At 40.7% G+C, this 57,671-nt stretch carries 51 protein-coding genes and 1 riboswitch (2 of these 52 cut by a window edge); of the genes, 24 read left to right on the forward strand and 27 right to left on the reverse strand.

Annotation, left to right across the window (positions count from 1 at the left end):
• Window positions 1–296, forward strand: the 3' portion of a protein-coding gene (locus ACNO7B_RS18205; protein ID WP_417901794.1) for a Gfo/Idh/MocA family protein. Its footprint begins 688 nt before the window's first position; only the last 296 of its 984 coding nucleotides appear in the window; its start codon lies off the left edge, out of view; it ends in the stop codon at window positions 294–296.
• 41 nt (window positions 297–337) lie between these two features.
• Here the strand turns inward: ACNO7B_RS18205 and ACNO7B_RS18210 are convergent, their stop codons facing one another.
• Window positions 338–1,852 carry a PAS domain-containing protein gene (locus ACNO7B_RS18210; protein ID WP_417901795.1) on the reverse strand — a complete coding sequence of 505 codons (1,515 nt, stop codon included), beginning with the start codon at window positions 1,850–1,852 and terminating at the stop codon, window positions 338–340.
• 319 nt (window positions 1,853–2,171) lie between these two features.
• Here ACNO7B_RS18210 and ACNO7B_RS18215 point away from each other — a divergent pair, with 319 nt between their 5' ends.
• On the forward strand, window positions 2,172–3,509 hold the full coding sequence (locus ACNO7B_RS18215) for an amino acid permease (protein WP_007498042.1): 1,338 nt from the start codon (window positions 2,172–2,174) through the stop codon (window positions 3,507–3,509).
• A gap of 219 nt (window positions 3,510–3,728) precedes the next feature.
• On the opposite strand, the gene ACNO7B_RS18220 is transcribed toward ACNO7B_RS18215, so the two are convergent.
• The 8 genes from ACNO7B_RS18220 to ACNO7B_RS18255 all read right to left on the reverse strand — a co-directional run bounded on the left by ACNO7B_RS18220 (window position 3,729) and on the right by ACNO7B_RS18255 (window position 11,613).
• Entirely contained in the window at window positions 3,729–4,829 is a 1,101-nt protein-coding gene (locus tag ACNO7B_RS18220; protein ID WP_417901868.1) for a DNA alkylation repair protein, read from the reverse strand.
• Between the two features lie 108 nt (window positions 4,830–4,937).
• Complete coding sequence (locus tag ACNO7B_RS18225; RefSeq protein ID WP_048002495.1) at window positions 4,938–6,266, reverse strand: GntP family permease; 1,329 nt, start codon at window positions 6,264–6,266, stop codon at window positions 4,938–4,940.
• 24 nt (window positions 6,267–6,290) lie between these two features.
• Window positions 6,291–7,835 (reverse strand): gluconokinase, encoded by a 1,545-nt coding sequence (gntK, locus tag ACNO7B_RS18230; protein WP_417901796.1) that lies wholly within the window; start codon window positions 7,833–7,835, stop codon window positions 6,291–6,293.
• A 185-nt stretch (window positions 7,836–8,020) separates the two neighbouring features.
• Entirely contained in the window at window positions 8,021–8,854 is an 834-nt protein-coding gene (locus ACNO7B_RS18235; RefSeq protein WP_038475582.1) for a MurR/RpiR family transcriptional regulator, read from the reverse strand.
• A 116-nt stretch (window positions 8,855–8,970) separates the two neighbouring features.
• The gene (locus ACNO7B_RS18240) at window positions 8,971–9,906 is read right to left on the reverse strand and encodes a nucleoside hydrolase (protein WP_417901797.1); all 936 of its coding nucleotides are present in this window, start codon (window positions 9,904–9,906) and stop codon (window positions 8,971–8,973) included.
• Between the two features lie 93 nt (window positions 9,907–9,999).
• Entirely contained in the window at window positions 10,000–10,488 is a 489-nt protein-coding gene (locus ACNO7B_RS18245) for a DUF1433 domain-containing protein (RefSeq protein WP_410684167.1), read from the reverse strand.
• A gap of 78 nt (window positions 10,489–10,566) precedes the next feature.
• On the reverse strand, window positions 10,567–11,049 hold the full coding sequence (locus ACNO7B_RS18250) for a DUF1433 domain-containing protein (RefSeq protein ID WP_025208257.1): 483 nt from the start codon (window positions 11,047–11,049) through the stop codon (window positions 10,567–10,569).
• Between the two features lie 63 nt (window positions 11,050–11,112).
• Entirely contained in the window at window positions 11,113–11,613 is a 501-nt protein-coding gene (locus tag ACNO7B_RS18255) for a DUF1433 domain-containing protein (RefSeq protein ID WP_341299125.1), read from the reverse strand.
• A 115-nt stretch (window positions 11,614–11,728) separates the two neighbouring features.
• On the opposite strand from ACNO7B_RS18255, the gene ACNO7B_RS18260 reads away from it, so the two are divergent.
• The 3 genes from ACNO7B_RS18260 to ACNO7B_RS18270 all read left to right on the forward strand — a co-directional run bounded on the left by ACNO7B_RS18260 (window position 11,729) and on the right by ACNO7B_RS18270 (window position 15,395).
• Window positions 11,729–13,213, forward strand: a complete 1,485-nt coding sequence (locus tag ACNO7B_RS18260; protein WP_417901798.1) for a lipase family protein — start codon at window positions 11,729–11,731, stop codon at window positions 13,211–13,213.
• A 12-nt stretch (window positions 13,214–13,225) separates the two neighbouring features.
• On the forward strand, window positions 13,226–13,636 hold the full coding sequence (locus ACNO7B_RS18265; protein ID WP_048002499.1) for a hypothetical protein: 411 nt from the start codon (window positions 13,226–13,228) through the stop codon (window positions 13,634–13,636).
• Between the two features lie 82 nt (window positions 13,637–13,718).
• Window positions 13,719–15,395 carry a hypothetical protein gene (locus ACNO7B_RS18270; protein ID WP_417901799.1) on the forward strand — a complete coding sequence of 559 codons (1,677 nt, stop codon included), beginning with the start codon at window positions 13,719–13,721 and terminating at the stop codon, window positions 15,393–15,395.
• Between the two features lie 16 nt (window positions 15,396–15,411).
• On the opposite strand, the gene ACNO7B_RS18275 is transcribed toward ACNO7B_RS18270, so the two are convergent.
• Complete coding sequence (locus ACNO7B_RS18275; RefSeq protein WP_017359912.1) at window positions 15,412–16,311, reverse strand: LysR family transcriptional regulator; 900 nt, start codon at window positions 16,309–16,311, stop codon at window positions 15,412–15,414.
• Between the two features lie 172 nt (window positions 16,312–16,483).
• Between ACNO7B_RS18275 and ACNO7B_RS18280 the strand changes: the two genes are divergently transcribed.
• From ACNO7B_RS18280 to ACNO7B_RS18310, 7 genes are all read left to right on the forward strand, one after another.
• Window positions 16,484–17,479: a LacI family DNA-binding transcriptional regulator gene (locus tag ACNO7B_RS18280; RefSeq protein WP_060781579.1), complete on the forward strand. Its 996-nt coding sequence runs from the start codon at window positions 16,484–16,486 to the stop codon at window positions 17,477–17,479.
• A 172-nt stretch (window positions 17,480–17,651) separates the two neighbouring features.
• Window positions 17,652–18,917, forward strand: a complete 1,266-nt coding sequence (locus ACNO7B_RS18285) for an extracellular solute-binding protein (protein ID WP_008347347.1) — start codon at window positions 17,652–17,654, stop codon at window positions 18,915–18,917.
• Window positions 18,918–19,062: 145 nt separating this feature from the next.
• The gene (locus tag ACNO7B_RS18290) at window positions 19,063–20,301 is read left to right on the forward strand and encodes a carbohydrate ABC transporter permease (protein ID WP_007497272.1); all 1,239 of its coding nucleotides are present in this window, start codon (window positions 19,063–19,065) and stop codon (window positions 20,299–20,301) included.
• A gap of 1 nt (window position 20,302) precedes the next feature.
• Window positions 20,303–21,145 (forward strand): sugar ABC transporter permease, encoded by an 843-nt coding sequence (locus ACNO7B_RS18295; RefSeq protein ID WP_007497274.1) that lies wholly within the window; start codon window positions 20,303–20,305, stop codon window positions 21,143–21,145.
• Between the two features lie 11 nt (window positions 21,146–21,156).
• Complete coding sequence (locus ACNO7B_RS18300) at window positions 21,157–22,365, forward strand: glycoside hydrolase family 53 protein (protein WP_025208263.1); 1,209 nt, start codon at window positions 21,157–21,159, stop codon at window positions 22,363–22,365.
• Window positions 22,366–22,388: 23 nt separating this feature from the next.
• Entirely contained in the window at window positions 22,389–24,455 is a 2,067-nt protein-coding gene (locus ACNO7B_RS18305; protein ID WP_417901800.1) for a beta-galactosidase, read from the forward strand.
• 294 nt (window positions 24,456–24,749) lie between these two features.
• Window positions 24,750–26,078 (forward strand): CitMHS family transporter, encoded by a 1,329-nt coding sequence (locus ACNO7B_RS18310; protein ID WP_417901801.1) that lies wholly within the window; start codon window positions 24,750–24,752, stop codon window positions 26,076–26,078.
• Window positions 26,079–26,120: 42 nt separating this feature from the next.
• Here the strand turns inward: ACNO7B_RS18310 and ACNO7B_RS18315 are convergent, their stop codons facing one another.
• From ACNO7B_RS18315 to ACNO7B_RS18350, 8 genes are all read right to left on the reverse strand, one after another.
• Window positions 26,121–26,549: a DUF4064 domain-containing protein gene (locus tag ACNO7B_RS18315; RefSeq protein ID WP_417901802.1), complete on the reverse strand. Its 429-nt coding sequence runs from the start codon at window positions 26,547–26,549 to the stop codon at window positions 26,121–26,123.
• A gap of 26 nt (window positions 26,550–26,575) precedes the next feature.
• A complete protein-coding gene (locus tag ACNO7B_RS18320; protein ID WP_048001206.1) occupies window positions 26,576–27,526 on the reverse strand; it encodes an ABC transporter permease subunit in 951 nt (316 codons plus the stop codon).
• Entirely contained in the window at window positions 27,523–28,452 is a 930-nt protein-coding gene (locus tag ACNO7B_RS18325) for an ABC transporter ATP-binding protein (protein ID WP_008347360.1), read from the reverse strand. The genes ACNO7B_RS18320 and ACNO7B_RS18325 overlap by 4 nt, the downstream gene beginning before the upstream one ends.
• Before the next feature lie 295 nt (window positions 28,453–28,747).
• On the reverse strand, window positions 28,748–29,269 hold the full coding sequence (locus ACNO7B_RS18330) for a hypothetical protein (RefSeq protein WP_098680418.1): 522 nt from the start codon (window positions 29,267–29,269) through the stop codon (window positions 28,748–28,750).
• Between the two features lie 206 nt (window positions 29,270–29,475).
• Entirely contained in the window at window positions 29,476–29,814 is a 339-nt protein-coding gene (locus ACNO7B_RS18335; protein ID WP_024720449.1) for a zinc ribbon domain-containing protein YjdM, read from the reverse strand.
• A 93-nt stretch (window positions 29,815–29,907) separates the two neighbouring features.
• Window positions 29,908–31,047, reverse strand: a complete 1,140-nt coding sequence (locus ACNO7B_RS18340) for a glycerate kinase (RefSeq protein WP_417901803.1) — start codon at window positions 31,045–31,047, stop codon at window positions 29,908–29,910.
• A gap of 29 nt (window positions 31,048–31,076) precedes the next feature.
• Entirely contained in the window at window positions 31,077–32,348 is a 1,272-nt protein-coding gene (locus tag ACNO7B_RS18345; protein ID WP_417901804.1) for a GntP family permease, read from the reverse strand.
• Between the two features lie 117 nt (window positions 32,349–32,465).
• Window positions 32,466–33,578 (reverse strand): CdaR family transcriptional regulator, encoded by a 1,113-nt coding sequence (locus tag ACNO7B_RS18350; protein WP_417901805.1) that lies wholly within the window; start codon window positions 33,576–33,578, stop codon window positions 32,466–32,468.
• Window positions 33,579–33,738: 160 nt separating this feature from the next.
• On the opposite strand from ACNO7B_RS18350, the gene ACNO7B_RS18355 reads away from it, so the two are divergent.
• The 5 genes from ACNO7B_RS18355 (at window position 33,739) to ACNO7B_RS18375 (ending at window position 40,648) form a co-directional block, all read left to right on the forward strand.
• The gene (locus tag ACNO7B_RS18355; RefSeq protein ID WP_008347371.1) at window positions 33,739–34,389 is read left to right on the forward strand and encodes a TetR/AcrR family transcriptional regulator; all 651 of its coding nucleotides are present in this window, start codon (window positions 33,739–33,741) and stop codon (window positions 34,387–34,389) included.
• Between the two features lie 69 nt (window positions 34,390–34,458).
• Entirely contained in the window at window positions 34,459–35,712 is a 1,254-nt protein-coding gene (locus ACNO7B_RS18360) for an MFS transporter (RefSeq protein ID WP_017359926.1), read from the forward strand.
• Window positions 35,709–38,036 (forward strand): FtsX-like permease family protein, encoded by a 2,328-nt coding sequence (locus tag ACNO7B_RS18365; protein ID WP_417901806.1) that lies wholly within the window; start codon window positions 35,709–35,711, stop codon window positions 38,034–38,036. The genes ACNO7B_RS18360 and ACNO7B_RS18365 overlap by 4 nt, the downstream gene beginning before the upstream one ends.
• A 13-nt stretch (window positions 38,037–38,049) precedes the next feature.
• Window positions 38,050–38,811, forward strand: a complete 762-nt coding sequence (locus ACNO7B_RS18370) for an ABC transporter ATP-binding protein (RefSeq protein ID WP_417901807.1) — start codon at window positions 38,050–38,052, stop codon at window positions 38,809–38,811.
• Window positions 38,812–39,469: 658 nt separating this feature from the next.
• A complete protein-coding gene (locus ACNO7B_RS18375; protein ID WP_035703956.1) occupies window positions 39,470–40,648 on the forward strand; it encodes an aspartate phosphatase in 1,179 nt (392 codons plus the stop codon).
• Between the two features lie 93 nt (window positions 40,649–40,741).
• On the opposite strand, the gene ACNO7B_RS18380 is transcribed toward ACNO7B_RS18375, so the two are convergent.
• The 5 genes from ACNO7B_RS18380 to ACNO7B_RS18400 form a co-directional block, all read right to left on the reverse strand.
• Window positions 40,742–41,590 carry a PRD domain-containing protein gene (locus tag ACNO7B_RS18380; protein ID WP_008347382.1) on the reverse strand — a complete coding sequence of 283 codons (849 nt, stop codon included), beginning with the start codon at window positions 41,588–41,590 and terminating at the stop codon, window positions 40,742–40,744.
• Window positions 41,591–41,621: 31 nt separating this feature from the next.
• Window positions 41,622–43,088 carry a glycoside hydrolase family 1 protein gene (locus ACNO7B_RS18385; protein ID WP_417901808.1) on the reverse strand — a complete coding sequence of 489 codons (1,467 nt, stop codon included), beginning with the start codon at window positions 43,086–43,088 and terminating at the stop codon, window positions 41,622–41,624.
• Window positions 43,089–43,092: 4 nt separating this feature from the next.
• Entirely contained in the window at window positions 43,093–44,952 is a 1,860-nt protein-coding gene (locus ACNO7B_RS18390; protein WP_146271799.1) for a beta-glucoside-specific PTS transporter subunit IIABC, read from the reverse strand.
• Window positions 44,953–45,282: 330 nt separating this feature from the next.
• Complete coding sequence (locus ACNO7B_RS18395) at window positions 45,283–46,236, reverse strand: hypothetical protein (protein ID WP_338335080.1); 954 nt, start codon at window positions 46,234–46,236, stop codon at window positions 45,283–45,285.
• A 111-nt stretch (window positions 46,237–46,347) separates the two neighbouring features.
• The gene (locus ACNO7B_RS18400; protein ID WP_338335079.1) at window positions 46,348–47,241 is read right to left on the reverse strand and encodes a hypothetical protein; all 894 of its coding nucleotides are present in this window, start codon (window positions 47,239–47,241) and stop codon (window positions 46,348–46,350) included.
• Window positions 47,242–47,423: 182 nt separating this feature from the next.
• Between ACNO7B_RS18400 and ACNO7B_RS18405 the strand changes: the two genes are divergently transcribed.
• Window positions 47,424–47,975: a PadR family transcriptional regulator gene (locus tag ACNO7B_RS18405; protein ID WP_060832788.1), complete on the forward strand. Its 552-nt coding sequence runs from the start codon at window positions 47,424–47,426 to the stop codon at window positions 47,973–47,975.
• A gap of 4 nt (window positions 47,976–47,979) precedes the next feature.
• On the forward strand, window positions 47,980–48,468 hold the full coding sequence (locus ACNO7B_RS18410) for a DUF4188 domain-containing protein (RefSeq protein WP_342493208.1): 489 nt from the start codon (window positions 47,980–47,982) through the stop codon (window positions 48,466–48,468).
• A gap of 10 nt (window positions 48,469–48,478) precedes the next feature.
• Here the strand turns inward: ACNO7B_RS18410 and ACNO7B_RS18415 are convergent, their stop codons facing one another.
• Window positions 48,479–49,102 carry an NUDIX hydrolase gene (locus ACNO7B_RS18415; RefSeq protein WP_212047466.1) on the reverse strand — a complete coding sequence of 208 codons (624 nt, stop codon included), beginning with the start codon at window positions 49,100–49,102 and terminating at the stop codon, window positions 48,479–48,481.
• A 170-nt stretch (window positions 49,103–49,272) separates the two neighbouring features.
• Here ACNO7B_RS18415 and ACNO7B_RS18420 point away from each other — a divergent pair, with 170 nt between their 5' ends.
• Window positions 49,273–49,479: a helix-turn-helix transcriptional regulator gene (locus ACNO7B_RS18420; RefSeq protein ID WP_008347396.1), complete on the forward strand. Its 207-nt coding sequence runs from the start codon at window positions 49,273–49,275 to the stop codon at window positions 49,477–49,479.
• Window positions 49,476–50,156, forward strand: coding sequence for a DUF3169 family protein (locus ACNO7B_RS18425; protein WP_417901809.1), 681 nt, complete (start codon window positions 49,476–49,478; stop codon window positions 50,154–50,156). The genes ACNO7B_RS18420 and ACNO7B_RS18425 overlap by 4 nt, the downstream gene beginning before the upstream one ends.
• A gap of 79 nt (window positions 50,157–50,235) precedes the next feature.
• Here the strand turns inward: ACNO7B_RS18425 and ACNO7B_RS18430 are convergent, their stop codons facing one another.
• The gene (locus ACNO7B_RS18430) at window positions 50,236–51,102 is read right to left on the reverse strand and encodes a hypothetical protein (protein WP_417901810.1); all 867 of its coding nucleotides are present in this window, start codon (window positions 51,100–51,102) and stop codon (window positions 50,236–50,238) included.
• Window positions 51,103–51,191: 89 nt separating this feature from the next.
• On the reverse strand, window positions 51,192–52,538 hold the full coding sequence (locus tag ACNO7B_RS18435) for an amino acid permease (protein WP_048001796.1): 1,347 nt from the start codon (window positions 52,536–52,538) through the stop codon (window positions 51,192–51,194).
• Window positions 52,539–52,700: 162 nt separating this feature from the next.
• Window positions 52,701–52,780, reverse strand: a riboswitch (glycine riboswitch).
• Between the two features lie 276 nt (window positions 52,781–53,056).
• Here ACNO7B_RS18435 and ACNO7B_RS18440 point away from each other — a divergent pair.
• The 3 genes from ACNO7B_RS18440 (at window position 53,057) to ACNO7B_RS18450 (ending at window position 56,824) form a co-directional block, all read left to right on the forward strand.
• Window positions 53,057–54,073, forward strand: coding sequence for a LacI family DNA-binding transcriptional regulator (locus tag ACNO7B_RS18440; protein ID WP_024720466.1), 1,017 nt, complete (start codon window positions 53,057–53,059; stop codon window positions 54,071–54,073).
• Between the two features lie 648 nt (window positions 54,074–54,721).
• Window positions 54,722–55,903: an MFS transporter gene (locus ACNO7B_RS18445; protein WP_417901811.1), complete on the forward strand. Its 1,182-nt coding sequence runs from the start codon at window positions 54,722–54,724 to the stop codon at window positions 55,901–55,903.
• Window positions 55,904–55,921: 18 nt separating this feature from the next.
• Complete coding sequence (locus tag ACNO7B_RS18450) at window positions 55,922–56,824, forward strand: quinate/shikimate dehydrogenase (protein WP_417901812.1); 903 nt, start codon at window positions 55,922–55,924, stop codon at window positions 56,822–56,824.
• 47 nt (window positions 56,825–56,871) lie between these two features.
• Here ACNO7B_RS18450 and ACNO7B_RS18455 read toward each other — a convergent pair whose 3' ends face one another.
• A protein-coding gene (locus ACNO7B_RS18455; protein WP_181891601.1) for an MFS transporter crosses the window boundary here: on the reverse strand, window positions 56,872–57,671 show its 3' portion. It continues 394 nt past the right edge of the window; 800 of the gene's 1,194 nt are visible here — the last part of the coding sequence; its start codon lies beyond the right edge, outside the window — the gene reads right to left on this strand; the stop codon is at window positions 56,872–56,874.

Genomic DNA, 57,671 nt, shown 5'->3' on the forward strand with positions numbered 1-57,671 from the left:
ATACAAGCAGTATGAATTTCGCTTTGATTCAAGGGGAAAAAGGGTTCCTACATGTGAAAAATGGTGCGAATGGCTGTGAGGAAGTATTGCTGCATATTGGAGACCAAGTCACTTCACTCAATGCACAAACCAATTCAAACCGCCTGTTTTATGAAGCAGAAGCATTTCAGCATATCATTGAAACAGGAAATGTCGAAAAGTGTTATGAATGGCTTGATGACAGTCTTTCTGTCATGAAGGTTCTTGAAGCCGCTAGGAAAGACGCCGGTATTGTTTTCCCAGCGGATCATGCTTAAATAAAAAAACCGCCTTCTGATGAAAAGGCGGTTTTTTGACATTAGATACTCTTTGAATATGCCACCAGACGCTGAGACATATGATTCACTTCATCAACTGAAGCGTTCACTTGCTCTGTCAAAGCAGCCTGTGTTTGCGTAAGAGCTGTCATATTGGAGATATTTTCAAGAATTTGATCGATTTGTGTTTTCATTTCAGTTAAACTAGATTCGATATTTTCTGTCGCATTGGCACTATGAAGCGCTAGCTTACGTACTTCATCGGCAACGACCGAAAAACCGCGGCCCTGCTCGCCTGCTCTTGCTGCTTCAATTGCGGCATTCAAACCAAGCAGATTCGTTTGGTTTGCCACTTCTTTGATTAAGTCTGAAATGTTCTTCGTCTCATCTGCACTGTTTTTCGCCAAATTAGCAGCAGACGTTGACTGCTCTTGGGCGACAGCAAGCTCTTGTGCTTGGTTTGTTACAGAACTGATGCCAGATACCATTTCACTAATAGAACTTGAAAGCTGCTCTACTTGGGAAGCCATTTCATTGGCTGTTTTTTCTTTATTTTTTTCTAATGTAATATCACGAATCGTTCCTGCGACACGTAAAGGGACACCCTTCTCATCACGAATGGTTTCACCGCCCGCATGATACCAGCGATACTCGCCATTTTTACTCTGCAATCTATAATCAATGTCAAATGGCGTGCGGCCAGAATGGTCATTTAAGTGATCCGAAAAGGCTTGGAGAGCCGATTCTTTATCTTCAGGATGCAAACGATCACTCCAGCTGCTCAATACGTTCGGGAAATCCTTTTCATCTGTAAAACCAAGCGTTTTTCTAAACTGCGGAGACCACCAGAATTCATTGTTTGGATTGACAGGATCGCCAGCCTCTACAACCATATCCCAAGGAGCTTCCACAAGCGCACGGTTGATCAAGTCATATCTTGTCACGAATGCTTGCAGCTCTTCTTCTTTCAATTTCTGATCATGAATATCAAAAAGAGCCCCTGCCACACGAAGAGGTACCCCATTTCGATCTCGAATCGTCGTTCCAGTTGCTTTGAACCAGCGATACTCGCCATTTTTCAACATCAGACGATATTCGATATCATACGGTGTACGGCCAGAATGATCCAATAAATGCGTAGAGAATGCATTCAAAGTGTATTCCTGCTCATCTGGATGAATTCGAGATGCCCAGCTGTCTAAGACATTCGGAAAATCGTTTTCATTTTGAAAACCTAGCATTCTGCGGAAATCATCTGTCCATGTGAATTCGTTTTTTGGATTCACAGGATCTCCTGCTACAACCGTCATATCCCATAGACCCACTTGAATCGCTTTTGTCACTAAATTCATACGCATATGAATATCTTCTTGCGCTTCTTGCATCTTTTGTAACGCTTCATTTATTTGAGCCACTGCTTCTATTGTTTGACTAGAAGAGAATGCAGCAGTATCAATTCTGGCTGAAAAATCTCCCTTCTCAATTCGTTCAACTAATTGACTGCTTTCACTTAGAAGGGCTCCCGACGATGAATCACTTGCTTTTCTCATAAACATCTTCAATAACTCCTTTCATTCTTCCATAATTTTTTTGAAATATTTTACAGTTATAAATAATTCTTTATTAGGACTTTAGTAATACAAAAGATATATCGACAAAAACTGAAAATTGTTTATGTCAGAATGAAGGCAAATGATCATTTTTTCACGAAGTTTCAGATTTTGGGGATGGGTCATGGAAAGGATTTATGGAAGAAAACGGCTCATTTGATAGAATCAACCGCCTATTTTGTCTGAAAAATCTCTTTTTTTATATTGACACTGACCGCTCGAAAAAAGAAAATGGAACATAAGCATTTTAAAAAAGGAGAACGTCATGAGCGCGAATCAGGAACAACACGAATTAAAAAAGCTTTTATCGCCGCGTCATATTCGCATGATTGCGATGGGCGGGGTCATTGGTACAGGAATCTTTAAAGGAAGTGCCGATACAATCGGCTTAGCAGGTCCTGGAGTCATCTTTTCCTATGTATTTGCTGGATTGCTTCTTCTTATTGTCATGGCGGCTTTAGCTGAAATGGCCATCGTCTACCCGGGAAATAACCTTCGCGACCTCATACAGATTGCGCTTGGTCAACGTTTTTCATTTGTTGTCGGATGGGTTTACTGTTTTATGTGGCTCACTGTATGTGTCATTGAAATCATTGCAGCGGGGAGTTTACTTCAATATTGGATGCCAAACGTACCTTTATGGTCTTTATGTTTACTTTGCTCGCTCTTAGTCATCGGAATTAATTTAAATAATGTAAAATACTTTGGTGAAATTGAGTTTTGGTTCGCTGGAATGAAGATTTTCGTTATTATTGTGTTTATTATTCTCGGTGCTGCATTATTATTTGGAATTATTCCGAGCGAACAAAGCACGCCTGTTCTCACCAATTACCAAAACTTTGTCCCGAACGGATGGGGTGCTGTCTTTGCCTCATTATTAGTGGTGATCTTCTCGTATGGAGGCTCTGAATTGATCGGGCTGACCATTACAGAAACAAAGGATGCAGAAAAGGTATTACCTGGTGTTGTCAAAAGTATGATGTGGCGCATCATCTTGTTTTACACACTGCCGATTTTGATTATTTGTGGACTCATTCCTTGGAATCAAATTGATCCGAATAACAGTCCTTTTGTCCAAGTCTTTTCAGCAGCTGGCATGCAGGGTGCCTCTCACTTCATTAATTTCGTCTTAATTACAGCTGTTCTATCTGCCGCCAACTCTGGTATTTACGGTACGACGAGAATGATTCATTCTCTATCTAAATCAGACGGCGGTCCAAAAAAGCTGGCACAGGTCAACAAAAGAGGTGTACCTATTTTAAGTTTATGGGTGACCGTTCTGTTTCTTTTAATCGGAACATTCTTTGCTTACTTGTACCCAGATCAAATTTTCAGCTATATGCTGGCTATTCCTGGTTTTGCGGTTTCTCTTATTTGGATCAGCATCTGTCTGGCACATTTGAAACTGCGTCCAAGATATCCGCAGGAGCCGTATTTCAAAGTTTGGTTATTTCCGTATTTCACTTTATTTGCTGGTCTTGTACTCAGTGTCAGTTTTGTTCTGTTCCTATTCAGACCAGAGAACTTACCTAGCTCGATTATCAGTATCGGTTTCTTAGCAGCCGCCATCATTGCTTCATTTTTAATGAAAAAGAAAGCTTAGAAACGCAAGTAAAAACCCGCCTCAGTGGCGGGTATCAAATTGTTGACAAAGGGCTAAAATGAACTTGATTTTAGCCCTTTGTCTTCTTTTCAGCGTGATAGAAAACCTTTGCAGTCTAGGAAGGACGAGTACTGGCGCGGAGCGAATTTGACATTCGTGAGCACCAGCGCGCAGGACTGACACCGAATGCGAGGGTTTGTCTACACGCTGAAACCCGCCTCAGTGGCGGGTTTTTTCATGAGCAGCTGCTGTGACTTCAAAATCAACAGACGCTTTTGGGATGCCGTTGATGATGATGGTTAATGTATGAATGCCCTCATAGTGCTTTCTCGTTGTCATATTTTGAAACGACTGTGACCGGACAAATTCTCTATGCAGCGCCGATCCTGTTTCAAATTCTGTGATTTTAAATACCTTTTGATGGCGTGTACCACGAGCTTTCACGTAATCAACGGCATACTCTACGCGCAGCTTTAATGGCTTATCAACCTGAAGAATAAAATGAAAGGTCAGCTTCTCTCCAATACGAACGGGGTCTTGCGTCACCTTCAAATCCGTTACTTGGATAGACGGATCATCTCCATAGCCAAATAAAGCCATGATATCTGGATCGCCTTTTTTCAATAACGTACGGGATGCATGTTTGACAATCCAGTTTGTATGTTCATTGGTTCCATACCAGCTTTTGACCATTTGCTTCATGAGGTCTGGCTGAATTGCAGAAATATCATTTAAATGATTCGCCACACTTTTTTGCACATACTTGGCCGAATCTGACTTCAAATTTTCTAAAATGGGCAGCGTGACAGAAGGGTCCTTTTTCAGCGCAGGGACGGATAATCCCCACGGCAAACGAGGCCTGCATCCTTCACTAGCGAGACGGCGAATATGTTCATTTTGATCCTGTGACCACACAAGCATCTGCGCCAGCATTTTCTCTTGATCTTGTATGAGAAAAGGTCGAACGGCAAATTCAGCAGTGGAAAACGGTGTAAAGAATTCAAGTGCTTTGATCGAGATATCCCAATGGTCAACACCATATGTCTCGATGTAGTCTGGAAATACAAGCGCACTGAGCCCTGTAAAATGCGGTGCTGTCTGACGCAGTACATCGATTGCCTTCTCATAATCCTCAGGCAGACAGGCGTGCATCGATTCAGTTACTCTTCTCATTCGTCCTTTCAACTCCAGCTGCTCCCAATCCTCTTGAAACACGAGCTGCTGAAAGTGATCAGCATCAAATACAGTTGACCCTTGCGCCAGTTTTTCTGCTAAATGTTGAATAAATGGTTCATTATATACATGTTTTAAAGGTTCGATCGTGTCCGCCTCCCATAGTCAATATCATTATTTTATCCTAAATAATCAAAAGCCGCATAACAACAAGCCAAAAACAGCCCAATCCCGAAGAATTGAGCTGTTGTCCCGTTATATAAACATATTAATAATCATAATAAATGCAATGGCGCTAACGGAAATGATGGTCTCCATAGCCGTCCATGTCAAGAACGTCTCTTTGATGGTCATACCAAAATACTCTTTGATCAGCCAAAAACCAGAATCATTGACATGAGACAAAATCAGTGAACCCGCTCCTGTTGCTAAAACAAGCAGCTCTCTGCTCACATCCGGCATGGATGCAGCGATTGGGGCTACAATTCCGGCCGCTGTCATCATGGATACTGTAGCAGATCCTGTTGCCACACGAATAACCGCAGCAATCAGCCAGCTAAGTAAAATCGGTGAGATTGGGGAGTGTTTGGCTAAATCAGCAATATAATCCCCAACGCCTGAATCGATCAATACATTATTGAACGCTCCGCCTGCACCAATCACAAGCAGAATGGAAGCGATCGGTCCCAAACATTCGTTACTAAATGACAGCACTCGGTCACGGCTCATCCCTTGTATAAAGCCAAGACTAAAGAAAGAATACACGGTCGCAATCAATAAAGCTGTTATGGGATCTCCAATGTACTTGAACATCTGATACCACATACTATCCTCTGGCAAAATAATGTCCGCCAATGTGGCAAGTAGCATAAGAATGACCGGCACCAAAATGGTAAACATCGTATTTGCAAAACCAGGAAGCTTCCGATCAGCATGTCGTTCCGTGAATTGCTTTCTGAGCATCTCTGGAACTGGTTTATGTATTCGTTTTCCAATCCACTTACCGTACAGCGGTCCAGCGATAATAGCTGTTGGCAAACCGACGATGATTGAAAAGAAAATCGTTTTCCCCACGTTGGCATGATAGATGCCTACTGCTGCCATTGCAGCTGGATGAGGCGGGACTAACCCATGCACAACAGACAAGCCTGCGATTAATGAAATCCCAATCGTCACGAGCGAAATACCCGTTTCAATCGCAATGGTAAAGAGTAAGGGAATGAGAAGAACGAATCCGACCTGGAAAAAGACAGGTATCCCCACGATAAAGGCTACAAACATCATCGCCCAATGCACATTCTTCGTCCCAAAACGACTGATGAGTGTTTGAGCGATCCGCTCAGCGCCCCCTGACTCAGCCATCATTTTCCCAAGCATGGTCCCAAGTGCTAGCACAATCGCCAGTAATGATAACGTGTTCCCTAATCCCGTTTTAATTGATTGAATGATTTCCTGTAAATCCATTCCTGTAGCAAAACCTACTAGCATAGAGGTAATGATCAAACTCACAAACGGATTCAACTTAGCGACTGTAATGAGAATGAGTAAAAGGACAATCGCCGCAATCACAATGAATAAAAGCATGTTCTCCCACCTTTTCCCCGATGTTTAACGATTTTGTTTTAATTGCAACGCACTAATGACATCAAATTCATCCTTCAGTTTGTCATAGAGACGCTCATATAAATAAAATAGCTCTATGTATGTTTCGTTGTTCTTCATATTTGGTTCATGGCGGGCAGAAATACGAATCCATTCCTGCACCTCTTCTATCTCTTCCATATGACCTAAACTATGAAGTGCAAGGACAGCCCCCCCAAGTGCGGAAGCCTCGTAGCTTTCTGGAACGAGCACTTCTCTGCCCATCGTATCTGCCAAAATCTGTCGCCATAGAGGGGATCTCGCAAATCCACCAGAAGCCCTGACATCCTTCGCTGGACCTGTTAAATCTCTTAGTGCCACACCGATCGAGAAAACACTCATAATGACGCCTTCTAACACGGCTCTAATAAAGTGCTCGCGCTTATGCTGAAGACCAATCCCAAAGAACGTGCCTCTTGCGTTTGGATTCCAATAAGGTGCTCGCTCACCTGTTAAAAATGGTAGAAACAGCAGTCCTTCTGAGCCAGCTGGAACCTTTTCTGCAATATCAATCATCAGATCGTAAGGGTCTACACCTAGACGCTTTGCTACCTCCACCTCTGACGACCCAAATTCATCCTTCAGCCATCTCAGCATAATCCCGCCGTTATTGGTCGGCCCTCCGACCACCCAATGCTTGTCCGTCAATGCATAGCAAAATGTTCTTGATTGCTCATCTGTAATTGGCTGATCTACGACTGTACGTACTGCACCACTTGTCCCAATCGTGACTGCTACCTCACCTTTGCCAATCGCACCAACACCAAGATTCGCTAGGACACCGTCATTTGCACCCACAACAAATGGTGTATCTTCTTCAATGCCCATTCGCAGCGCAATTTCTGGCTGAAGCCCACGCAGCTGATGCGTCGTTGGAACAAGTTCAGACAGCTGATTCACCTGAATTCCTGCAATGCGTAGTGCCTCATCGTCCCATTGAAGCGTTTCCAATCGGAACAGTCCTGTTGCTGATGCGATTGAATAATCGACCACATACTGACCAAAGAAATGATAAAGAACATACTCTTTGATGGAAATGAATTTTGCTGCCTGATTGAAGACGTCAGGTGTCATTTCCTTGATCCATCGTATTTTTGAAAGCGGTGACATTGGATGGATCGGTGTTCCGGTTCTTTTATAAATTTGAAAGCCATCTAAGTCCGTTATGATTCGTTTCGCTTGTTCTGCACTTCTGTTATCAGCCCAAATGATACTGTTTGTTAATGCTTTTCCATTCTCATCCATGACGATTATGGAATGCATCGCCGTACTAATTCCCACACCTATGAGGTTTTTTGCATCAAATGCTGCTTTCGTCAATGCGCCTCTTACACTCGCAATCACAGCATCTAAAATATGTTCAGGGTTCTGCTCAACCCATGCTGGCTGGGGGTGAATGAGGTCATAAGGAACAGAATGCTTTGATATGACTTTCCCCTGTGGTCCAAATAGAACCGCCTTTGTACTTGTTGTTCCAATATCCAAACCAATTACCGCCTGGTTTCCCTTCATCTGTATCACGCCCAATCATTGATTTGAAATAAAGTGTCGTGGTGCCGGTGTACCTGATAAATCCCATTATAGGAATATTTTTTTCGACATTCAACAACCAAAAAGAAAATAATTTTCATTTAAAACCTTAGAATCGTTACCACAACAGCATTTTTCACTAATAGAAAAATTAATTTTTGAAACCATTACACTCTTTTTTGAGAAATGGTTTCTCTCATTTGCTTTAAGTTTGTTAATGTTTCCTGCTGCCTTAAATGTGCAAGCGCAAAATATAGCACATCAATCACAGTAAGCTGGGCAAGCCTAGCGGACATCGCTTCCGTTCGGAAAGCCGTTTCTTGCGTTGATGTATACAGCGTGACATCTGCAAGCTGACTCAATGGAGAACGCTGATAGCTTGTAATGCCAATGGTTTTCGCTCCTTTTTCCTTAGCTGTTTTCATCGCATCCAGTAAATCCTTATTTCGACCAGAATGAGATATACCAAGCACAGTGCTCTTTTGATCAAGCAGACCTGCCGACATCGCTTGAAAGTGAGAATCTGTATGAACAATACAGTTGATGCCTGTTCTCATAAATTTGTGAAAAGCATCTGTGGCGATGAGACCAGACCCACCGCTGCCATAAAACTCTAAGCGCTCTGCTTCATGGATTAATTGTACGGCTTTTTCTACATCTTCTGGATTCAACAATTGAAAACTATCCTTTAATGCAGTGATGTTTGCCTGAAATACCTTTTGCATAAAAATGGCAGTATCATCGTCAAGACTCATCTCTTCATCTACATAATCAGGCTTCGTTTGGTCTATTTCCTGGGCAATAGCAATCTTCAAATCTTGATACCCCTCAAATCCAAGCCTTTTACAAAGACGAAAAATCGTTGCCTCTGAGCTCGCTGTCTTTTTGGCAAGCTCGACAATCGACAAATGGATGATGTCGCGGGGCTCACTTGTAATGTGCTCAGCAATTGCTTTCAGTTTTGGCGGCAATCCTCTGCTTGCTGCCCTTATCTTATCCATACTACTTAAACTGACAGAAGCCAATTGACTTCACTCCTTCCTCATTCATGTGAGCGCATACATTTCCTCATGTTCCCATCTTATAAAAAAGAAGCCTGTTTGCACAGACTTCTTTTTTAAGAATTCAAGACTTTGATCATTAAATCAAAAAACCCTTTATCATCTACATCCATACACACTCGAAGATTGCGATCTTTTCCCCATTGATGCTGAAAATCACATATCATTTGACCATCGCAGAACTCACTCTTCGTCTCCACTTCTACATGAAACGCCTGTGTATTCACAAGTTGTTTATCAATTGCAAGACTTACAGCAAGCGGATCATGCATAGCACATGCCCACACCCCATTCCGCTCAAAATAGCGCTGGCGGTAAATGCTTGTGCTCTCTCTGATATAATTGGCTAACGTTTCATTTTGAATGACATCAATTCTCTCATCCGTTAACAAGACCTGTCTTGTGACATCCAGCCCTACTTGAGTCAATGAAGGGAAACCAGCCTCCAGCACCACTTTCGCCGCTTCTGGATCTGCATATGTATTAAATTCCGCAACCGGTGTGACATTCCCCTGTCCCTGCACGACACCCCCCATAAAAATGACTTCTTTTACGTGATGAATCAGCTCAGGGCATTTTTTTACCGCAAGGGCTAAATTCGTTAACGGCCCTGTCAACACAAGCGTAACCTGCTTCGAATACTTCAGCACTTGGTCAATGATAAAATCAGGCGCAAAACCTTCATCTGCGGTCTTCTTAGGCCGGGCGTCCTTTAAAGCGCCGCCAATTCCATCCTTCCCATGCACCCGATGTTCATAATGAGGGGCTCTCAAAAGAGGCGTTACTGCACCTTTGATGACAGGGATTTCCTCTGCCTCAACCAGCTCAAGCACTTTACACGTATTCAACGTAGCCGCTTCAACAGACACATTCCCGCACACCGTTGTGATCCCCAACATATCAAACCGCTTACTTTTCACTGCAAGCAAAATACCAATCGCATCATCAATTCCAGTGTCTACATCCAAGATCAATTTCTTTTTATTTGCCATGTTTGAAAGCTCTCCCTTGTTTGTAAGTGTTGTTAGGGGAATGATAGCATATTTTCAAATTGATTTAGGGAATCAATCGGCTTTGTTGACTTGTTATTTCACTTTTTCTCCAATGTCTTTCAAATATTGTTCGCGTTCTTTTTTGGAGAGATCTTTTAAAAAATTCTCTTTTAATTCCGGTTCATCTTTATATTTTTCCCAGTCCCTAAAACGAATTGATAACTCGTATGAATAACTCATTGAACTGATTTCTTTTGTTCTATACTTTAATGAAGCGGAGAACTCGTACTTTTCTGGCTCATCATTTATATATCCTCTAATTACGATGTAGCCCATTGGATCAATAGTTACCCTCTTCTTAAACGTTATGGTCTTAATAAAGTGATGGATGTCTTCTTTGCGTAAACATTCTTCTATTTTAGGCTTCATTTTTTCTGCAAGCTCTTCTGCTTTTTCTTGATCGCTCTTTTCTTTTACCACATCATTTGGTTTACTTTGCTTATTGTGCTGAGTGATTAACGAAGTCACTGAGACAATGATGATAACGACCAAAACAGATACAAGTTTTAAAGTATTTTTCATACAACGCAACACTCCTTACAATCAAAACTTCTCAATTAATGATAATAAAAAAATAAAACAGGTGGGTAGACACCTGCTTCACTCTTTTTCTCCAATGTCCTTGAGATATTGCTCTCGTTCTTTTTCAGAGAGTCGTTTAAGATAGTTTTCCTTTAATTCTGGTTCATCTTTAAATTTATCCCAATCTTTAAAACGATATGACAACTCAGGATCATAACTCATTGAACCGATTTTTTTAGCTCTATATTGTAAAGAAGCTGAAAATCCGTACTTCTCCGGTTCATTATTTATATAGCCATCGATTATAATATCCCCCATAGGATTGATGGTCACATCTTTTTCAAACGTTATGGTTTTAATAAATTTATGAATATCTCTTTTGTGCAAGTGCTCTTCAACCTTGGGTTTCATCTTCTCTGCAAGTTCTTCTGCTTTTGCTTGATCACTCTTTTCCTTGACCGCATTATTAGATTGAATATGCTTAACCTGAACGATTAACGAAGTCACTGCGACAAGGATGACTACAAACAATACAGATAAAAGCTTTATTGTGTTTTTCATGTCTACCGTTGCCACCTTCTTAATAATAAAAAATAAAAAACAGGTAGGTGATTACCTGTTTTATTATTTTTCTCCAATATCTTTAAGATACTGTTCACGTTCTTTTTCGGAGAGTCTTTTAAGATAGTTTTCCTTTAGTTCAGGTTCATCTTTGAATTTATCCCAGTCTTTAAATCGATAAGATAATTCAGGAGAAAAGGTCATGGTACCTACTTCCTTAGATCGATATTCTAATGATGCAGAGAAGTCATACTTTTCTGGGTTACCATTAATATACCCTCTAATTATTATATAACCCATTGGATTAACATTTACTCCCTTATCGAACGTAATGGTTTTAATAAAGTTGTGAATATCTATTTTATGTAAACGTTCTTCTACTTTCGGTTTCATTTCTTCTGCGAATTCTTTTGCTTGTTCTAAATCGTTCTTCTCTTTCACGATTGTTTCACCTTCTGATTCATTCAATTTTTTTTCTTTATCTTTTTGAAAAACAAGTGATAATACTAGAATAAAAACGATAGTAATCAAAACAATCAGTACAACCTTAAATGTATTTTTCACAAAAAATATCCCACCTTTTAAATATTCAATCGATAGGTTTTTATACCTTTTTTTATAGATATTTACCATACAATATCTTATAATATACATGATTATTATTACAGGAGTGTAAATGTTGACCAAAAGATATGCAATTAATCAACTTAGCGATAAAGAATATAATGAAATATCATCAGCATCTTATGATATCTTCAACTATGAAAATTCTAAAGATATACACTTGAAAAATGGTAAAATAATGTATGTTGTTGACCACCAAGAAACAAAAAAAGGTCTTAACTCACTAACCCTTGTATCAGAAGAAGATTTCGAGCGCTCCGATGGCGGAAAAGACCTCACCAAAATCAAAAACGCCGTCATCGCCTACCGCGGCTCAGAACCGATTGGCGCAGGCCAATATAAAGATACCATTAAAAAACATGGAAAAAAAGAGTCAGATGATCTTCTTTCTACCATTTTGACAAAGCTGCCTCCTTTTAGCCAGTCACAGACGTCAAAGGAAGTCACGACGAAGATGACGACAGGGACAACGACCTATACAAATGAGATTGTACAAGATTGGTTGATTTCAGATACGAAGTATTTGATTAAAAATATCCCCTTTGAACACGGTGCAGAGAATCAAATGGTGCAGGCGGACCGGTATGCAAAAGAGATCCATAAGAAAATGCCGAATGCGAAGATGTATGTGACAGGGCATTCACTTGGCGGATCAAATGCTTCTTATGTTCTTGTCAAAAATGATTTTATTCAAGGCGGGGTCACCTTTGAGAATCCGAATATTTACCCAAATCTATCGGATGGTCTGCAAGCCAAAGCATTAAAAGGTGATTACCGTAGTAGATTAACAGAATATATCAATCTCAATGACGGGCTATCTCTCTTAAATCGTCATACGACAGAAATCGGTCGTGTGAAAGTGATGTATGATGCCGCTTTACCTGAAGGCGTCGATTACACTGAGGACTCCTCAAAGGCCGTCCAGTTTATGAAAAATCTCCTCAATCGGGCAATGAGTGTGAACCCTTCACTTGATGCGAATTTATTTCTTGAAGCCCTCGCCGGCAGCCATGGCTTAGACCGGTATTCCTTTTCGTCAGATGGCTCCGTTCAAACCATTGATGATATGTTGAGAAAAAACCCTTCTCTCACTGCCGCCATGTTACATCAATTGAGCCAATCAAATGTCCATCCGCAAAGTGTGGTAGCGATTTTAATCAAGTCGCATGTTCTCATGAACACAGGTCGTACATTCTCTACATATGCCGAGCACCATATGCAGCAAATCATTCGCAAAATTGAGAAACTCGATGACAAAGTGGATCAATCGGTGGAACGCGTTCGTTCAAGATACAAACAAATTGTCGGTTTTGGTTCGTATGACCAGCTGACGGCTTCAGATGTGGATGCTGTGATTCGCCACTTAAAAACAGAGGGTCTTGAAAATGAGTTCTATTCGGTCAAAAAATATGATGCAGCGATTGATCATGCGATGGATATGAAAAGGTGGATGGACTCAATATCAGATGATATGAGCCAGCTAGGAAAACAATACCACGATGCAGATACGGCCCTAGCCAAGAACATGGGTATTTCTTAAGGAGAACGATAAATGGAATTTTCAAAGAAACAACCAACAGACGCAGATCGTTTTTTGCAGAGAGTGACAGATACGCATACATCTAGCTCCATCTTCTCTAAAGCAAACTTTAACACGGAAGACATGACACCAGCAGAGCTGGCTGCTTTAAAAGCAAAAATCAAAGAAGAACAGAAAACAGCGCTGATCAGAGCCATCCGGCATCAACTTCAAAATGAATTTGCAGAGGACCGTCAAGAAGCCAAAAAAATAGTAGATCTGATTGATGACCTTCTGATTAACGTGTACAAACATCAAAGGAACATCCAAACCCATATGTCAGGTGAAGCCATTGACGCGTTAATAGAGAAAATCGAAAAAAGACTCACATTTTTTGAGCTTAAAGAAGATGTTCAATCAGCCATTGATTCGATCGGCATTTAAATGAACCTTCCATCCGGTGAATCTTTTCCCCGTCTCACTCGTATATACTAAAAGAGTGATTGATTTGAAAGGAGATCTGTTTGTGGGATATATGTTGTTATTTTCGGTTGTGATCGGTCTTGTCCTGATCCTTTTGCTCACACCACTCAGGTTAATCGTTAGAAAGAAAGGGACTGAACAACAGGTGCCGCTTATGTGGATTGCGGGACTGGCACTGCTGTTTATCATCGGGATTTTCGGCTTCTACTACATCACCAATTTAGACCGCAACCCATCATCACTGTGGCTCATTGGACTTGTTGTGACAGCAGCAGGTGCCTTTTTATCAGTGGGATTGGAGCGGAAGATCAAGGGCGTTTTATTTCTCATATTATTGTTGCTCGGTGTTTATATGGCAACCGCTTTTCTATTCAATGCAAATGAGAAATTCGACGTGTCTAAAATGGATCAAAAAGTCGAAATCAAAGCGTTTGATGAGACAGAAACACCTGCGAGTGTACCACCGCAATTTGCTCGCAATAAGATGAAGAAATCGTTCGGACAGGTGCCAAACACGAGCTACTACGAGCTTGGCAGCTTGCAAATTCAGAAGGTCAATGGTGAGTATGTGTATATCGCACCCGTCGAGTTCTCCGATTTCTTTAAATGGATTCGTTCTGGTAGCACACCAGGTTACTTTACATTAAGTGCGACCGACTCATCTGCCAATCCAAAGTTTGTGAAAACCGAGATGGTCTATACGCCTTCTTCCTATTTCAATAAGGAAATTGAGCGGCATATCCGTCTTCAGTATCCAGATTTGATTTTCTATGGAGATACGCAGCTCGAGATCAATGATGATGGCAAGCCTTATTACATCCAAACATTTGGAGATTTCATCTCTGCACGAAACGGGTTTAAAGCTTCAGGTGTGGTTGTTGTGGATGCCAAAACGGGTGAAACGAAGAAATATTCCTTAGACAAAGTACCAGCCTTTATTGATGGCGCTGTTTCGCCAGAGGCCGTCAGTCTGCAAAATAGTTACTTCGGCAACTATGTTCATGGTTTCTGGAACAGTATGTTTGGAAAATCAGATGTGAAACTGCCTTCAGACGAGGGAACGGAAGCCAATGTAAGTCCAGTGTTTGATTCAAAAGGGGATATGTATTACTTCACAGATTTCACCAGTCCAAAAGAGGGCGTTGATTCCATGCTCGGGTATGCACTGACAAATGCCCGAACAGGAAAAGCTACGTATTATACGGGTAATCTTGAAGAATCCTACATGGATTCACAGGGAGCTTTGCAAATTATTGAGAAACGATTTATCGAGAAGAAATGGAAGGGCCGCATGCCGATTCTTTATAATTTCTACGGGGAAGCCAGCTGGCTTACACCTGTTCTCGATTCAAACGGGTTCCTGCAAAACTACTTTATTGTTTCGGCAGCCAATCCTGAGATCGCCGCATACGCTTCTACACCAAATGAAGCACTAAGAGCCTATAAAACAGCTCTTCAAAAAGGCGGCGGTACCGTCAATAGTTCATCAAAGCAAGAAAAGAAAGAGTCAACAGGTAAAGTGAAAAGGGTGTATAAGGAAAAGACCGGTGATTATACAACCGTCACCTTCTTACTAGACGATGGGAAAAACTACACCATGTCATCTGAAAAAGAGCCTCTTATTATTTATTTAAAAGAAGGGGATCAAGTCACCATGAAGTACACAGATACAGGTGAGATTTTCCTACCAGTCGATGAAATCAACATCAAAGGATTATAAAAAAAAGACGTTTCTCCTACTGCGGAGAAGCGTCTTTTCTCTCTTTTCTCAACAACTCAACAAGCAATTCCTTATTCTTATTCCCACCTGTCATCGGGGATTCAACATATGAAAATGTCCGTTTAAAGTCCATTCCCCTCACAGAAATGACAGCCAATTCTCCGCCAATGCTGCCCCGCTGGAGCACATATTTAGATAAAACAGACAGCCCCATTCCATGAATGACAGCTTCTTTAATCGCTTGATTGCTGCTAAATGTCACAAAGGTCCGCGCTTTCAGTCCATTTGATTTCAGGACGTGCTGTAAGTATTCTCCTGTCCCAGATCCTTCTTCTCTTGTGATCCATGTTTCATTTTGCAATTGATCAATGGTGACATCCTTTTTCTTTGCAAACGGATGGTCTAATGGGGCAACGATATACAGTTCATCCTCTAGAAACGTTTCCACAGAGAGTTCTTTGTCATTGGTTTGTCCTTCAATCAGTCCGATGTCGACATGGAACAACCGAACATGTCTAGCGATCGCCTCTGTATTATCAATGACTACCTCAATATCAACATGCGGATAAAGCTGATGAAATTGTGCCAAAATTTGCGGTAGCACATACTCCCCAATGGTAAAACTCGCTCCAATCGTGAGCTTCCCTCGTGCCAGATGATGATGCTCATAAATATCCTGCTTCGCCTGTTCATATAAACGAATGATTTGTTTTGATCGATGGTACAGCATATCCCCAGTTGGCGTCACCGTTAATTGCTTTGGCGAACGATTGAGCAGAACCGTCTGAAATTCCTGCTCCAAATTCTTAATGTGAAGACTGACACTCGGTTGAGAAATCCGTAGCTTCTGAGCTGCTTTTGTAAAGTTTTTCTCTTCTACCACTGTCACAAATGTCTTCAGTGCATCATAATACATCTGTCCCTCTCCTATCAGAAATCTTAATCCTACATCTTCAATACATATATCTTACTAATTCCTTTCGAGATCGTAAAGAACAGTCTAAATGCAATCAATTTAATAAAAATATTTACTAATTTTTTTAAAGACTCTATACTGAAAGGAGATATTTTCTATAGGAGGTGCTGACTTGGCAGCTAAAATAAAGGACATTGCGGAAAAAGCCGGATTATCCATCGCCACTGTGTCTCGCGTATTGAACCAAGATCCCAACCTATCGGTTACGGATCAAACACGTGAGAGAGTATATGCGGCAGCAGAAGCTTTGTCCTATCAAAAAAAGACATTCAAACATTCACTAAAAAAAATTGCCTTTCTCTATTGGATGACCGAAAAAGAAGAGCTTGAAGATATTTATTTTAAATCCATTCGTCTAGGCATCGAGGAACTCACCAATACCCGAAGCTTAAATGTTACCGCTTACAATCCATCTGATGGTCTTCATTCGATTGATCCTTCTACAGAAGGCATCATCGCCATCGGTCGATTTAAAAAAACTGAGCTTGATCAATTATATGCGATCACAAAACACATCGTCTTTATTGATACATCACCAGATGAAGACCGCTTTGATTCTGTGAAACCAAACCTGAAACGAATTGTAGAAAAGATTATTGATTCTTTTATCGAAAAACAGCACACATCCATCGGATTTATTGGCGGGACAGATCTTGATCTCAATACAAATAGGCGTATTCCAGATATTCGTGAAACGACCTTCCGCCAGTACATGACAGCACACAACAAACTGGATGAGCAATTGGTCTATATCGGTCACCACTTCTCTGTAGATGAAGGCTATTCATTGATGATGAAGGCGATCGACGAGCTCGGTGATCACCTGCCAACCGCTTTTTGTGTCGCAAGTGATCCTCTTGCGATAGGCTGTTTACAAGCATTAAATGAACGTGGTTTTTCTTTACCAAATCGAGTGAGTGTCTTTAGTATCAACGATATTCACGTCTCTCAATATGTGTCACCACCGCTCACAACTTATCACATCCATACCTCTTTACTTTGCGAAACAGCTGTCGATTTACTTTTAGAAAGACTTGTTGATGGCAGAACATTACCAAAAACCGTGCTGATTGCCTCAGAACCTGTCTTTCGGAAAAGCACGATATAAACAGCTGGAAGGCCTGCCGTATATGGTGGGCTTCTTTTCTCTTTATTTCAGTAAAAAATTTTACTTAATAAATTTAATAAAATGTGTTTACTTTTTTTACTCAAGTTGATATTCTCACATTAAGAAAGCGTTTTCTTATCATCTGTGAAAAAAGAACGAGAGGGGATTACGAATGAAAAAGGGAAAATGGGCGACATTATCGGCAGTCGTTGGTACTGCTGTGCTGCTACTGTCAGCATGCGGACCAGGAGATGACAATTCAAGCGGTACACAGCCGGCATCTACAGGTACAAAGACCTTGCTAGTGTGGGAGGATGTCAAAAAGTCTGATGGGATTCAAGACGCTGTCAAAGAATTTGAAAAACAAAACGACGTGAAAGTCAAAGTAGTCGAAAAAGCATATGCCGACCAAATTGAAGCGCTTCGTCTTGATGGTGCAGCCGGCACTGGTCCAGATGTCATCACCATGCCTCACGACCAAATTGGATCAGCTGTCACAGAGGGATTGTTACAAGAAATCAAACCAGATCAAAAAGTAATCAATTCCTTCACAGACGAATCGATTCAATCACAAACGGTAGATGGCAAGCTGTATGGCCTGCCAAAATCCGTTGAAACCACTGTGCTTTTCTATAACAAAGACCTTGTGAAAAAGGCACCAACGACACTCGATGGCTGGTATGACCTTTCGAAAAAGCTGACAAAGGACGGGAAATACGGTTTTGTTGCGAAGTGGGATGAAATTTATTACGCACAAAGTGTATTAGGCGGTTCAGGCGGCTATATTTTCAAACAGAAAAACGATGGGTCTTATGACGTCAATGATATTGGTCTTAATAACGATGGTGCCATCGAAGGCGGAAAATACATTCAGACATTCTTTAGCGAAGGACTTTTCCCGAAAGGCATCATTGGTGAGCAAGGAATCAATGTCCTCAATTCCTTATTCACTGAGAAAAAGGCAGCGGCTGTGATTTCTGGTCCATGGTCATTTGGTCCTTATAAAGAAGCGGGTATCGACTATGGCGTGACGGAACTGCCAACACTCCCTAACGGAAAACATATGAGCTCGTTCTTAGGTGTAAAGAGCTACAACGTCTCCTCTTATTCTAAAAATAAAGAACTTGCCGAGAAATTTGTTGAGTTTATCACGAACGAAAAAAATTCGAAAAAGCGCTTTGAAGTCACAGAGGAAATTCCACCAGTGAAAAAGCTGATGAAAGACCCAGTGATTACTGAAAACGCTAATGCGGATGCTGTTTCAAAGCAAACGAAATATGCCACGCTGACACCGAACAATCCAGAAATGGCAGAGGTGTGGAAGCCGATTGACAGTGCATTAGGACTGATTGCGACCGGCCGTACCGATGTGAAAAAGGCATTTGATGATGCGGTCAAACAAATCGACTCGCAAATTAAAGCGAATCACTCCAAATAAACATCAAGCGCAGGTAGCTGTTCATCTATCATGCTGCCTGCACTTGATCTAATTTCATATGAAGTAGGTGTTAGACGTGACGGGTAACCTTGAACTAGACCGCACACACATAGTGGAATCAAAGACACACCAGAGACGGGCGCTAATGTTCTCTCTTATACCCGGGATGGGGCAAATATACAACAAACAGTATGGCAAAGGGGCACTCTTTTTCCTGTTTGGCGTTTCTTTTCTAGTAGTGTTTTATGATTTATTCAATATTGGCTTCTGGGGGCTGTTCACACTTGGTACGATGCTGCCTCGTGACAACTCTGTTTTCCTTTTAGCAAAAGGAATTATTGCACTTTTAACAGCTGGATTTGGCATCGGTTTTTATGTACTCATGATACGAGATGCATTTATGAACGGAAAGAAACGTGACCAAGGGGTTCCGCTTCATTCCATCCGTGCTCAATACCATCAGCTCATCGACCAAGGCTTTCCTTATTTAATGAGCACTCCTGCTTTCTTTTTACTTCTATTCTCTGTTGTCTTTCCTATTATGTTCAGCTTTGCGCTGGCCTTTACAAACTATGATTTATACCACTCGCCTCCTGCCAATCTCATTGATTGGGTAGGCATCAAAAACTTTCAAAATATCTTTTCAATCGATATTTGGAGAGACACATTCATTGATGTACTAGGCTGGACGGTCGTATGGACGTTGGCTGCATCGACCCTTCAATGTGCTGTCGGCATTTTCCTAGCGGTTCTGCTCAATCAAAAAGATTTAAAAGGAAAACGGTTTTTCAGAACGATTTTGATTCTGCCGTGGGCTGTTCCAGGATTTGTGACCATTTTGGTGTTTGCTGGATTGTTTAACGACACGTTTGGTGCGATTAACAATACCCTTTTTGCATCGATTGGAATTGATCCAAAACCATGGCTGACAGATCCATTTTGGAGCAAAATCGCTCTTATTGCGATGCAGACTTGGCTTGGTTTTCCTTTTGTGTTCATTATGACAACTGGCGTTTTGCAGGCCATTCCTGAAGATTTATACGAGGCTGCAACCATTGATGGGGCAAACTTCTTTCAGAAATTCCGTTCCATTACATTACCGCTTGTCCTCTATTCAATTGCACCTATATTAATCACGCAATATACGTTTAACTTTAACAACTTTAATATCATCTACTTATTTAATGGCGGAGGACCGCCTGTGGCTGGCTCAACTGCTGGGGGCACAGACATCTTGGTGTCTTGGATTTACAAACTGACGATGCAATCTTCTCAATATGCACTCGCTGCCGCTGTTACGATCTTACTGTCAATCTTCGTCATTGCCATTGCACTTTGGCAGTTTAAGAGAACGAATTCATTTAAAGAGGAGGACATGATGTGATATGGGATCAAAACAAAATAAGCTCATTCGCCTGAGTATCACTTATTTCATCCTTTTCATTGCCTCCGTTTGTATTCTATATCCACTCCTTTGGACGATCGGTGCTTCCTTTAATCCCGGGAACAGCCTGATGAGCACAAGCATGTTTCCGAAGAATCCAACGTTCAGCCACTTTACAGAACTCTTCTTCGGTCAGGGAGCACTTTATGCAAAATGGTATTGGAACTCAATGAAAATCAGTATTGCGACTATGCTCTTAACGTTGATCCTTGTTAGCTTTACAGGTTATGCCTTTTCTAGGTTCCGATTCAAAGGACGCAAGAATGGACTGATGCTCTTTTTGCTGCTGCAAATGATTCCTCAATTTTCAGCGCTAATTGCCATTTTTGTATTGGCTCAAATGCTTGGACTCATTAACAGCCACCTCGCATTGATTTTGATTTATGCAGGCGGACAAATCCCGATGAATACGTATTTAATGAAAGGTTATCTTGATGCGATTCCAAAGGATCTCGATGAATCAGCCAGAATGGATGGCGCAGGGCATTTCCGGATTTTCATCCAAATTATTATGCCGCTTGCCAAGCCGATTTTAGCCGTTGTTGCCATCAACTCATTTACAGGACCGCTGGGTGATTTCATCATCTCCAGTGTCATTGTCCGCTCACCCGAAATGTATACGCTCCCAATCGGTCTATACAATCTTGTATCAGACAAAATGGGTGCCAGCTACACGACCTTTGCAGCCGGGGCTTTACTCATTGCGATTCCAGTTGCTTTATTGTTTCTTGTTTTACAAAAACAATTTGTATCCGGCCTCACACAAGGCGGGACAAAAGGATAAGGGGAGATTTGATGAAGAAATGGTTGCTTGTCACTGTTGTCGTTTTCTTTCTGATGGGGTTAGGTATTCTGCCTGAAGCAAAGGCTGATACGATTTCGGTGAAACCGATCAATGGATTGCAAGGTGATTTCATCAAAGGAGCCGATATCTCCATGCTCGCAGAAGTGGAGCGAAGCGGCGGCAAATACTACAACCAAAACTGGCAGCAGGTTGATCCGCTCAAGCTATTAAAAGAGAAAGGTGTCAACTATGTGCGCATCAGACTCTGGAACCATCCATACGACAACCAAGGCCGTGCCTATAACGGCGGGACTAACGATTTAAATACCGCCATTGCTCTATCGAAACGTGCAAAAGCACAAAACATGAAAGTGCTGCTTGATTTTCACTACAGTGATTTCTGGACCGATCCCGGTAAACAGTTCAAACCGAAAGCTTGGACCAATCTCTCCCAAAGCGATTTAGAGAAAGCGGTTGGCACTTACACAAACGATGTGCTCAAAGCGATGAAAGCACAAAACGCCCTGCCAAATATGGTACAGGTCGGGAATGAATTGAATTCAGGTATGCTTTGGCCCAACGGAAAGAGCTGGGGTGAAGGCGGCGGTGAATTTGACCGGCTCGCTGCTTTGCTAAAAGCGGGAACAAATGCTGTCCGCTCTGTCGATTCAAACATCAAAGTCATGCTTCATCTTGCACATGGAGGGGACAATGGTGCATCTCGCTGGTGGTTTGATGAAATCACCAAACGAGGCGTTTCGTTCGATACGATCGGTTTATCTTACTACCCGTATTGGGACGGGGGATTTAGCGGTCTTACTAACAACATGAATGATATTAGCGCCCGCTATAACAAAGATGTCATCGTGGTAGAAACCGCCTACGGCTTTACAACAGCAAATGGTGACAACCTCGATAACTCATTTAACCAAGATTCAGTCAATACAGCCGGTTATCCAGCATCACCACAAGGGCAGGCATCTTTTATACGAGATCTATCAGAAAAAATTTCACAAGTAAAAAACAATCGCGGGAAAGGGTTCTTTTATTGGGAGCCGCTTTGGATTCCAGCAAAAGGTGCTCCGTGGTCTAGTCAATACGGGCTCGCTTATATTCAAACAACCGGGACAGTCGGGAATGCTTGGGAAAATCAGGCCATGTTTGATTTCAACGGAAAAGCCCTGCCTTCTCTTGATGTATTTAAACAAATGACACCGTAATTAAACAGATAGGACGTGACAAAATGGGAAAGCGTTACCCACTCGTTCACCCAAATGTGAAAGGCTTTTTGCATGGTGGCGACTATAATCCTGATCAATGGCTCCATATGCCGGAGATCATTGACGAAGATTTTCGATTAATGAAGCTTGCACACTGTCAAACATTCTCTATCAATATTTTCGCTTGGAGCAAGCTCGAGCCAAAAGAAGGGGAATATGATTTTGCCTGGCTGGATGATATCATGGACCGCTTGGCAGCGCAGGGAGCTCACGCCATTCTCGCCACGCCAAGCGGAGCAAGACCTGCTTGGCTCTCGCAAACATATCCAGAAGTCTTACGCGTTGAAGCAAACCGCCAGCGCAACTTACACGGACTTCGCCATAATCATTGCTTTACCTCACCAGTTTATCGAGAAAAAACGAATACACTCAATCGTTTGCTCGCTGAACGCTACAAGGATCATCCAGCGCTAATCATGTGGCACATTTCAAATGAATACGGCGGTGAATGTCATTGTGATCTTTGCCAAGAAGCATTTAGAGACTATTTGAAAGACAAATACAACCATGACCTTGAAGCTTTGAATCAAGCATGGTGGACGGGATTTTGGAGCCACACCTTTACCGATTGGTCGCAAATCGAGTCACCAGCCCCTCATGGCGAGCACATGATTCATGGCATGAACCTAGATTGGAAGCGTTTTGTCACAGCGCAAACGATCAATTTTTATCAAAATGAAATTGAACCGCTGAGAGAATTAACACCTCATGTGCCAGTAACCACCAATTTTATGGGCGACTATCCGCATATGCGTCCATTCCTTGGACTGGATTATCATCAATTTGCAAAAGAAGTCGACGTGATCTCATGGGATAGCTATCCAGCATGGCATAGCGGCAGAGAAACCACTGCAGAATTAGCGTCAAACGTCGCCTTCGTTCACGATTTGTATCGTTCATTAAAGGGCGGTCAGCCGTTTCTCGTGATGGAAAGCACACCAAGCCTCGTGAACTGGCATGAAGTGAATAAGGTGAAACATAAAGGAATGGCACACCTCTCTGCCATGCAGGCGATTGCCCATGGGTCCGACTCCGTCCTTTATTTCCAGTGGAGGCAAGGCCGGGGCGCCTCTGAAAAATTCCACGGAGCCGTTGTGGATCATTCAGGACATGAACACACGCGTGTGTTTCAAGAAGTCGCTGATTTAGGAAAACAGCTGGAGCAGCTTCAGCCGATTGCGGGTACATCCGTTCAACCAGAAGTCGCCATCATATATGATTGGGAAAACCATTGGGCGATTGATGATGCGCAGGGCTTAAATAATACCAACAAACGCTATGTAGAGGCTTGTCAAACTCATTATCGAAGCTTCTGGAAAAAGGGCATCCCTGTTGATATTGTCGGGATGGAAAAGGATTTCTCATCCTATCGAGTGCTCGTGGGGCCAATGCTTTACATGATCAAACCAGGTGTGGCAGAAAAGATCGAAGCATTTGTCAAAGAGGGCGGCATTTTTGTGGCAACATACTGGAGCGGCATGGTCGATGAAAACGACCTCTGTTTCCTTGGTGGTTTCCCCGGTCCTCTCCGCCATGTACTTGGTATTTGGGCAGAGGAAATCAACACATTGATGCCAGATGAACACGTCTTAATGACCACAGGAAATGGTCGCACCTATCATGTCGGGCAATATTGTGAGTCCATTCATCCTGAAACAGCCTCTGTGTTAGGGCATTTTGAGAATGGCTGCTATGAAGGACAGCCCGCCCTTACTGTTCGTCCATTTGGCAAAGGGAAAGCATACTATATGGCTTCTGAAAATGAGCAAGCGTTTTATGATGATTTTTACGAAGATCTCATCACAGGAATAGGCATACAACCGATCCTCTCCTCTTCAATTCCAGAGGGAGTCAGTGTCCAGAAACGAACAGATGGATCGCAGGACTTTGTGTTTATGATGAATTTTACAGAACAGCAACAGAACATTTCACTAGATTCATCGGAAAGCTATGAAAATATGCTGACTGGACAGCATACATCTCAACGGTTACAACTGAATCCTTACGAATACGTTATTTTGAAAAAATAGTGTGAAAGAAGCGTCCATCCAAAGGGCGCTTTTTACTTTTTGTTGAATCTAAATACCTATAGAATTTCTCCTGGCAGTAGATTATCAATAGAAGTATTATTTTTTATCTAAATTTTTTGACATATTGAACACCGCACCATGATTGGCCCCGCCATCCTTTTTTACCATTGTATAGGTATGAAAGCGGTTGCCTAATACTCATATTTTTGATACTCTTTTTTTCAATGCAAATGTGGGATTGCATTGGTAAAAAAACAAACAAATGTAAACGGTTTATTGTAGGGGGAGGGGCTTATGTTAACGTTTGTTGGATTGTTGATTATTTTAACGATTGTTGTTTTGCTGATTTGGGGGAAAGCAAGCCCAATTGTCGCCATGGTCATGGTGCCTTTAATAGGAGCGCTCATCGCGGGATTTGGTATCAATGACATTCAAACTTTCTTTGAACAAGGGATTATCAAAGTTTTGCCAGTGGCGACCATGTTTATCTTCGCCATTTTATTTTTTGGCATTTTACAAGATACAGGGTTCTTTGAACCTGTAATTAAAGCGTTAATCAAGCTGACAAAAGGGAATGTTGTCACAGTTGCGATGGGAACTGCCTTGATTGGAGTCATCGCACACTTAGACGGAGCAGGCGCTACAACCTTTTTATTAACTGTACCTGCACTACTTCCACTTTATAAAAAATTACATATGAGTCCTTATTTATTGCTATTGTTAATCGGGACAAGTGCTGGATTAACCAATATGGTGCCTTGGGCCGGTCCCACAGGACGGGCAGCGAGTGTCCTTAATATGGACCCATCTGAACTGTGGGTACCGCTCATTCCCATTCAGTTGATCGGGGTTGTACTCATACTAGGAATGGCATTCATTTTAGGAAAGAGAGAAGAAAAACGGATTCGGGTGAAAGTTGCAGCAAATGAAGTAGCTGCGGTTCAATTAGAAGGCGCTGATTGGGATCGTGCCATTCAATCAATCAGCGAAACAGGCGATGCGTCTTTAAAGCGTTATCACTTAATCTGGGTCAACTTTATTCTATTTTTAGCTGTTGTTGTCCTTCTCGTGCTAAATGTGATTCCTGCTAGTTATATGTTTATGATTGGTCTTTCACTAGCACTTTTGGTGAACTATCCGAATGTGAGTGTACAAATGGAGCGAATTAAGGCACATGCTCCAAGTGCACTAATGATGGCGGCTGTTATTTTCTCCGCAGGTTCTTTTTTAGGAATTCTTGAAGGAACGGGCATGCTGAAGGCGATTGCAGTGGACAGTATTCACATTTTGCCAGCTTTCTTACTGCCATTTTTACATATCATTGTGGGGATATTTGGGGTTCCGCTTGATATGCTGACAAGTACGGATGCCTATTATTATGCACTCTTGCCGATTGTTGAATCGATTACATCAGAGGTTGGTGTGTCAGGGACATCTGCGGCATACGCCATGATGATTGGAAATATCATCGGCACCTTTGTCAGCCCCCTTGCACCTGCTGTATGGCTTGCCATCGGTCTTGCAGGGGTCGATATGGGGAAACATATCCGCTACTCCTTCTTTTGGATGTGGGGGTTCAGTATCGTTTTACTCATCGTCGCCAAACTGATTGGCATCATATAAAAAGAAAGACATGCGCAAACCAGCGCATGTCTTTTTCTTTGATTATGAAGGATATTCACTTGTGTGAATGTCTGTTTTCGGTTTTCTAATCAGTGACATCAATCCAACGATTAGCAACAAGATCATCGGAACGAAAGCAAGACCAACAGTTCCAATTAAAAGAGTCACAGCCGAAACCAAGAAAAGAATACCAGAAAGCACGGCACGGCGGTCTGTTTTCAAAACAATCACACCAACAAGGGCTAAGACAGCCGCAATTGCGGAAACAACCATAAACTGAACGCCAAAGGCATGAACCGATGCCTCAAGTGTTTCAACTGGCAAGGCACTGCCTTCCTCTTTTAACACTTCATTCATTTCTTCATAAACTGCTGGGTCCACAGAGAGCATCAATGCCCCAAAACCAACACCAATTACGTTGAGGACAATACTGATAATCCCCATAATTTTTTCACCTTTACGCTTAATCATTGATAGAAACCTCCTAAAAAGTTAAATTAACCTGTTTTTACTTCTCGCTTTTGGAAGACGATTAAAGCAACCGCCAAGAAGATGGCCCAATAAATGACTAGGACCGTTAGTGAGAAACCTAGGGACATGTCTTCGATAAAAGTAGGTGTTTCTGCGAAATACTGTGCAGGATCGTTGGCAAACAATAAATATTTCGCCCAATCAAAGAAGAACATCAAAATGCTTGTGATGGATGCTCCCACAACATAGGCTAATACACTAATCGCTATGGAAATGGCCTCACTTCTAAACACCGTTGAGATGGCAAAAGAAAGTGTCCCTAATACAACAAACATAGCACAATGCGCCAAATAATAAGAGACCATATTTGCAAACTGAGACCGTTCAATGACTTCACCATTTTGATAAGCCAAATACACATAATCATTATTTAGTCCAAAGAATATCGCACCTAAGATAAAGGATAAGATAAATAGGACAGCGATCAAGAAAAGTGAATATAGTTGAACGGTAAAGTATTTAGACAAAAGAACCTTCAACCTGGATGGCGGACGAATCAGTAATAATTTAATTGTACCATGCTTATATTCAGCCGAAACAATTGTGGCTGCAATAATAATCACAAATACACCGACCAGCTGAAGCAAATTAGCATTTGTTTTCACATAAGTCCATGCATTTTTACCGAATTGGTCGGCTGGAGGTAAATCATGTTTGATTCGATACTCATTGATCGCTATATCGGTTTCAAGGGATCTCTTATAAAAACTTATATTATCCTCTTTCAATTCTTGCTTCTTTGCTTTATTGATTTCTTGCAACTCAGTTTTCCAATCACCGGATGCTTGATCTCCGTCATTTGTCTTAACAGCAAAAATCAACGTCGCAATCATACCTAAAACAAGAAGCCCAACCATAATCCAAGTACCCACACGATAACTGATTTTCATCCACTCGTTTTGAATGAGGCGAATCATACGTCTGCCTCCTTTTTACCTGTTAAGCTTAAGAACTTATCTTCTAAGGTTTGTTTTTCTATTTTGATTTCGTACAAATGAATAGAAGCCTCGCTCAAATGACGAATCAATTGTGGCATTTTCTCTTCTAGGATGGAGAAGAATAAGTACTGCTCCTCTTCTCTAACTGTGATGCCTTCCTCAAATGCTTCAATGAGCTTTTGAGCTTCTTCAAGCTCACTTGATGCTACTTTCATTCGATAATTGACCAAATCATCCTGCTTCGTCTCCGCACGCTGATCCTCAATCGCAATCAGCTTTCCTTTTTGGATAATGGCGAAACGATCACACATCAATTCCATTTCTGACATGAGGTGACTTGAAACAATGACAGCAAGCCCTTCTTCCTTTGCCAGCCTTCTCAAGTAATCTCGTATCATACGAATTCCCTCTGGATCTAGTCCATTGGTCGGCTCATCTAAGATTAGCAGTTTCGGTTTATGTATCAATGCCTGAGCAATCCCCAAACGCTGCTTCATTCCTAATGAAAACGTACGGACACGCTTATGTTTCACATGCTGCAAACTAACTAGTTCTAGCAGTTCATCAATTCGACCTTCATCCACTTTTCCATTCATTCTGGCAAAATGAACAAGGTTTTGTCTTGCCGTTAAATGATTATACATTTCTGGATTTTCAATAATTGCACCGACATCTTGGATGGCATGCTGATATGAAGTTTGAATACTATGACCATTAATCAGAATGTCACCGGATGTAATGGGAGAAAGACCGACCATCATGCGAATGGTTGTCGTTTTTCCTGCGCCATTCGGCCCTAAGAAGCCAAAGACTTCGCCCGCTTGGACAGAGAAACTCAAGTCTTGAACAATCTTTTTCCCGCGAATATGCCTAGATACATTTTGCAGTTCTAAAACGTTCGTCACGTTACCTCTCCTTCTTTGTCTAAGTATCATCTATCATCTATTTCCTGATAAACACCATGATCCGTCAAAAATAGAAGAACACTTCCATATGGTACAGCAATGCCCAAAAGTTGTGAAGGGGATTAGGCAAAATTTAGAGAATCATCTGCCTTTTTTAAGGTGAGGTTAAGGTAATCATTTTAATAAGATCTTATTGCACGAAAGGGACTTCCCTAAATTTTATAGGAATTAAAACCTAAATCACAAATAGTATATTTTCAAATTCTTTAAGTATGATAAAATATATTAACTTCAGCTACTCCCTCAACATAAAGATATAATAGAGGCAAGCGATAAGATGTAGAGTTAGGTCACCTTGTCTTTTTTCAATACTGACTGTTGCAGGTGGTATTATTTTATCGTATGTAATGTCAGCGATGGTCTGCTTTGAGTCTTCCAATCTAACACGTTTATCTGCGAAACCTTTCTTTAGATAATAGGTAGTATCATTGATGATGAAACGCATCGTTGGATTTGTTTTGATTTTAGTTTGATCTTCGAATATCAACCTTCCTTTCTCCTTACATTCTATGCTCCAATTTGAGCGGTACATGGATCTGAAGGATATATTTTCTGTAGCTTTTACAACAGTATTCAAATTTGCATCCATAACCTCAACATTCACAAAAAACTCATCAAATATATGATCCAAAATTCTCTCAGCTTTATTTTTATAAAATCTTTTTATGAATCCAATGGGGACACCTTCTTTATTGATAATAGGGATGCATTTAGTCGTTTTTTTCATAACAGTTTTTTTGAAATATCCAAATTCCACTTCTACCACCCCATCGATAACTGACCTTCAAAAATAAAAGCTTAATAAAAAATATAAAACACCTAATGAGTAAAGGAATTGAATCCCTTTGACAATTTAGGTGTTCTTTATACGTTAACAACAATCATATACATCATTCTTCTTCAGCGTTTATAGTAAGCTTGTCATGACCAAATTCTAATTATGAGAAGAACATTTCTTTATCATTATACTTTCTTCACAAACTCCGATTTTAACTTCATCGCGCCAAAACTAGGAATTTTACAATCAATGTTATGATCGCCTTCGACTAAACGAATCCCTTTGACCTTCGTTCCTATTTTTAAAACCGAAGAAGAACCTTTGACTTTTAAATCTTTGATCACAGTGACCGTGTCACCATCACTTAATAGATTTCCATTCGCATCTTTGACAACAAGCTGCTCCTCTTCCGCTTGTTCTTGTTCTAGCGACCATTCATGCGCACATTCTGGACAAATAAGCATGCTGCCATCCTCGTATGTATAGGTTGAACTGCACGATGGACAATTCGGTAGATTAGACATTTGTGTTTCCTCCAACTTTCTTTTTCATTTAGAACCATTTTACCACATTTCTATAGAAAGGAATGTGATAGAAAAGGAAACATTTTTCATCATTTACTTATCTCTTCCAAATTTCATGACAGCCGCAATATTCCTTGCTGTTCTCTCTACATGCACACTAGCGTCATGCATGGCTTCAGCCAGAGTCGTGACGCCAGGGACAATACTAAAAAGTGCATCAATGCCATGATCATGTACGACTGCACTGTCTTTTGAGAGGGACCCAGCGATGCCAATGACAGGGAGTCCATATTGTTTCGCAGCTTTGGCTACACCGATTGGCGTTTTGCCGTAAATGGTTTGCTGATCAATCCGACCTTCCCCTGTAATGACTAGGTCAGCGTCCTTTAGTACGTCAGCAAAATGTACGGCTTTCAGTACAATATCGATTCCCTTTTGCAGATCAGCCTGTAAAAAGCCTAATAAACTCGCGCCCAGTCCTCCTGCCGCTCCTGCACCTGCCGCATCCCCAAAGGAGACATGAAGCTGCTGCTTAGCCACTTGTGCAAAATGAGATAAATTCTTGTCCAACAGTTGAACCATTTCTGTATCTGCTCCCTTTTGAGGACCGAACACAGCAGACGCTCCTCTTTCACCCGTTAAAGGATTATCCACATCACACGCCACTTCCAGACGGACTGATTGCAATCTTGGATCCAGTCGAGATAGATCAATAGAAGCTAATTGATTCAGTGATCCACCGCCCGGCGTGAGGTCTTGGCCTGCTTTATCGAGAAAAGAAGCACCTAAACCTTGCATCATGCCAACGCCACCATCATTTGTTGCGCTTCCGCCAAGCCCAATGATTAAATGCTTCGCACCTTTATCCAGCGCTGCAAGCATTAATTCTCCTGTCCCTCTAGACGTCGTGAATAAGGGGTTCCGTTTTTCTGGCGGAACAAGATGTAATCCTGATGCTGCTGCCATCTCTATGACAGCTGTCTGCCCATCTCCCAACATACCAAAAAAGGCATCCACAGGTTTGCCAAGCGGGCCCGTGACCACTTGCTGGACAATTTTCCCGCCTGTCGCATCCACTAACGATTGAACTGTGCCTTCTCCTCCATCTGCCATTGGGATTTTCATATATTCTGCGTGTGGCAAAATAGAGCGAAATCCTCGTTCAATGGCACATGCTGTCTCATAAGCAGATAAACTTTCTTTAAATGAATCTGGTGCGATCACAATCTTCATCCAAAAACCCCTCGTTTCTCATTAAATCCTCAGCCGAACAGCTGGAAAATACCAAAGATAATGGTCGATACAACGGTTAATGTCAAACCAATTAACGATTCAAAGGGCATTAATTTCAACCGTTCTTTTATATCCATTTGAACACTTCCCGCCGTTGCATGGAAAAAGCTTCCGTGCGGCATATGATCGAGAACAGTTGCGCCAGCGTGAATCATAGCTGCGCCTGAAAGGGCAGATACACCAAGACCAATAAGAGTTCCGCTAAATACACCACTTGCAACTGCCGTCCCTGCAGTTGTTGAAGCTGTGGCCGCCGACATAAAAATTCCAGACGTTGGTGCAAGCAAGTAAGGAGGTAATCCCGAAGCGTCAAGCGCTTGAATAAATACCTCTTTCATGGAAGAATTCGATACAATTCCAGCTAATGTGCCTGTCCCTAGTAACATGATCGCTACACCTGACATTTTATGCAGCCCTGACATCGCATAATCATTGAGAAACTTCCCTTTTTTCATGAAAAGAGCGCCAACAATTCCTCCTATTGGTAAGGCAATCATCGGATCAATATTTATTTGAAACAACGGTCTTAAGGCTAACAAGAGAATGGTCACAAGCGGGCCTACAAGCGCTTGTAGAAAACCAGGTACTTGAACCTCGCCTTGGTCTGCTCCCTCTTCCAAAACAGGTGTCCCTTTATTCGCAAGCTTTTTGGCTAATACATACGTGACGGCTATCCCGAAAATAGCCGGTATGACACCTGCCGCCATCAGAGAAGTGAGCGGTACACCAAAGGCATCAGAGGCTGCAATGGCATTCGGATTCGGTGACATGATATTCCCCGCCTTCCCTCCTCCAATCATCGCAAGTAAAATCCCCGTTTTAGAAAGTTTTGCACGCTTAGCAATGGCAAGTGCGATTGGTGCTACTGTAATGACTGCAACATCTACAAAAACACCCACCGTTGTTAAAATCATTGTTGCAAGTGCGAGTGCTAAAAGTGCCCTCGCCTCTCCAAGTTTTTTCACGATGGCCTCCGCAATAGATAACGCAGCACCCGACTCAATTAAAACCCCTGCCAGTACACCTGCCGCCATGATTCGAAGAACAGCCGGAATCATGTCCTTTGCACCTTCCATCATGACGTTCACGGTCTGCACAACATCTATACCGCCAACCAAACCGCCAATAAATGCGCCTGCCAGCATGCCATAAGCAGGTGATACTTTTTTTAGAATGAGAACAATAGCGATCACAAGCGCAGTCAATGCGCCCAATGTACTTACTGTCACATCTCCACCCATACTCCATCCCTCCTGATTGTCTTTTCTTAATTGTAAGCGTTTACTCATAGGGATCGAGTTGTGAATCTAGATGAACTTCTTTTATTTATTTCTTTATCCAGTTGTGCAAATGCACAATTAAGACAGTTGATGGTCCAATTGTGCTATGTACAGCTCCATCAACTGTTTCACATGACGAGGATCTTTTCCGGTCAATGCCTGGATTTTATCTAAACGATATCGTAGTGTATTGCGGTGAATAAATAGACGATCAACGATTCTTTGTAAGTCCCCGCCCTCTTCAATGTAAACCTTTAACGTTTGAACGAGCTCCGTTTCTTGTATCAGCGGATGATAAAAATCACTCCACCGTTTGCCCTCTTTGGCGGCTCTCGCTTTTATAAACAAGCTTTCAAGCTGATAAGATTCAAAGACATATATGCTTTCCTCTGGATGGAGCACCTTTCCTAACCGCAGGGCCTCTCTCGCATGCTGAAAGGACAACGGTAATTGACTCATATCCTCAGCGACAGTTCCTACACCCACGAGCACTTGTCCATCAACTGCACCTGCCATTGTTTGTTGTAGCTGTTTCATCACATGCTTGAATTGATGGTCACATATCGGCTGTCTTAACAGGATCAATTCATGACGGAAGGTCATGCCTAGTAAATCATCCGCATTCTTATCGTATTGAATGGCATGCATCATTTTGTGTACCGTATCCTCGGATGATGGAATCGGCTGAAAAACAATAGCCATTCGTCGCTTGTCTAAATCCATTCCAAGCCAGTCAGCACGGTGCTTCAGCTGATGATCACCCATGTCAGACTCGGAGATGAGCTGATTCACAATTTCACTCTCTATTCGCTGCCGCCACTGGAAGCGTTCAAGTAGAAAAGACTGCTCTAATACGAGCTCAGCTGCCATTTTCACCAGCTCGGCATGATGACGAATGTCCTCTGGCTCACCTGTAATCCCAATGACACCAACAACTTGTTCCCGAAAGCAAATAGGCAGATTGATTCCAGGCCTCACGCCTTTTAAGCGGTGGGATGTCTCCTGATCAATCTCCACACTATCTCCGCTTGACAGCACTAGACGTGCTCCATCATGTTTTTGTCCAATCCTTTTTCGTTCACCAGACCCAATAATGACACCATCCGCATTCATGACATTGATGTTTTGATGTAAAATATGCATCGTACGTTCAACCATCTCTTGCGCCAATTCACTGGTTAAAAATTGCATTCAGCATCTCTCCTGAAGGGGTTTTCATTCAATGTATCATAGTGTCATTGCACAATAAATGCAAAGCTGAAAAAAACAGCCGTTGACAAAGATACGCCAAAAAGTGTTTAATCAAATCAAGGGACCGACCGACAGTCTAGTCAAAAGAAAGGATGGCTTTATGAGAACCGTTAAACATCCTGAGGAACGCAAAAATGACATCTTAAATGCAGCAGAGAAGCTTTTTTCAACCAAAGGCTATCAGCAAACCACAATTATTGACATCCTCAAAGCCGTTGGCATTGCAAAAGGCACATTCTATTATTACTTTACTTCCAAAGAAGAAGTGATGGATGCAATCATTGACCGGATCATAAAGGCAGATATCATCGAGGCAAAGCGTATTGCCGCTGATCCAGATATCTCAGTGGTCGATAAATTATTTCGCATCATCATGGCACAATCTCCTAAACAGGGCAGCCATAAAGAAGGCATGATCGAACAATTTCATCAGCCTGCTAATGCAGAGATGCATCAAAAAAGCTTGATCAAAGCCATTACAGAGCTATCACCCGTTTTAGCAGAAGTCATTCAGCAAGGGGTAGAAGAAGGGATATTTCAAACGGATTACCCACAAGAAACTGTCGAATTTCTCCTCGCTTCTGCACAGGTTATCTTTGATGAGGGACTTTTCCAATGGACCACAGCGGAAAGCATACAACGAGCTCTAGCATTTATCGCAATCCTTGAAGCCTCATTACATGCAGAAAAAGGAAGTTTCTCCTTCCTTCTCCAACGTTTAACTGGAGAACCGGAAGACAATAATCAGTGATTGGTCACTTCGATACCAATCCTGCATACATTATAGACTGACGGTCGGTCTAAAAGGAGAGTGATTTTCATGTCGTTATCAGCCAAAAATGGCTCCACCCATTTTATCTATCTCGTTCTCGGGCAAATTATTTCCGTTTTCGGGTCTTCCTTGATTCGTTTTGTTCTATCTTTACACGTCTTGGATATGACACATCGCGTTGATTTATATGCTCTGCTTTTCGCTTTATCCAATATCCCGCTCCTCCTTTCGCCATTAGCAGGAGCAATGGCTGACCGGTTTAACAGAAGAAATTTGATGATTTTATTTGATGTTCTTACTGGCATTATGATTCTGGCTTTTTATTTCTGGTTATTTTCAGGTCATGATTCGCTTTATATGATTGGAGCCGTCATGATTCTCCTTGGTGTCATGAGTACGTTTTATGCTCCTGCTGTGATGTCCAGTATTCCTCAGCTAGTGAAAGAAGAAAAATTAGAACAAGCGAATGGCATCGTGAATGGCGTGCAGGCCCTTTCAGGTGTTGTCGCTCCTATCATTGGCGGCGTTTTATACGGACTCATTGGGAGCCAGGTCATCATAGGCGCTAGCAGCATTGTATTTTTTCTATCAGCATGCATGCTTTTACGGTTAAATATCTCTTTCTCACCTAGCCCACTCGCAGAACCGATGACCAAAGTACTCTTGAAAGATATGAAACAAGGATTTTCCTATATCGGAAGCCAGCCATTTTTAAAAAGAGCCATGCTGCTTGCAGCGCTGCTAAATTTCATCCTCACACCATTTTTTATCGTTGGAGGTCCCATTATTTTAAGGGTCACAATGAAAAGCAGTGACATCATGTATGGAATAGGAATGGGCATCATTGAGTTTGCCGTCATCGCAGGCGCGCTGCTAGTTGGGCTTGTAGCGAAACATTGGCGAATTCCTACTTTGTATCGCTGGCTGCTCGTCATCGCAGTCATTTTGCTGCCTGTTGCTTTTTCAACATCCAAGATGGCTCTTCAATTTGGTACATTTCCAGCCTATTTTCTCTTTTTAGCAGGGTGTCTCCCAATTGCCATGTTGCTCACCATGATTTCGATCGTTGTCATCTCACATGTGCAAAAGAAAACACCCAATGCTCAATTAGGAAAAGTCATGGCCAATCTAACAATGGTCTCTCAATGTGCTGCACCGCTCGGTCAAATGATGTATGGGTTCTTGTTCAACACTTTTTCCGCCAGCATGTATGTGACCGTGTTAATCGTCAGTGCCTTGATGTTTGCACTTGCCTTCCTTACAAAAAATATGCTTCGACATGAAGGAGAATCAGCCTCATGAGATTGACGTTTATCAAGAAAGACCTAACCCGCCACCGTCTCATTTCAATCGGCTTAACCCTTTGCATCATGATGACATCATTTTTAGCAACAAGCGCTGCGCAAATGACGGTCCAGCTGAATGGTTCCATTTCTGATCTACTCCAATCAGCCAAAGCACCAGACTTTGTCCAAATGCACGATGGCAGCTTAGATGAAAAAGCGGTCGATATATTTTCAAGTAAACAGTCGATGGTAAAGGCACATCAAATTGTTCCAATGATTCCGATCGAACACGTCAGCATCAAGTTCGGGCAGGAGCCTGCTCAAGCGGGTGTGATGGATCATTTATTTGTAAAACAAAATCGCTATTTTGATTTTCTTTTAAACGAACGAAATGAAAAGCTCACTGTAAATAAAGGAGAAGTAGCAGTCCCTATTTATTTTCAACAAAAATACCATTTAAAGATTGGCGAAAGGTTACTCATTACAAAAGGCTCTCATCAATTCTCTTTTCAAATCAAAACATTCTTACGAGATGTCCAAATGAATCCAAGTCTTGTCAGTTCAAAGAGATTTCTTCTGCATGATGCGGACTGGGCGACACTGAATCAAGTGTTTCAAAAAAAGGAGTACTTAATTGAATTCTTATTGCATGATGCTAGTCAAGCAGATGCTTTTCAAACACTCTATCAATCTTCTGAGCTGCCACAACAGGGCCCTGCTGTCACATTATCCCTGCTTCGCATGCTGAATGCCCTAACAGATGGTATGGTGATCGCCATTCTCCTTCTTGTCTGCTTTCTGCTCATTAGCATTTCCCTCCTCTCTCTTCGTCTCGCTATGACGGCCGCTATAGAAGAGGATGAACGTGAAATTGGAATCTTAAAAGTACTAGGAATCCCTTTATCAAAAATCAAACAATTATACGTTGGGAAGTATGCTGTGCTTGCCTGTATAGGATGTATAGCAGGATATTTGATGACACTCATGTTTGGTGATTTGTTTACAGCCAATATTCAGCAATATATGGGGAATCGCCTCTCTTTTATTCATCAGGTGATCCCGCTTTTGGTATCAATTTTGACGGCAATGATCGTCATCTCATTCAGCTATACTGTCCTAAGGAGATTTGGTCAAATATCAGCCGCTCAAGCCATTCAAGGCGGCATAAGCTCACCAAGCCGTAAAAAACAAATTCCTATGCACCTCCAGAAAAACAGATTCCTCCCAGTCAATTTTTGGTTTGGTTTGAAAGATCTGTTCTCGCGAATAAAGATGTATTCAACAATTACCTGTATTATTGCGCTTTGTACATTTTTAATGTTAATGCCGATTCAGTTATGGTACACATTACAATCACCAGATTTCGTCACATATCTTGGCTCAGGAAAAAGTGACCTTCGAATTGATATTCGGCAGGGAAATCATTTAGAGAAAAGTACAAATAAAATAGCGTCTATGATTAGCTTAGACCAAGACATTCAAACATCTGCCGTCTATGAAACCACTTCTCTACAAGCCAAATCAATGGAGAATACATTAGAAACGCTCTATTTAGAAACAGGTGATCTATCAGCATTCCCTCTCACCTATTTACAAGGACGAGAACCGTTGAAGGAGGAAGAGATTGCTTTATCGGTGTTGAGTGCTGACTCACTTCAGAAAAAGATAGGCGAAAAAGTCACTCTCGCCACAAATGGACAGCAAGTTCAAAAAATGGTTACCGGCATTTATCAAGACGTCACCAACGGAGGGAAAACAGCTAAATCATTATCTCAGCCTTTTCCTCATTCATCCCTTTGGAAAACCATTCAAATACAATTAAAACAAGGAATAGATATGGCAGGGAAAAAAGCAGCACTTGAAACAAATATGTCTCCTGCAAAAGTGACAGATATGAAAGAATATGTGCATCAAACAATAGGAAGCACCGCATCTCTAGTAAAAGTGATTGCATTATTTTCAACCATCGCAGCTTTTGGAACAGCCAGCCTCATGTTAATGATGTTTCTGCACATGTTAAGGGCGAAAGATTTAAATCGTACTCACTTGTTAAGGACGATTGGTTTTTCTCAAAAAGATTTAACCTATCAATACTTAACAAGTTTTATCGTCGTTCTCTCTATTGGTGCCTTCATTGGAGCAATCGCTGTTCATACTATTGGTCCGGCGTTGATGAGTGCAGGCGGCGCATCATTAGGAGCATCCAGCCTTCAGTGGTTAGCCCCGAAATGGGTTTGGATCGTGTATCCTCTCCTGCTGTTTATGGTGAATTTAACTGTCATCTCGTGGTTATTGAAGTCCTTTTTTTCTAGTAAAATCAGCCGTCATACACTTTCATAAGGAGATGTTTCACATGGAACAATTAATTGAAGCGAAACAATTGTCTTTACAAATTGATTCATTAAAAGGACAAAAACAGACCATTCTTAGAAATATTCACTTAACCATTAAACGTGGAGAATTTGTCACCATTATGGGACCTTCAGGATGTGGAAAAACCTCTTTGCTTTATCAACTTAGCGGTATAGAGACATCCTCCAGAGGGGAAATCAAATATAAAGGTCAACTGCTATCAGAAATGACAGACAAACAGTTAACAGCTTTGCGCTTATCAGAGATGGGATTCGTCTTTCAACACAGCCACTTACTAAAAAACCTCACTCTATTTGATAACATCATTGCTGCAGCTTACTTAGCGAAGAAAATGCCGAGAAAAGAAATCAATGAACGAGCGAAATATTTAATGGGGAAACTTGATATTGATCATTTAGCTGATAGATATTTATCAGAAGTATCAGGAGGACAGCTCCAAAGAGCCTCTATCTGTCGAGCTCTTATGAATGAACCAAACATTCTTTTTGCCGATGAGCCCACAGGTGCTCTTAATTCAAGCACGACAAAGGAAGTCATGGATATTTTTTCACAAATCAATTCTGAAGGAACAACTTTGCTTCTCGTCACCCATGATCCAAAAGTGGCCCTTTGCTCTGAAAGAATTTTGTTTATGAATGACGGTGAAATTTCAGCCCATTTAAATTTAGGAAAATACGATCGCTTTACCGCTGAGAAACGAGAGGCCTTGTTAAACAAGTGGTTACAAAACTTAGGGTTTTAATTGGTGTCAAACAGGCAGCTTTCTGCCTGTTTTATTTTTTCTTACACTCAAAGGAGTAATCCATAGTCAAACTATTTGTTTCTAGTATGATTTTGCCGTCTTCTTGTTGACAAGATTCTGTCAGCAACTCAATTTCTTTGCTATAAAAGTATCTCTTTGAGATATAAAGAGTAACTAAAACAAGTAAAAGCATCGTCATCACAATTGTCATTTGCCAGTTTAACATTTGAAATCTTTTTTTCATTTCAACATCCTTTCTGAAAGGTCAACACTTGTCTCGGATATTCACCTTTCTCAGTAACTACCAGTTTCTTTTCCAAAATCATCTAGCAACATCATAACTGATTTTCCCTTCTAGATCGACCTTTCATTGTTCTTTTCTCATAGCTAAAATAGCTTTATTTCATATATTCAGATGGTATTTTCGACCATAAACTTAAAACTAATAGTATCTATCACGTTTTTAGACTTCCAAAAAAAGATTTTACTCATTTGAATAAACAATCAATCATCATTACAATAACGTACATCTCATGACATAAGGTCCTTTTTATTACCTCCTGTCAATCACCTCCCAGAAACGATTATATTTTACCAAAAATTGTGATATCGTTTTTTATTGAAACAGGCGAAAGGATGTTAAAGAGGTGAAATTTCCATGAAAATCATTTCAGCTGAACAGGTGGGGAATCGTTTAAATGATTGGCGAATTGCCATTCGTAAGCATGATGTACACAATGCAAAGACAATCTACACAGAATTAAAGGAATTACTTCAAGAGATGGAAGAGAATCAGGAGGTCTTGACCTACTATTCATTGCTAGAAGGCAAGTTTAAGCTCATGTTATATGAACGAAGAGGTAAAAAACTAAATGAACCGACAGTGCTAGAATACCCTTCTAAAACAAACGACTTAATTGAATACTATTTTTACCTATATAAAGCCCTTTACGCTTCATATAACAGAGACTATGCATCAGCCATCGGACTGTTTAAAATTGCTGAGAAAAAACTACAAAACATTCCTGATGAAATAGAAGTAGCAGAATTCCATACGAAGGTCGCAAACCTATATATGATGCTTCGCCAAAGCCTGATTTCACTTCATTATATTCAGAATGCTATCGATATTTTCAAAGGGCATGATGGCTATGAAAGAAGACTGGCAGCAGCTTTTGTGATCGCAGCCACCAACTTCATGGATATTGGCGATTTCAAAAGAGCTGAGAATTACTACACAAAAGCATTACACATCTCAAATCAATTAAACGATCATTTTTTAGCATCACAGCTTTATCACAATATCAGTATTCTATATGCCGAAGTTGGAGAATCAAAAAAATGTATTGATGCCCTAGAAAAGGCTCTTAGTGATGATGACTACCTTTCATCTTGTTATTTCGAACACTCCATGTTTATGTTACTAAAAGAGCTACTCTCCATTGATGAAAAGTCGCAAGCTCTCTATTATTTTGAATTGGTCAAACAAAAACAAGAAATAGACAGAAACCCCATCTATACAGCAAAAATGAATTTTCTCTATCACCTATATTTCACTGAAGACATATCCAAAAAAGCTAAAACCTGTTTCGATGACATCAGTATTCTGAAAGAATTAAAGGATGTTGAAGGTGCCCGTGAATTAAGTGCACTAGCTGCCAAACACTTTGAAGAGCTGGGTTCAATTCACCAAGCATACCTCTTTTTGAAGGATGCCTATCAATTGGAACACACTACACTTAATTGGAGGAATTATGATGAAAAAAGTGAGTTTACTCATTTTCGCTTTAGCTATCGTTGTTTTCGGACAAACGGTGTCTTACAATTCGTTAAATGATACAAATCTTGGCCCAACAGAACGACCTATCGGAACATAAACCGATACAATACAAATAACCACTTGCCTTATTACAAGGCAAGTGGTCCACATTTATTTCAGTTCTTGATAAGAAATGAGGCGGTGAATATGTACCGCCAGATACGTAAGTTCGTCATTTGGAATAACAATACTATGCACCTGTTTAATATAATCTTTGATTTTGAAAGCTACATCCATCGCTTGAGGATACAAGTGTGCAATTTGTTCAAACAACTCATTTTCTTGATCTGATAATAATTTATTTGCGTAGAATCTTTCAACAAAGAATTTCACATGTGTAATAAATCGGCTGTAATGAATATTCTCTTGATCCATTTTCATATTCAACGTATAGCGGACAAGATTCACAATACTTCCGATCATCTTTGCATACTTCATGCCATCTTTGGAATCGGACTCTTCACCTAACGCATTAATTAAATGGAAGGCGATATTGGCCGCTTCTTCCTTTGGTAATTGAATGCCCAATGTATTGTTGACTAACTCAAGCGCATAATTACCTACTTCAAATTCTTCGGTATAGTAGTTTTTGATTTCCCAGTATACTCGATTTGTAATATTAATGTTCTTCTTGTGCCGTTCTACTGCAAAATTCAAGTGGTCCATCAAGGTAAAATAGACACCAGAATTCAGACTTGAGTTTAAGCGTTTTTCAGCATATTGAACAATATGCTGAGTTAAATCGATAAACTCTTGTGGCATTGAATCTAATAGTTGGAGAAATTCCTTCGCTCTCATGTTATCGACAGACATAAACACTTGATCTGCCTTCTTTTCTTCAATCATTTGACCTGGTTTTTGTCCATAACCAATCCCACGGCCGAATAGAACCATCTCCTGTTGGTTCTGATCTTCAGCCAGAACCACACTCGAGTTTAAAACTTTTTTGATTTTAAACATCGTCATCACCTGTTTTCATGATTGTGGTTTTTCAATCAAGCGATTCACCATTTGTTTCAATGACCTTTTTGTACCAATAAAATGAGTCTTTACGAGAACGTTTTAATGTACCGTTTCCATCGTCATCTTGATCTACATGAATGAACCCGTATCGTTTTGACATCTGTGATGTACCTGCACTAATAATATCAATTGAGCCCCAGCTCGTATATCCGAAGAGGTCAACGCCTTCTTCCACCGCTTCTCTCATTTGGCGGAAATGCTCTTTGAAATAGTTAATACGATAATCATCGTGAATTGATCCATCACTTTCAACAACATCTTTTGCACCCATGCCGTTTTCTACAATGATCAGTGGTTTTTGATAACGATCATATAATTCTATTAAAGAAATTTTCAGACCAACCGGATCAATTTGCCATCCCCAATCAGTAGATGGAAGGTAAGGATTTTTGACCCCACGGATGGTATTTCCATCCGTTTTTTCTAATCCTTCATCAGCTGATTCAGTTAAAGACATATAGTAGCTGAACGAGATAAAATCTACTGTATTTTCTTTTAAAATAGAAAGATCATCTGATTCCATTTGGATATGAATGTTTTTTCTCTCAAGCATGCGCTTGATAAGCGGCGGGTATTCACCAAATACCTGAACATCTGCATAGAAATAGTTTTCTAAGTTTTGTTTCAATGCCCGCTCCACATCATTCGGATGACAAGTGTGCGGATACGTTGTTAATTTTGTCAGCATACACCCTACTTGACTGCCTTGTATGATGCGATGACAATCTGCTGTTACGAGTGCAGAGGCAATGAATTGATGATGGAGTGCTTGATAAACCGTCTCTTCCTCTTTCCCTTCTGGGCAGCGATCAGGAATAATTCCTGCTGTAATAAAAGAGTGGCGGTGAATACTATCTATTTCATTAAAGGTCAGCCAATATTTCACATCATGCTTATAGCGTTCAAAACATACATTGGCGAACTTAACAAAGAGATCAACGACTTTTCTTTCAACCCAGCCATTATATTTCACGCTCAGTGCTAACGGCATTTCATAATGTGACAGCGTCACAATCGGTTCTATGTTGTGTTTTTTCATTTCTGCAAATAAACGATCGTAAAATTGGAGTCCTTTTTCATTTGGTTCGTTCTCTTCTCCAGTTGGGAAGATACGGCTCCATGCAATAGAAATGCGAAGAGTTTTAAAACCCATTTCAGCAAATAGAGCCAAATCCTCTTTATAGTGATGATAGAAATCAACACCTCTGCGTTTTGGATACTTTTTATCATCTGGGTCTTTCATCGCTCGATCTATATTTTCAGAAGTAACAGCTAGATGCCCTTCATAATCTTCTACACTCAAATTAGACCGGTACATCGCAATATCAGCAACAGATGGGCCCTTTCCATCTACATTCCAAGCGCCTTCTGCTTGGTTGGCGGCAATGGCGCCGCCCCATAAAAATCCTTTTGGAAAACCTTTTATTGTCGTCATATGTTTAGCCTCCTAATTGGGTGATAACCATCAATGTATCTTGGCGATTGACCTCTTGTAATGGCTGTACCTTAATATCATATTGATCTGTATTCGTGATGACAGCAAGCGTAACTGGATCGTATCCTGCTTCCATGATTTTTTCAACATCAAATTCAATGAGTAAATCCCCTGCTTGTACACGATCTCCTGCCTGCACTTTTGGATAAAAATACTGTCCTTCCAACTGTACAGTATCAATGCCAATGTGGAATAATACTTCCACCCCTTTGTCCGTTTTCATACCAAGTGCATGGTTTGTTTCGAACAGCAAGGTGACCTCACCATCTACTGGTGCATATAACGCTCCTTCTGAAGGAACAATGGCAATTCCGTCTCCCATGACCTTTGAAGAGAAAATATCATCTTTTACTTCAGCTAGAGAGATCATTTGACCAATCACAGGGCTTTTGAAAGTTTCCCCTGCTCCAATTTGTTCAGCAAATGCTTCTTGATCATTTGTCTTTTCTTCTACTTTTTTATCCTTACCTAATACAAAAGCAGCGATAAAAGCAACAACGAAGGAAATGACAGCTCCAATGACAGCAAACATTAGATTTCGTGGAAGCTCATCTGATATAAACATCGACATACTTGCTAATCCAGGACCAACAAGTACAAAAGCTTGTATACCAACTAATCCAATGAAGATCCCGCCAACAAACGAACCAATCATGACACTTCCAAGTACGCGTTTATTTTGAAGTGTCACACCATACAAAGCAGGCTCTGTGATGCCAAAAAATGCTGAAATTCCTGCCGAAATAGCTGTTGATCTGAGTACCTTGTCTTTCGTGCGTAGTGCCACTGCGAAACATGCTCCACTTTCCGCAATATTATGCGCAAGTGATGCTGGTAAATAAAGTGCTTCTTTCCCGAGGTTCCCCATCGTTGTCACTGCATAAGGGACCATTGCTTTGTGCATGCCTGATGCAACCATAAACGGGAGTACCGCTGCTAAAATTGCAACAGCTACCCAGCCTACTGTATTAAACATCGCAAGAATAACGGATGAAAACCCTTGTCCTGCTGTAAAACCAAGTGGTCCTAATAACAGTAACGTAACTGGTACAGTAATGACTAATGACATCATTGGGACAAAGAAAATCCGAATTGGTTTTGGTGAAAATCGTGTGAAGAATTTTTCCATTTGAGCATAAAGCAATACAGAAAGGATTGCTGGAAACACTTGATACGCATAAGCTATATTTTTTACGTCGAATGACATTAATTGCGCACCTTCAGTAAGCATGGCTGTCATGTTCGGAAGAAGGAGTGCACCGACTGCTGATAATGCGACCAGTGGGTTTACCTTTAGTTTATTTGCCGTTGTGACAGCGACTAGTAATGGCAGGAAGTATAGTGGTGCGTCACCCACCATATTCAGTATTTGATAGGTTTGGCCTTTTGCATCCACCCAGCCTAATAAAGAGAAAAGGAGAAGAAATGATTTTAAAATCCCTCCGCCTGCGATAGCCGGAACAAGCGGCTGGAAGACACCCACAATGAAATCTAATAGAACTGTGCCTGCTTTTCTTTTTTCTTTTGGCTGATTGGATGGCATGCTTTGCCCAGAAGAGCTGCCGCCCATTAAATTTGTTACCTGTTGATACACTTCAATCACGTCATTCCCAATGACCACTTGGCATTGTCCTGACATTCTGACAGCTATGACACCTGGTGTTTTTTCTAATGCTGGTACATCTGCTTTTTTCTGATCAATTAGTGTGAAGCGAAGTCTTGTTGAGCAGTGCTCAAGGTGCGCAATGTTTTCTTTACCACCTACATGCTGCAAAACGTCTTTGGCGACTTGTGTGTAATCCATTTTTTCTCCTCCTTTTCTCATACATGAGACCTATATTTTGTCAATAAAAAAAGGACCTAAAACGACAAATTAAAGAAATTCATCGTTTTTAGATCCTGCCTGCATGACCAGTCACATGTCTAATTTATTTATATTGGATTTGTTTTTAGTATATATTGATTATATGAAAGCGTCAACATTTATTTTTCTGAAATTTATTAAGGTCTATATACCCAAAATGCTTTTCTTTATTTACTTAAAGCAACTCTTTTGTTCATTCTATCATCAATCAACAAAATGTTTCTCCATAAAAAACCAGATAAGTTGATTCACTCATCTGGTTTAAGATGCCTATTTTCTCTTTTCTTCTGCTTTCTTTTTAAATGCTTTCGCTTGTTTTTCATATTCCTTTTTCGTGACAGCTTTTAACTCTACTGAATCGCCTGTCATGATATATGGTCTAGGGAGTTTTTTAAATTCCTGATACGTGAAAGCTTTTATCTCTATAGTACCGTTAGTCTTTTTAATTGGCAGTTTGATTGATTTTGCATCTCGATCAGTCGAACCTATAATGACACCTCGTTCAATTATAGGATCGTAGCTCATGTCTAAATAGTCTCCACCATCAGTTTCGCCCCCGACCTCTAATTTCATTTCTTTATAGGGCTTACACCCTTCTTCAGAAACAGTTGTTATTAGAAAAGAGCCGAGCCATCCATTCTCAATATGCATGCTTTCAACTTGTAAAAATAGTTGTTTGTCCTCTGCCGTATATAGAAAACCATATACCTTCGCCACTTTATCCCTGAAGTGTCTCATATTGTCATAAAATCTGGTTTCTGATGTATCAACTAGATGTTGATGTCGATCTTGAATTTTTTTGTGATACGAATCTAGCTTTTTTCGATTGATTGCTTTATATATCCTGCTTTTCTTATCACCTTGTTTTTTCACAGATAGGTCTTTCCCAGACATTTGAACTTCGTATATGATTGTTTCTTTGCCTTGTTTGACTCGAAATTCATAACCGTTTTCCTTTGAACTCCCGGACACTACATATTGTTTTTTATATATTTTGGGATCCCACCATATTTCTTCTATATACTTTTCATTCAAATGCCCCGTTACTTTGCCTTTATTCTCAGATATCTCAAACCAGCTCATTTTATCCTTCGTTTTATACGCAAATGCATAGGCATGATTCAATGAATTCTTTTGTGCAATTGCTTGATATGCTGTCCAGCCGCCTCCACCTAAGATGAGTACTGCCAGGATAGACATGACCCACATTTTCAATTTACTCATAGGTACCTCCACTAATATATGATTTAAAAAATCTTCATTATCCCTATTTATTCAACTAAATTCTGATCGTCCTGAAATGCCATTCACAACAATCATCTGTTCCAACACGATCTACTTTTGCCATTCTTTCGCCTTCTTTTTGAATGCTTCCGTTAGTTCTTGATATTCCTCTTTCGTGACCGCTTTAAATTCTATAATCCCGCCTGCCATTTTAAAAGGAAATTTAATGTATGTTGCGTCTCGGTCAGTTTCCCCTAAAATAAAACCCTTTTCAATTGCAGGATAAGTACTCAAATCAAACATTATCCCATCTGAAACTCCACCGGCTGTATGTTTCGTTTCTTTATAAGGTTCACCACCATCTCCTGGAACCTTTCTCATTAGAAAAGAACCTGCCCATTCAGACTGCATATACATTCGTTTTACTTTTAAAAATAGTTGGTATGAACCATCCTCTGCTGTATACAGATAACCATAAGCGCCTGTTACTTTCTTAATGAAGTTTCGTACATAATCATGAAATCTATTTTCCGTGTCATCCATCAGTTTCTCATATCGAGTATGAATGTCCTGTTGAACAGCACGTAGGTTTTTTTGATCAATTGCTTTGTATGTGATGCTGTGCTTTTCACCTTGTTTTTTCACAGAAAGATCTTTTTCGGCAAGGTGAACTTCATATGTGACCGTTTCTTTCCCTTGCTTCACATAAAATTCGTAACCGTTTTCAATTGATTTTCCGGTTAATTGATATTTGTTGATAAATAGATTGGGATCATAATGCCTTTGCGGACTTTCCTCTAAAATGGTTTCGTTCAGCTGGCCTGTTACTTTTCCGTTTCTCTCCGTTACCTTGAACCAGTTCACACGATCATGAGTCTTATATGCAAAGGCGTAGGGGTGATTAAAACCACTCTTTTTTGCGATTGCTTGATATGCTATAAAGCCGCCTCCACCAATCATTAGTACCGCCAGAATAGTCATGATCCAGATTTTCGATTTACTCATATGTCCCCTCCAAACTATGATCGTTCAATCTATATGAAGGATTCCTCTCATTGATTAACCAATCAGTGATCTCTTCACCTCCTTTCTAGCATTTATTTTTTTCTCATACCTCTTGTATCTGCAGTTATATATCGTTTATTATATATCTAAATGATATATCTTTTAGATAGGTGTGTTGATCAATGAAAAAATACAATGATACGACGTATGCGATATTGGGGATTTTAACGACAGATTGTAAGTCTGGGTATGAAGTGAAGCAATTAATTGATAGGAGCTTGCATCACTTTTGGAAAATTAGTTATGGACAAATTTATCCAGCTTTAAAGTTAATAGTCGAGGAAGGGCTTGCGAAGGTTTCACCCACTTCTACAACTGGCCGCTCAGACAAGCGGGAATATCATCTAACTGAAAAAGGGCTGGACACGTTGAGGCAATGGCTGGCACAGCCGCTCGATCAAGTACCATCAGAACGAAATGAGGTGTTATTAAAGTTATTTTTTGGTCAATATCTTTCGTTTGAGAAAAAATTGGTGCTTTTACAGGATTATGAGAGGCAGCTCCGTATCCGTTATGAGACATATGTTGCGATTGAACAAAACATTCAAGAGCTGTATCCAGATGAAGCTGATGCGAAGTATTGGCTGTATACGTTAGATTACGGAAAGAAAGTGGCGCAGGCTGGAATTGATTGGTGCGTGGAGACTTGTGAATCGATGAAGAAAGAAGGGTGAACAAATGAAAAAAAATATACGTGCTGGCAGGTATACAACAGACAATTCTGAGCCGATTGTTGTGTTCATTATCGGAATGAGAATCAATAAACGCTGGGCTGTCCATCAATGGCTGCCAGTATTTAAGGCGATGCCGGGGATGATCAAAGAACTTTATACACATCAAGATGAACTTGGTTTTCTCGGGACAGAAAATTACTTCGGTTTACGCACTACCACCATGATCCAATATTGGAAATCAACAGAGGACCTCCTTGCCTACGCCAAGATGGAGAAGCATTTGGCTGCTTGGAAAGGATTTAACCAAAGAGCACGACATAATGACGCGGTCGGAATTTATCATGAAACGTATCAAATTCAAGCCGGCTCATATGAATCTATCTACGTGAACATGCCTTCATATGGATTGAGCCAAGCTAAAGCACCCATTCTAATTGGAAAAGGGAAAGGAAAAGAAACCGCAAAAGAACGCCTTTCTACAACAAATTCCTAGAGCTGATTCTCTAGGAATTTCTTTTTGCAACCATCACAAAATGTTTTAATATGCGGGCAGTTAATCCCCAAATGGTGTAACGATTGTAATCATAAAACCACTCCTCAATCGAACGACTCCCCCAGCTGTATTTTTCACCATTCATGATTTTTTCATAAGGAAAGTCCTCTCCTGGTGTTGGCTGCACCGATACATGGTGTAAGTACGGTTCGTATTGGCTGAGCCATGATAGAGGCACAGTAAAGGTCTCATCTACTTCTTCTTGATTAAAGGAATGTTTGACCTGCTGTTCATCAATGATTCCGACAAATGGATATACCACAAAGGATGGAGAGGCAATATAAGGGCTGAGTTGTCCTAAAACCTTGACGGATTCGGGCGGAATTCCTAGTTCTTCATATGTTTCCCGCAGTGCAGCTTCTTGTGCGGTTTCCCCGCCGTCGAGTTTGCCTCCTGGGAAGCTAATATCGCCAGGTTGTTTTCTCATCGTCAGTGATCGCACTTCAAATAAAACATGCCATTCCCCGTCTACTTGCACCAAAGGGACAAGGACTGCCGCTTTGAACGCTGTCTCTTCTCCGATAAATAGCGGCTGTGATTGATGTAAGTCACTTTTTAATTGATCAATGAACATGGGCATCACCTATTTTCTGTTTCTCTTTTCTTTAGCGTATCATTGATTCCCTTTTGAATAAAGGCGATCTTTCTGACAATTATTTTTATCATTTTGACAAATATACTTGTCAAAATGAATATAATACTTTACAATCAAGATAACATTTTGATCAGAGTTGAGGTGACAGAATGAAAAATCGGCTAAAAGAGCTGCGGGCACGTGATGGTTTAAACCAAACGGAGCTTGCGAAACGGGCAAAGGTTTCCCGCCAGACGATCAGCTTAATGGAACGAGATGAATTAATGCCGTCTCTCTTACTTGCTATGAGGCTTTCACGCATTTTTCAAGAACCCATTGAACATATTTTTCTATTCGAGGAGGATGAACTCACATGAAAACTGTATACAAAATGCTCTTAGGTGCTCTCCTTGGTTTTCTCGGTGCTTACTGTTTGCTGGCAGCCGAATTTGAGCTGACACTTCTGCAAGCTGCATTTGAAGCGACCCTTGTCATCACTGGCTTGACAGTTCTATTCATCATTTATTGTTTTTCAGGCATTTCACGCATGAAGAAAAGAGTCTCTCTTTCAGTATCTGGTGATGAGGAGGATGAACTAGAGGCAAAACAGTACCGAACCTTTACTGATGTAACGTTAGCTAATACGGTGAGTACCATTTTATCGATTATTGCAATTGGTATTTCCATCGTGACTGAGCAGCCACTCTGGCTGATTCTCGCAAATGCTGCCTTATTTTTGATCACCGTCATTCTTTCTTATGCATCGATCTCTGTCCTAAAACTCGTCTATCCTAATCGTCATCTACCTAGTCCATCCGATAAAGATTATGGCAAAAAACTGCTCGCCATTTCTGATGAAGGCGAAAAGCATGTGATGCTCGATGGGCTTTTTCACACTTATCAAATGATGAATATTTTATTGACCGGTGCCATGTTTATTTTGATTGTCTATTCTCTTGGCGCCAATCACTCTCAGCTCTTCTCCATCATTGTCGTTGGACTTGTTCTGATCATTCTTAATGCATACTATATGTTGAAGATTCGAAATCGTTAAATAAGCAAAAGCACAGTCTTTAAAATTGACTGTGCTTTGAGTAACTGGCGGAGTATTCAATTTGAAATGAATGAGTTGATCAACTTCTTTCATTTTTAGTTGATAACTTATTTACAAAATATGAAATAAATATTCCGACAAAAATAATATTAAAGAGGTTGCCTAAAATAAATTCAAACAGGGGAATATAACCAAAAATCCCTTTTTTGATAATAATAGTAGGATAATTATAAAAGAACTCTAAACCTTTATATATTATTAAAAGACTCTCGTCGCTCTTATACTCCATACTATTAAAAAATCCAAAGATATTATTATTATTATAGTAAAAGGCTCCGAAGGCAACACCAACTACAGTAATAAAAAAGAGATATACAAAAATAAAATTTGTTAAATGAACAAAAGTGGATCTAAAAATATCCATCACATTTTTTAGAAATACAAATGTATATACAGTAGTGAAAAAAATTATTGTAATCATTAACTTGATATTAGATAAATTATCCAAAAACTCTAATAAAAGAGTAAGTGGATACAGCAATATTATAAATACCTTAAAGATATAGCCTACAATATTGACATCCTTATTATCATGTTTATATGCAAACATGAAAGCTATTAATAGCAAGAATAATATTCCAACATAAAAATATAACTCTTTTATGTTAAAAAATTGCACAGATAGAAGAAGGAAAAATAGAAAAAAGGCAAACCAAACTGTCCATTTCCCTTTACTGTTAATAAAGAGAGATTTTATCACAGCTCTCTTTATTAATTTTTTTAAATCAACCCATTTTAAGTTACCTTTAAATTTAATTCCTCTCCAATTTACACCACGGAAAAACTTCAAAATGATTTTATAATACCTTTCCATATAAAATAAACTTGTTATTATTACAGGTATTAATAGAAGTATAAAAATAACACCAAATAATATTATACCCAATCTTATCCTCCTCTCCCTAAATATTTCTAAGATTATTACGATTCATAAGAAAAAAGGATTCAAAAAAAAAGCCTATTACGGCTTTTCCATTAAACAGCACGGCGTTTCTTTCTTGCATAAATCAAAAATAAGAACCCAAACCATACGGGTGTCAATAACAGGGCTGGACGTGTTGCATCAGCGAAAAGCATGATGACAAGAATGGCAGCAAAGAGCACAAGAACCGCTATATTCACAAAAGGTGTAAATGGCGCTTTAAAGGTAGACGCCTTATGCAGTTCAGGACGTGTTTTCTTATATTTCAGATGGCATATTAAAATAATACTCCATACCCAAATGAAACAAATGGCACTAATCGTAGTCACAATACCAAAGGCTTGTTCAGGAATCAGCTTGCTTAAAAGAGCCCCTACTGACACCACAATCGTTGACACAAACAGGGCATTACTTGGAACAGCATGCTTATTTAGACGGCCAAAAGATGCCGGTCCTTGTTTTTGATGACTGAGATTATACAAAATTCGGCTCGTTGAGAACATACCGCTATTACAAGCAGACGCCGCAGATGTCAGGACGACAAAGTTGATGAGTCCCGCCGCTACTGGTATCCCAATGAGCCCAAAGGTTTTCACAAAAGGACTTTCTGATGCACTGAGTTCTGTCCATGGGTTGATGCATAGTAATACAAAAATCGCACCTACATAGAAAAATAGAATTCTTAATGGAATTTTATTAATCGCAGACGGGATATTTTTTTGCGGATTCGCTGTTTCTGCTGCTGACACACCGACAAGTTCCACGCCCACATACGCAAAAATCACCATCTGAAATGACAATAAGAAGCCTGTCACACCATTTGGAAATAATCCTCCGTGTGACCACAGATTCGTTACCGTCACGGGCCCTGCATCTGTTTGAAAACCAATGATTAACAGGACAATTCCAACGCCAATCAACAGTAATATCGTAATCACTTTAATAAGTGCAAACCAAAATTCCATTTCTCCAAAAAGCTTCACCGTTAATAAATTAAATCCTAGCAAAATCAATAAACAAATAATAGCAGGAATCCACTGCGGAATATCAAACCAGTACTGCACATACACCCCGACCGCAATAACATCCGCCATCGCTGTCATAATCCAGCAAAACCAATACGTCCATCCTGTCACAAAGGAAGCCCACGGTCCAAGATAATCCTCTGCTATATCCGTTAAAGACTGATAGCCCGCCTTAGATAAGAGCAATTCTCCAAGTGCCCTCATGACAAAAAAGATGGCCATTCCGACAATCAAATACGCAAAAATGATCGATGGTCCAGCCAATTGAATGGCCTTTCCAGACCCTAAAAACAGCCCAGTTCCAATCGTTCCGCCAATGGCAATTAATTGAACATGACGGTTTGATAAATCTCGCTTTAACTCTTGTTGTGCCAATTTCAACACCCTCCTACGACACGATCCTATACTGAAATAATGAACTCTCAAAAAGTCCATAAAAAAAGAGATTGGATGCGCTCCAATCTCACGGTCATAAAAGAATAGCAAAATAGAGAAAAGCAATACACAGTATGATCCATGCATCACAAATACAATATTTCGTACTCTTCTGTCCTTTTGCCTGAGATTGTGAACCCTTCGGCGCCGCACATACATGCGGTCTCTCCAGAAGCTGCTCCTGCCATAGTGTGACCCACAGCAATCATAGCCTTCGATATTTACTTTAAATGTTGCTATTTCTGAATAATTTTATATTTTACGCCTCTAGATGAAAGCTGTCAATGGTAATCTTTTAAGATGTTGTCTCCTCCTTATCTGAAGCTGATATGACATCACTTCATCAACACCCCTTGATTAAGGTATAATGAAACAAAGAATGTTCGGCTCGTTTGGTGGAGACATCCATCTTGATGATGAACCATAGTTAGGCAATCCAATGAAGTTGGTGAAGACAAATGAAAAAAATGAACAAACAGCGTGTGACATTACAAGAAGTCGCTCGGCATGCCGGTGTATCGACTTCAACGGCCTCACTCGTTGTTCGCAACAACCCTAGGATCTCTGAAGCCACCCGGAAAAAAGTGCTGCAATCCATGGAGGATTTGGGATACGTGTACGATCGCGTTGCTGCCAACATGCGGTCGAAAAGTTCAAATATTGTAGGTGTGATCGTCACGGATATTTCAAACACCTTTATTTCTGAATTTTTAATCGGTGTGCAAACCACCCTTGAGTCACTTGGCTATACCGTTTTACTTGGGACAACCTTTGATAGTGTGGATAAGCAGGAGCGGCTCATCTCCACAATGGTAGAGCACCGAGTGGGTGGAATTATCTTAAATCCAGCATCGAAAAGTTCGACACGAACGGTGAAACAATTAAACAACATTCGCACACCAAAAGTATTGGCAAATCGTGAATTAGCAGATGTCCATTGTGATTATGTCGGCGTTGATTATGAACAAGGCACTTGGATGGCGGTCCGTCATCTTCTTCAAAAAGGGCATCGCCGCATCGCCTTCTTAGGTGGAATCAAATCCTCCTCAACTTGGATTGAACGGATGAAAGGGTTCAAAAGAGCCCATGATGATGAGGACCTGACGATGGATGAATCTCTTATTATCGATATGGTGCCTACCCGTGAAGGCGGGAAAGAAGCCCTTGCCCAAGTGATTGACCTTCCCGAACCACCTACTGCTATTTTTTGCTTCAGTGATTTAGTGGCGTTTGGGGTGATTCAAGAATTGGCAGCGCGTGACATCAAGCCTGGTGAAGACATTGATGTAGTTGGGTTCGATAACATCCCTGAAGCGGAGATGTATCACCCGCCGCTCACCACAGTCTCATCATTTCCACGATCCATTGGAGTCAAAGCAGCCAACCTTTTGTATCATAAAATGAACGAGCAGGATGAAGAACTGCAGCGGTTGATATTAAAGCCTCAACTTCATATTCGAGAAACCTCGACATGATCATGAAAAGGAGAATTGCAAAGCGATTCTCCTTTCAGATTGTTGACAAAGGGCTAAAATGAACTTTATTTTAGCCCTTTGTCTTCTTTTCAGCGTGATAGAAAACCTTTGCAGTCTAGGAAGGACGAGCACCGGAGCAGAGCGAATTTGACATTCGTGAGCACCGGAGCGCAGGACTGACAAAGAATGCGAGGGTTTGTCTACACGCTGAAAGGAGAATTGCAAAGCGATTCTCCTTTTTTTATTGAGCAAGTCAACTATTTCTTTATTACATTTTTCTTTTTTTAAATCACAAAGTCATAAACTTGACACATTTTATACACAGGAGTATATTTATCTCGTTGCTTCTTTTAGTATATCGTTATACCTTTTGTGAACATATCGTTATTTATCATATCAACTACAGTTAAAGATGGATCTTTTGATTCTGATCAAATCTAGGAAGTCCATCGACTTATGATAACTGTTATTATTTTTAATTATTTAGTAGAACGATGTACTTATTTGAAGAACAGATGAATGTTCATTATTTTTTCATCAATCACACAAGGGGTGTTGTGATGGACTTAATATTATTTACGTTTAAGGAAATAACAAAGGGTAACAATAATTTGGCCCGAACAGGGTTTCAAATATAGGAGTGGGAACATGAAAAATCCATACATTAAATCATCACTTGGCATGTACTTAAACTATTTCATGCTAGGCATGATCAATATTATTGTGGCATCAAACATGGAAAGCTTATCTGAACGCTACCATGTAGATATTCCAAAAATCAGCTTGCTTGTATCAGCAATCGGTATCGGTAAATTAATTGCTCTCTTTTTCTCTGGCCGGCTGGCAGACAGCTGGGGGCGAAAACCTGTCATTATTACAGGTAACTTTCTCTACTTATTATTCTTAATTGGGATTCCAACAACGACCAATTATACATTGGCTTTCATTTTTGCCATTTCCGCAGGGATTGCAAACTCATTGCTTGATTCAGGGACATATCCTGCTTTGACAGAGTCATTTCCTAAAAAAGCAAGTTCAGCTTCTGTATTAGTGAAGGCGTCTGTATCAATTGGTGCGACTGTTCTTCCATTTATCTTGGCATTCCTTATTGCACATGACATCTTCTGGGGCTGGGCATTCTTTGGTCTAGGACTTCTTTACTTACTTGTAGGCATTTACTTGATCTTTATGCCGTTCCCAAATCATAAGCAAACGGCTTCTCAAAACGATCTTCCCGTTCAAGAGCAAATGAAGGAAGAACCGAAAATGTTTGGTGAAGGTTTAGCTGTTGTACTTATGGGATTCACGTCTACTGCATTATTTGTCGTATGGCAAACTTGGCTTCCACAGCTCGGGTTGAAATTGATTGGGCTTGGTTCAGGACAAGCGACACAGCTTCTTTCTTATTTTAGTATTGGTGCACTCGTATCTGTTCTATTGCTTTCAATCGTATTAGATAAATTCATTTCACCTATTATGGTCGCCATTATTTACCCAATCGGGGCATTCCTTGCCATGCTTTCACTATTTCAAATCGAAACGTACGGCATTGTCATTGTTAGTACCTTTTTCTTAGGATTATTTACAGCCGGCATTTTCCAGTTGGCGATGAGTATTATGATGAAATTATTCCCTACAAACAAAGCAACGGCTTCATCATATGTCAACATTGCGGCAAGTTCAGCGTTTATCCTTGTTCCGCTGATTACAAGCGGACTCGTTAGCACGTACGATATTAAAATGACTTTATTCTTCGATATGATCATTGCGGTCATCAGCGTATTGTTAGCAATCTTTGTTTTACGACGCATGAAAAAATTGTTTAGATAATTAAAGGAGATGTCAATCATGACAAACATACACGAACGTAATATTGATGGAAAAACAAAATTAGTCGGTCTTCTTGCAACACCAATCGGACACAGCCTGTCACCACGGATGCACAACCTTGGCTATACACTAACAGGAATCAACTATGCTTACCTTGCTTTTGAGGTAGGAAATGATGAACTAGAAGCAGCAGTAAACGGGATGAAAGCAATGGGTGCAGCTGGATTTAACGTATCCATGCCGAACAAAATGAAAGTACTCGATTACTTAGATGAACTAGATGATTCTGCAAGACATACTCGCGCAAGCAACACAGTTGTAAACAAAGATGGCAAGCTGGTTGGCTACAACACAGATGGTCTTGGTTACGTAAGAAACTTAATTGAACACGGCGTTGAATTAGCTGGACAAAAGGTTACACTCGTTGGATCTGGCGGCGCTGCAACACCGATTGCCATTCAGCTTGCACAATCAGGTATTCGTGAAATTAGTATTTTTGCTCGTAATGATCAATACTTTGTTCAAGCAGAAGAAAATGTAAATTACATCAACAACGAAATGAAATCATTCGGTGTCAAAGCGAATATCTTCCCACTTGAAGACAAAGAAGCTTTCCGTCGTGAAGTAGCTGAAAGTGCGATCTTAGCAAACGGGACAAGCCTTGGCATGAAACCATTAGATGAGCTCAGCATTATTGACGATACCCTTGATGTATTACGCAAAGACTTAATCGTGACAGATGTTGTCTACAACCCGCAAAAAACAAAACTTCTTGCTCAAGCACAAGAAGCTGGTGCCAAAACGATTAACGGTCTTGGCATGATGCTATGGCAAGGTGCCCTTGCGTACAAACTGTTTACTGGCGAGGATATGCCAGTTGAACAAGTAAAACAAATTCTATTTGAAAATGACCGTTTCTAAACGAAACACAGAAAAAAGACGACCTCCGCTTTGGAAGTCGTCTTTTTTTATTCGTGTATCATAATCCGGCGATATCGATTGAGGATATACATCGCCCCGATGATCGCAACAACAGCGACACCCGCATCAAATATAAAGATTTGCAAAATGGTCGCGTGGGTTTCGATCAAACCAGTGACAACCGGAATCACAATGGCGGACACTCCGCCTGCTGTTGAGATAATTCCTGTCATCGTCCCTTTGTTTTTCCAGAAGAACTCAGCCATTACGGTTAACGTCAGCTGAAAGACACCAGCTGTTGAAAAGCCCAATACAAATGCATTGACGGTCCCGATGACTGGAGACTTCACGACCAATAGCACACATATAGAAGCGAGTGTAATGATCGGATAGAGTAGCAGCACGGTGACCGGACGTACAATGCGGCGCAAAAGAAATGCGAGCAATAAGACAGACAGCAAACCGCCCATGCTATAGTAACTAAGCAGCTTCACAGCACTGCCAGAAGCCATTCCCAATATTTCCTCACCGTACGTAGGCAGCCAAATTTGCGGCAAGGCGTACAGACCATTTGATGTAAAACTGATCACAATCAGTGCGACCCCTTCTCTCCAAAATGTAGGCTCTGATGAGAAGCGCGGAAGTCCATCATGCTCCGTCACCTGAACTTGCTCCACCTTGCGATGATTCGGAAATGGCAATGTCCACAACATTATCACATTCACTAAATAGATAAAAGCAGGTACAAAAAACGCCAATCCATAAAACAGATCATGCTCTGCTAAAAAGAAAATAGCGAGCGGCAGAATGGTCGCCCCAATCGAAATAAACGCCTTCACCATCACAT

It is taken from the genome of Bacillus sp. AK25 (assembly GCF_048270685.1).
Classification (GTDB): Bacteria; Bacillota; Bacilli; order Bacillales; family Bacillaceae; genus Bacillus; species Bacillus altitudinis.

What these genes read in the sequence shown, in the direction of transcription:
- ACNO7B_RS18210 (WP_417901795.1), bottom strand. Translation starts at nt 1,852, where the DNA reads ATGTTTATGAGAAAAGCAAGTGATTCATCGTCGGGAGCCCTTCTAAGT.
- ACNO7B_RS18215 (WP_007498042.1), top strand. Translation starts at nt 2,172, where the DNA reads ATGAGCGCGAATCAGGAACAACACGAATTAAAAAAGCTTTTATCGCCG.
- ACNO7B_RS18225 (WP_048002495.1), bottom strand. Translation starts at nt 6,266, where the DNA reads ATGCTTTTATTCATTGTGATTGCGGCGATTGTCCTTTTACTCATTCTC.
- gntK (WP_417901796.1), bottom strand. Translation starts at nt 7,835, where the DNA reads ATGAAGGGAAACCAGGCGGTAATTGGTTTGGATATTGGAACAACAAGT.
- ACNO7B_RS18235 (WP_038475582.1), bottom strand. Translation starts at nt 8,854, where the DNA reads ATGGATAAGATAAGGGCAGCAAGCAGAGGATTGCCGCCAAAACTGAAA.
- ACNO7B_RS18240 (WP_417901797.1), bottom strand. Translation starts at nt 9,906, where the DNA reads ATGGCAAATAAAAAGAAATTGATCTTGGATGTAGACACTGGAATTGAT.
- ACNO7B_RS18245 (WP_410684167.1), bottom strand. Translation starts at nt 10,488, where the DNA reads ATGAAAAATACTTTAAAACTTGTATCTGTTTTGGTCGTTATCATCATT.
- ACNO7B_RS18250 (WP_025208257.1), bottom strand. Translation starts at nt 11,049, where the DNA reads ATGAAAAACACAATAAAGCTTTTATCTGTATTGTTTGTAGTCATCCTT.
- ACNO7B_RS18265 (WP_048002499.1), top strand. Translation starts at nt 13,226, where the DNA reads ATGGAATTTTCAAAGAAACAACCAACAGACGCAGATCGTTTTTTGCAG.
- ACNO7B_RS18275 (WP_017359912.1), bottom strand. Translation starts at nt 16,311, where the DNA reads ATGTATTATGATGCACTGAAGACATTTGTGACAGTGGTAGAAGAGAAA.
- ACNO7B_RS18285 (WP_008347347.1), top strand. Translation starts at nt 17,652, where the DNA reads ATGAAAAAGGGAAAATGGGCGACATTATCGGCAGTCGTTGGTACTGCT.
- ACNO7B_RS18290 (WP_007497272.1), top strand. Translation starts at nt 19,063, where the DNA reads ATGTTCTCTCTTATACCCGGGATGGGGCAAATATACAACAAACAGTAT.
- ACNO7B_RS18295 (WP_007497274.1), top strand. Translation starts at nt 20,303, where the DNA reads ATGGGATCAAAACAAAATAAGCTCATTCGCCTGAGTATCACTTATTTC.
- ACNO7B_RS18300 (WP_025208263.1), top strand. Translation starts at nt 21,157, where the DNA reads ATGAAGAAATGGTTGCTTGTCACTGTTGTCGTTTTCTTTCTGATGGGG.
- ACNO7B_RS18305 (WP_417901800.1), top strand. Translation starts at nt 22,389, where the DNA reads ATGGGAAAGCGTTACCCACTCGTTCACCCAAATGTGAAAGGCTTTTTG.
- ACNO7B_RS18310 (WP_417901801.1), top strand. Translation starts at nt 24,750, where the DNA reads ATGTTAACGTTTGTTGGATTGTTGATTATTTTAACGATTGTTGTTTTG.
- ACNO7B_RS18315 (WP_417901802.1), bottom strand. Translation starts at nt 26,549, where the DNA reads ATGATTAAGCGTAAAGGTGAAAAAATTATGGGGATTATCAGTATTGTC.
- ACNO7B_RS18320 (WP_048001206.1), bottom strand. Translation starts at nt 27,526, where the DNA reads ATGATTCGCCTCATTCAAAACGAGTGGATGAAAATCAGTTATCGTGTG.
- ACNO7B_RS18335 (WP_024720449.1), bottom strand. Translation starts at nt 29,814, where the DNA reads ATGTCTAATCTACCGAATTGTCCATCGTGCAGTTCAACCTATACATAC.
- ACNO7B_RS18340 (WP_417901803.1), bottom strand. Translation starts at nt 31,047, where the DNA reads ATGAAGATTGTGATCGCACCAGATTCATTTAAAGAAAGTTTATCTGCT.
- ACNO7B_RS18345 (WP_417901804.1), bottom strand. Translation starts at nt 32,348, where the DNA reads ATGGGTGGAGATGTGACAGTAAGTACATTGGGCGCATTGACTGCGCTT.
- ACNO7B_RS18350 (WP_417901805.1), bottom strand. Translation starts at nt 33,578, where the DNA reads ATGCAATTTTTAACCAGTGAATTGGCGCAAGAGATGGTTGAACGTACG.
- ACNO7B_RS18355 (WP_008347371.1), top strand. Translation starts at nt 33,739, where the DNA reads ATGAGAACCGTTAAACATCCTGAGGAACGCAAAAATGACATCTTAAAT.
- ACNO7B_RS18360 (WP_017359926.1), top strand. Translation starts at nt 34,459, where the DNA reads ATGTCGTTATCAGCCAAAAATGGCTCCACCCATTTTATCTATCTCGTT.
- ACNO7B_RS18365 (WP_417901806.1), top strand. Translation starts at nt 35,709, where the DNA reads ATGAGATTGACGTTTATCAAGAAAGACCTAACCCGCCACCGTCTCATT.
- ACNO7B_RS18370 (WP_417901807.1), top strand. Translation starts at nt 38,050, where the DNA reads ATGGAACAATTAATTGAAGCGAAACAATTGTCTTTACAAATTGATTCA.
- ACNO7B_RS18375 (WP_035703956.1), top strand. Translation starts at nt 39,470, where the DNA reads ATGAAAATCATTTCAGCTGAACAGGTGGGGAATCGTTTAAATGATTGG.
- ACNO7B_RS18380 (WP_008347382.1), bottom strand. Translation starts at nt 41,590, where the DNA reads ATGTTTAAAATCAAAAAAGTTTTAAACTCGAGTGTGGTTCTGGCTGAA.
- ACNO7B_RS18385 (WP_417901808.1), bottom strand. Translation starts at nt 43,088, where the DNA reads ATGACGACAATAAAAGGTTTTCCAAAAGGATTTTTATGGGGCGGCGCC.
- ACNO7B_RS18390 (WP_146271799.1), bottom strand. Translation starts at nt 44,952, where the DNA reads ATGGATTACACACAAGTCGCCAAAGACGTTTTGCAGCATGTAGGTGGT.
- ACNO7B_RS18395 (WP_338335080.1), bottom strand. Translation starts at nt 46,236, where the DNA reads ATGAGTAAATTGAAAATGTGGGTCATGTCTATCCTGGCAGTACTCATC.
- ACNO7B_RS18400 (WP_338335079.1), bottom strand. Translation starts at nt 47,241, where the DNA reads ATGAGTAAATCGAAAATCTGGATCATGACTATTCTGGCGGTACTAATG.
- ACNO7B_RS18405 (WP_060832788.1), top strand. Translation starts at nt 47,424, where the DNA reads ATGAAAAAATACAATGATACGACGTATGCGATATTGGGGATTTTAACG.
- ACNO7B_RS18410 (WP_342493208.1), top strand. Translation starts at nt 47,980, where the DNA reads ATGAAAAAAAATATACGTGCTGGCAGGTATACAACAGACAATTCTGAG.
- ACNO7B_RS18415 (WP_212047466.1), bottom strand. Translation starts at nt 49,102, where the DNA reads ATGTTCATTGATCAATTAAAAAGTGACTTACATCAATCACAGCCGCTA.
- ACNO7B_RS18420 (WP_008347396.1), top strand. Translation starts at nt 49,273, where the DNA reads ATGAAAAATCGGCTAAAAGAGCTGCGGGCACGTGATGGTTTAAACCAA.
- ACNO7B_RS18425 (WP_417901809.1), top strand. Translation starts at nt 49,476, where the DNA reads ATGAAAACTGTATACAAAATGCTCTTAGGTGCTCTCCTTGGTTTTCTC.
- ACNO7B_RS18440 (WP_024720466.1), top strand. Translation starts at nt 53,057, where the DNA reads ATGAAAAAAATGAACAAACAGCGTGTGACATTACAAGAAGTCGCTCGG.
- ACNO7B_RS18445 (WP_417901811.1), top strand. Translation starts at nt 54,722, where the DNA reads ATGAAAAATCCATACATTAAATCATCACTTGGCATGTACTTAAACTAT.
- ACNO7B_RS18450 (WP_417901812.1), top strand. Translation starts at nt 55,922, where the DNA reads ATGACAAACATACACGAACGTAATATTGATGGAAAAACAAAATTAGTC.